The sequence below is a fragment of the Mesorhizobium sp. WSM4871 genome (assembly GCF_055811295.1).
Genome location: NZ_JBVVPU010000004.1, coordinates 446,355 through 493,293 on the forward strand (window position 1 = coordinate 446,355; position 46,939 = coordinate 493,293).

The 46,939-nt window shown below is 62.0% G+C and carries 56 protein-coding genes and 1 tRNA gene (1 of these 57 running past the window's edge); 31 read left to right on the forward strand and 26 right to left on the reverse strand.

What is annotated here, in order from left to right; translation table 11 throughout:
* Both AC0L2H_RS11525 and AC0L2H_RS11530 read left to right on the forward strand, forming a co-directional pair.
* Nucleotides 1–86, forward strand: partial view of a serine hydrolase gene (locus AC0L2H_RS11525; RefSeq protein ID WP_473590309.1) — the final stretch only. It extends 1,471 nt beyond the left edge of the window; 86 of the gene's 1,557 nt are visible here — the last part of the coding sequence; its start codon lies beyond the left edge, outside the window; it ends in the stop codon at nucleotides 84–86.
* Between the two features lie 149 nt (nucleotides 87–235).
* The gene (locus tag AC0L2H_RS11530; RefSeq protein ID WP_473590310.1) at nucleotides 236–646 is read left to right on the forward strand and encodes a VOC family protein; all 411 of its coding nucleotides are present in this window, start codon (nucleotides 236–238) and stop codon (nucleotides 644–646) included.
* 14 nt (nucleotides 647–660) lie between these two features.
* On the opposite strand, the gene AC0L2H_RS11535 is transcribed toward AC0L2H_RS11530, so the two are convergent.
* Nucleotides 661–1,596 (reverse strand): hypothetical protein, encoded by a 936-nt coding sequence (locus AC0L2H_RS11535; RefSeq protein ID WP_473590311.1) that lies wholly within the window; start codon nucleotides 1,594–1,596, stop codon nucleotides 661–663.
* Nucleotides 1,597–2,117: 521 nt separating this feature from the next.
* Between AC0L2H_RS11535 and AC0L2H_RS11540 the strand changes: the two genes are divergently transcribed.
* From AC0L2H_RS11540 to AC0L2H_RS11555, 4 genes are all read left to right on the forward strand, one after another.
* Nucleotides 2,118–3,254 (forward strand): KamA family radical SAM protein, encoded by a 1,137-nt coding sequence (locus AC0L2H_RS11540; protein ID WP_473590378.1) that lies wholly within the window; start codon nucleotides 2,118–2,120, stop codon nucleotides 3,252–3,254.
* A gap of 76 nt (nucleotides 3,255–3,330) precedes the next feature.
* Complete coding sequence (locus tag AC0L2H_RS11545) at nucleotides 3,331–3,789, forward strand: mobile mystery protein A (RefSeq protein WP_473590312.1); 459 nt, start codon at nucleotides 3,331–3,333, stop codon at nucleotides 3,787–3,789.
* An 8-nt stretch (nucleotides 3,790–3,797) separates the two neighbouring features.
* A complete protein-coding gene (locus AC0L2H_RS11550; RefSeq protein WP_473590313.1) occupies nucleotides 3,798–4,403 on the forward strand; it encodes a mobile mystery protein B in 606 nt (201 codons plus the stop codon).
* Between the two features lie 121 nt (nucleotides 4,404–4,524).
* Complete coding sequence (locus tag AC0L2H_RS11555) at nucleotides 4,525–6,177, forward strand: FAD-dependent oxidoreductase (RefSeq protein WP_473590314.1); 1,653 nt, start codon at nucleotides 4,525–4,527, stop codon at nucleotides 6,175–6,177.
* 213 nt (nucleotides 6,178–6,390) lie between these two features.
* Here the strand turns inward: AC0L2H_RS11555 and AC0L2H_RS11560 are convergent, their stop codons facing one another.
* Nucleotides 6,391–7,374, reverse strand: a complete 984-nt coding sequence (locus AC0L2H_RS11560) for a L,D-transpeptidase (protein WP_473590315.1) — start codon at nucleotides 7,372–7,374, stop codon at nucleotides 6,391–6,393.
* 174 nt (nucleotides 7,375–7,548) lie between these two features.
* On the opposite strand from AC0L2H_RS11560, the gene AC0L2H_RS11565 reads away from it, so the two are divergent.
* The gene (locus AC0L2H_RS11565; protein WP_473590316.1) at nucleotides 7,549–7,872 is read left to right on the forward strand and encodes a DUF2934 domain-containing protein; all 324 of its coding nucleotides are present in this window, start codon (nucleotides 7,549–7,551) and stop codon (nucleotides 7,870–7,872) included.
* Between the two features lie 88 nt (nucleotides 7,873–7,960).
* Nucleotides 7,961–8,245, forward strand: a complete 285-nt coding sequence (locus tag AC0L2H_RS11570) for a PRC-barrel domain containing protein (protein ID WP_473590317.1) — start codon at nucleotides 7,961–7,963, stop codon at nucleotides 8,243–8,245.
* Between the two features lie 45 nt (nucleotides 8,246–8,290).
* On the opposite strand, the gene AC0L2H_RS11575 is transcribed toward AC0L2H_RS11570, so the two are convergent.
* From AC0L2H_RS11575 to AC0L2H_RS11605, 7 genes are all read right to left on the reverse strand, one after another.
* The gene (locus tag AC0L2H_RS11575; protein ID WP_473590318.1) at nucleotides 8,291–9,199 is read right to left on the reverse strand and encodes a DMT family transporter; all 909 of its coding nucleotides are present in this window, start codon (nucleotides 9,197–9,199) and stop codon (nucleotides 8,291–8,293) included.
* A 157-nt stretch (nucleotides 9,200–9,356) separates the two neighbouring features.
* Complete coding sequence (locus AC0L2H_RS11580) at nucleotides 9,357–10,406, reverse strand: L-idonate 5-dehydrogenase (protein WP_473590319.1); 1,050 nt, start codon at nucleotides 10,404–10,406, stop codon at nucleotides 9,357–9,359.
* Complete coding sequence (locus AC0L2H_RS11585) at nucleotides 10,403–11,809, reverse strand: TRAP transporter large permease (RefSeq protein WP_473590320.1); 1,407 nt, start codon at nucleotides 11,807–11,809, stop codon at nucleotides 10,403–10,405. The genes AC0L2H_RS11580 and AC0L2H_RS11585 overlap by 4 nt, the downstream gene beginning before the upstream one ends.
* Before the next feature lie 4 nt (nucleotides 11,810–11,813).
* The gene (locus tag AC0L2H_RS11590; RefSeq protein WP_473590321.1) at nucleotides 11,814–12,386 is read right to left on the reverse strand and encodes a TRAP transporter small permease; all 573 of its coding nucleotides are present in this window, start codon (nucleotides 12,384–12,386) and stop codon (nucleotides 11,814–11,816) included.
* 84 nt (nucleotides 12,387–12,470) lie between these two features.
* A complete protein-coding gene (locus AC0L2H_RS11595; RefSeq protein ID WP_473590322.1) occupies nucleotides 12,471–13,445 on the reverse strand; it encodes a sialic acid TRAP transporter substrate-binding protein SiaP in 975 nt (324 codons plus the stop codon).
* A 55-nt stretch (nucleotides 13,446–13,500) separates the two neighbouring features.
* Nucleotides 13,501–14,217: a FadR/GntR family transcriptional regulator gene (locus AC0L2H_RS11600; RefSeq protein ID WP_473590323.1), complete on the reverse strand. Its 717-nt coding sequence runs from the start codon at nucleotides 14,215–14,217 to the stop codon at nucleotides 13,501–13,503.
* A gap of 82 nt (nucleotides 14,218–14,299) precedes the next feature.
* Nucleotides 14,300–14,554, reverse strand: a complete 255-nt coding sequence (locus AC0L2H_RS11605) for a hypothetical protein (RefSeq protein ID WP_473590324.1) — start codon at nucleotides 14,552–14,554, stop codon at nucleotides 14,300–14,302.
* Between the two features lie 513 nt (nucleotides 14,555–15,067).
* Between AC0L2H_RS11605 and AC0L2H_RS11610 the strand changes: the two genes are divergently transcribed.
* From AC0L2H_RS11610 to minE, 4 genes are all read left to right on the forward strand, one after another.
* Nucleotides 15,068–18,661: a YobI family P-loop NTPase gene (locus tag AC0L2H_RS11610; protein WP_473590325.1), complete on the forward strand. Its 3,594-nt coding sequence runs from the start codon at nucleotides 15,068–15,070 to the stop codon at nucleotides 18,659–18,661.
* Between the two features lie 533 nt (nucleotides 18,662–19,194).
* Nucleotides 19,195–19,929, forward strand: a complete 735-nt coding sequence (gene minC / locus AC0L2H_RS11615) for a septum site-determining protein MinC (protein ID WP_473590326.1) — start codon at nucleotides 19,195–19,197, stop codon at nucleotides 19,927–19,929.
* Between the two features lie 28 nt (nucleotides 19,930–19,957).
* On the forward strand, nucleotides 19,958–20,773 hold the full coding sequence (gene minD, locus AC0L2H_RS11620; protein WP_008876959.1) for a septum site-determining protein MinD: 816 nt from the start codon (nucleotides 19,958–19,960) through the stop codon (nucleotides 20,771–20,773).
* Nucleotides 20,770–21,042, forward strand: coding sequence for a cell division topological specificity factor MinE (gene minE / locus AC0L2H_RS11625; protein WP_473590327.1), 273 nt, complete (start codon nucleotides 20,770–20,772; stop codon nucleotides 21,040–21,042). The genes minD and minE overlap by 4 nt, the downstream gene beginning before the upstream one ends.
* 115 nt (nucleotides 21,043–21,157) lie before the next feature.
* On the opposite strand, the gene AC0L2H_RS11630 is transcribed toward minE, so the two are convergent.
* Entirely contained in the window at nucleotides 21,158–21,898 is a 741-nt protein-coding gene (locus tag AC0L2H_RS11630) for a sulfotransferase family protein (RefSeq protein WP_473590328.1), read from the reverse strand.
* Between the two features lie 620 nt (nucleotides 21,899–22,518).
* Here AC0L2H_RS11630 and AC0L2H_RS11635 point away from each other — a divergent pair.
* Nucleotides 22,519–23,289, forward strand: a complete 771-nt coding sequence (locus tag AC0L2H_RS11635; RefSeq protein ID WP_473590329.1) for a hypothetical protein — start codon at nucleotides 22,519–22,521, stop codon at nucleotides 23,287–23,289.
* A gap of 21 nt (nucleotides 23,290–23,310) precedes the next feature.
* Here AC0L2H_RS11635 and yghU read toward each other — a convergent pair whose 3' ends face one another.
* A complete protein-coding gene (gene yghU / locus AC0L2H_RS11640) occupies nucleotides 23,311–24,177 on the reverse strand; it encodes a glutathione-dependent disulfide-bond oxidoreductase (RefSeq protein WP_473590330.1) in 867 nt (288 codons plus the stop codon).
* Nucleotides 24,178–24,449: 272 nt separating this feature from the next.
* Here yghU and AC0L2H_RS11645 point away from each other — a divergent pair, with 272 nt between their 5' ends.
* A complete protein-coding gene (locus AC0L2H_RS11645; protein ID WP_473590331.1) occupies nucleotides 24,450–25,352 on the forward strand; it encodes a S1C family serine protease in 903 nt (300 codons plus the stop codon).
* A gap of 38 nt (nucleotides 25,353–25,390) precedes the next feature.
* On the opposite strand, the gene AC0L2H_RS11650 is transcribed toward AC0L2H_RS11645, so the two are convergent.
* The gene (locus AC0L2H_RS11650; RefSeq protein ID WP_473590332.1) at nucleotides 25,391–26,017 is read right to left on the reverse strand and encodes a hypothetical protein; all 627 of its coding nucleotides are present in this window, start codon (nucleotides 26,015–26,017) and stop codon (nucleotides 25,391–25,393) included.
* A 135-nt stretch (nucleotides 26,018–26,152) separates the two neighbouring features.
* A complete protein-coding gene (locus AC0L2H_RS11655; RefSeq protein ID WP_473590333.1) occupies nucleotides 26,153–27,046 on the reverse strand; it encodes a LysR family transcriptional regulator in 894 nt (297 codons plus the stop codon).
* Between the two features lie 100 nt (nucleotides 27,047–27,146).
* On the opposite strand from AC0L2H_RS11655, the gene AC0L2H_RS11660 reads away from it, so the two are divergent.
* The 4 genes from AC0L2H_RS11660 (at nucleotide 27,147) to AC0L2H_RS11675 (ending at nucleotide 30,210) form a co-directional block, all read left to right on the forward strand.
* Nucleotides 27,147–27,887, forward strand: a complete 741-nt coding sequence (locus AC0L2H_RS11660) for an SDR family oxidoreductase (RefSeq protein ID WP_473590334.1) — start codon at nucleotides 27,147–27,149, stop codon at nucleotides 27,885–27,887.
* Between the two features lie 33 nt (nucleotides 27,888–27,920).
* Nucleotides 27,921–28,118, forward strand: coding sequence for a tautomerase family protein (locus AC0L2H_RS11665; RefSeq protein ID WP_097577330.1), 198 nt, complete (start codon nucleotides 27,921–27,923; stop codon nucleotides 28,116–28,118).
* 157 nt (nucleotides 28,119–28,275) lie between these two features.
* The gene (locus AC0L2H_RS11670) at nucleotides 28,276–28,884 is read left to right on the forward strand and encodes a YdeI/OmpD-associated family protein (RefSeq protein WP_473590335.1); all 609 of its coding nucleotides are present in this window, start codon (nucleotides 28,276–28,278) and stop codon (nucleotides 28,882–28,884) included.
* Between the two features lie 261 nt (nucleotides 28,885–29,145).
* Nucleotides 29,146–30,210: a GSU2403 family nucleotidyltransferase fold protein gene (locus AC0L2H_RS11675; protein WP_473590336.1), complete on the forward strand. Its 1,065-nt coding sequence runs from the start codon at nucleotides 29,146–29,148 to the stop codon at nucleotides 30,208–30,210.
* Between the two features lie 36 nt (nucleotides 30,211–30,246).
* On the opposite strand, the gene AC0L2H_RS11680 is transcribed toward AC0L2H_RS11675, so the two are convergent.
* Nucleotides 30,247–30,915, reverse strand: a complete 669-nt coding sequence (locus AC0L2H_RS11680; RefSeq protein ID WP_473590337.1) for a GntR family transcriptional regulator — start codon at nucleotides 30,913–30,915, stop codon at nucleotides 30,247–30,249.
* Nucleotides 30,916–31,149: 234 nt separating this feature from the next.
* Between AC0L2H_RS11680 and AC0L2H_RS11685 the strand changes: the two genes are divergently transcribed.
* Nucleotides 31,150–33,252 (forward strand): EAL domain-containing protein, encoded by a 2,103-nt coding sequence (locus tag AC0L2H_RS11685; RefSeq protein ID WP_473590338.1) that lies wholly within the window; start codon nucleotides 31,150–31,152, stop codon nucleotides 33,250–33,252.
* A 280-nt stretch (nucleotides 33,253–33,532) separates the two neighbouring features.
* Here AC0L2H_RS11685 and AC0L2H_RS11690 read toward each other — a convergent pair whose 3' ends face one another.
* Nucleotides 33,533–33,862 carry a GYD domain-containing protein gene (locus AC0L2H_RS11690; RefSeq protein ID WP_473590339.1) on the reverse strand — a complete coding sequence of 110 codons (330 nt, stop codon included), beginning with the start codon at nucleotides 33,860–33,862 and terminating at the stop codon, nucleotides 33,533–33,535.
* A gap of 305 nt (nucleotides 33,863–34,167) precedes the next feature.
* Nucleotides 34,168–34,401: a DUF6894 family protein gene (locus tag AC0L2H_RS11695; protein ID WP_473590340.1), complete on the reverse strand. Its 234-nt coding sequence runs from the start codon at nucleotides 34,399–34,401 to the stop codon at nucleotides 34,168–34,170.
* Between the two features lie 184 nt (nucleotides 34,402–34,585).
* On the opposite strand from AC0L2H_RS11695, the gene AC0L2H_RS11700 reads away from it, so the two are divergent.
* Nucleotides 34,586–35,305 carry a Crp/Fnr family transcriptional regulator gene (locus AC0L2H_RS11700; RefSeq protein WP_473590341.1) on the forward strand — a complete coding sequence of 240 codons (720 nt, stop codon included), beginning with the start codon at nucleotides 34,586–34,588 and terminating at the stop codon, nucleotides 35,303–35,305.
* An 18-nt stretch (nucleotides 35,306–35,323) separates the two neighbouring features.
* Here the strand turns inward: AC0L2H_RS11700 and AC0L2H_RS11705 are convergent, their stop codons facing one another.
* A complete protein-coding gene (locus AC0L2H_RS11705) occupies nucleotides 35,324–35,569 on the reverse strand; it encodes a hypothetical protein (protein ID WP_473590342.1) in 246 nt (81 codons plus the stop codon).
* Nucleotides 35,570–35,620: 51 nt separating this feature from the next.
* Nucleotides 35,621–35,935: a DUF982 domain-containing protein gene (locus AC0L2H_RS11710; protein WP_473590343.1), complete on the reverse strand. Its 315-nt coding sequence runs from the start codon at nucleotides 35,933–35,935 to the stop codon at nucleotides 35,621–35,623.
* A 493-nt stretch (nucleotides 35,936–36,428) separates the two neighbouring features.
* Here AC0L2H_RS11710 and AC0L2H_RS11715 point away from each other — a divergent pair, with 493 nt between their 5' ends.
* Complete coding sequence (locus AC0L2H_RS11715; RefSeq protein ID WP_473590382.1) at nucleotides 36,429–36,587, forward strand: hypothetical protein; 159 nt, start codon at nucleotides 36,429–36,431, stop codon at nucleotides 36,585–36,587.
* Here the strand turns inward: AC0L2H_RS11715 and AC0L2H_RS11720 are convergent.
* The 3 genes from AC0L2H_RS11720 to AC0L2H_RS11730 all read right to left on the reverse strand — a co-directional run bounded on the left by AC0L2H_RS11720 (nucleotide 36,584) and on the right by AC0L2H_RS11730 (nucleotide 38,006).
* Nucleotides 36,584–36,769, reverse strand: a complete 186-nt coding sequence (locus AC0L2H_RS11720; protein WP_473590344.1) for a hypothetical protein — start codon at nucleotides 36,767–36,769, stop codon at nucleotides 36,584–36,586. The genes AC0L2H_RS11715 and AC0L2H_RS11720 overlap by 4 nt on opposite strands.
* Nucleotides 36,770–37,580: 811 nt before the next feature.
* A complete protein-coding gene (locus AC0L2H_RS11725) occupies nucleotides 37,581–37,724 on the reverse strand; it encodes a hypothetical protein (protein ID WP_473590345.1) in 144 nt (47 codons plus the stop codon).
* 208 nt (nucleotides 37,725–37,932) lie between these two features.
* Nucleotides 37,933–38,006, reverse strand: a tRNA-Gln gene (locus tag AC0L2H_RS11730).
* 123 nt (nucleotides 38,007–38,129) lie between these two features.
* Between AC0L2H_RS11730 and AC0L2H_RS11735 the strand changes: the two genes are divergently transcribed.
* Entirely contained in the window at nucleotides 38,130–38,303 is a 174-nt protein-coding gene (locus AC0L2H_RS11735) for a hypothetical protein (RefSeq protein WP_473590346.1), read from the forward strand.
* Nucleotides 38,304–38,328: 25 nt separating this feature from the next.
* Here the strand turns inward: AC0L2H_RS11735 and AC0L2H_RS11740 are convergent, their stop codons facing one another.
* Nucleotides 38,329–38,802: an Lrp/AsnC family transcriptional regulator gene (locus AC0L2H_RS11740; RefSeq protein ID WP_473590347.1), complete on the reverse strand. Its 474-nt coding sequence runs from the start codon at nucleotides 38,800–38,802 to the stop codon at nucleotides 38,329–38,331.
* Nucleotides 38,803–38,959: 157 nt separating this feature from the next.
* Here AC0L2H_RS11740 and AC0L2H_RS11745 point away from each other — a divergent pair, with 157 nt between their 5' ends.
* Both AC0L2H_RS11745 and AC0L2H_RS11750 read left to right on the forward strand, forming a co-directional pair.
* A complete protein-coding gene (locus tag AC0L2H_RS11745) occupies nucleotides 38,960–39,712 on the forward strand; it encodes a tryptophan 2,3-dioxygenase family protein (protein WP_473590348.1) in 753 nt (250 codons plus the stop codon).
* 102 nt (nucleotides 39,713–39,814) lie between these two features.
* Complete coding sequence (locus tag AC0L2H_RS11750) at nucleotides 39,815–40,228, forward strand: DoxX family protein (RefSeq protein WP_473590349.1); 414 nt, start codon at nucleotides 39,815–39,817, stop codon at nucleotides 40,226–40,228.
* 17 nt (nucleotides 40,229–40,245) lie between these two features.
* Here the strand turns inward: AC0L2H_RS11750 and AC0L2H_RS11755 are convergent, their stop codons facing one another.
* The 3 genes from AC0L2H_RS11755 to AC0L2H_RS11765 all read right to left on the reverse strand — a co-directional run bounded on the left by AC0L2H_RS11755 (nucleotide 40,246) and on the right by AC0L2H_RS11765 (nucleotide 41,781).
* Complete coding sequence (locus AC0L2H_RS11755) at nucleotides 40,246–40,551, reverse strand: hypothetical protein (RefSeq protein ID WP_473590350.1); 306 nt, start codon at nucleotides 40,549–40,551, stop codon at nucleotides 40,246–40,248.
* A gap of 383 nt (nucleotides 40,552–40,934) precedes the next feature.
* On the reverse strand, nucleotides 40,935–41,357 hold the full coding sequence (locus tag AC0L2H_RS11760; RefSeq protein ID WP_473590351.1) for a hypothetical protein: 423 nt from the start codon (nucleotides 41,355–41,357) through the stop codon (nucleotides 40,935–40,937).
* 118 nt (nucleotides 41,358–41,475) lie between these two features.
* On the reverse strand, nucleotides 41,476–41,781 hold the full coding sequence (locus tag AC0L2H_RS11765; protein WP_473590352.1) for a hypothetical protein: 306 nt from the start codon (nucleotides 41,779–41,781) through the stop codon (nucleotides 41,476–41,478).
* Nucleotides 41,782–42,103: 322 nt separating this feature from the next.
* On the opposite strand from AC0L2H_RS11765, the gene AC0L2H_RS11770 reads away from it, so the two are divergent.
* The 7 genes from AC0L2H_RS11770 to AC0L2H_RS11800 all read left to right on the forward strand — a co-directional run bounded on the left by AC0L2H_RS11770 (nucleotide 42,104) and on the right by AC0L2H_RS11800 (nucleotide 45,799).
* Nucleotides 42,104–42,337, forward strand: a complete 234-nt coding sequence (locus tag AC0L2H_RS11770) for a hypothetical protein (protein ID WP_473590353.1) — start codon at nucleotides 42,104–42,106, stop codon at nucleotides 42,335–42,337.
* A gap of 100 nt (nucleotides 42,338–42,437) precedes the next feature.
* Entirely contained in the window at nucleotides 42,438–42,833 is a 396-nt protein-coding gene (locus AC0L2H_RS11775) for a hypothetical protein (protein ID WP_473590354.1), read from the forward strand.
* A gap of 3 nt (nucleotides 42,834–42,836) precedes the next feature.
* Nucleotides 42,837–43,307: a hypothetical protein gene (locus tag AC0L2H_RS11780; protein WP_473590355.1), complete on the forward strand. Its 471-nt coding sequence runs from the start codon at nucleotides 42,837–42,839 to the stop codon at nucleotides 43,305–43,307.
* Complete coding sequence (locus tag AC0L2H_RS11785; protein WP_473590356.1) at nucleotides 43,285–43,899, forward strand: terminase large subunit domain-containing protein; 615 nt, start codon at nucleotides 43,285–43,287, stop codon at nucleotides 43,897–43,899. The genes AC0L2H_RS11780 and AC0L2H_RS11785 overlap by 23 nt, the downstream gene beginning before the upstream one ends.
* 259 nt (nucleotides 43,900–44,158) lie before the next feature.
* The gene (locus AC0L2H_RS11790; protein WP_473590379.1) at nucleotides 44,159–44,992 is read left to right on the forward strand and encodes a phage terminase large subunit family protein; all 834 of its coding nucleotides are present in this window, start codon (nucleotides 44,159–44,161) and stop codon (nucleotides 44,990–44,992) included.
* Between the two features lie 143 nt (nucleotides 44,993–45,135).
* Nucleotides 45,136–45,705, forward strand: coding sequence for a hypothetical protein (locus AC0L2H_RS11795; protein WP_473590357.1), 570 nt, complete (start codon nucleotides 45,136–45,138; stop codon nucleotides 45,703–45,705).
* The gene (locus AC0L2H_RS11800) at nucleotides 45,659–45,799 is read left to right on the forward strand and encodes a hypothetical protein (RefSeq protein ID WP_473590358.1); all 141 of its coding nucleotides are present in this window, start codon (nucleotides 45,659–45,661) and stop codon (nucleotides 45,797–45,799) included. The genes AC0L2H_RS11795 and AC0L2H_RS11800 overlap by 47 nt, the downstream gene beginning before the upstream one ends.
* A 245-nt stretch (nucleotides 45,800–46,044) precedes the next feature.
* On the opposite strand, the gene AC0L2H_RS11805 is transcribed toward AC0L2H_RS11800, so the two are convergent.
* Nucleotides 46,045–46,659 carry a methyltransferase domain-containing protein gene (locus AC0L2H_RS11805; protein WP_473590380.1) on the reverse strand — a complete coding sequence of 205 codons (615 nt, stop codon included), beginning with the start codon at nucleotides 46,657–46,659 and terminating at the stop codon, nucleotides 46,045–46,047.
* Nucleotides 46,660–46,939: the final 280 nt, after the last annotated feature.

Genomic DNA, 46,939 nt, shown 5'->3' on the forward strand with positions numbered 1-46,939 from the left:
TCGGCCCCGAGGACAAGGCGTCGGCCATGACGGTGGAGTTTCTCGACGCCAATCATCTCGGCACGTTGGCGCGCGTTGGCGATTAGCCAACGCCGGACGGCCGGTTCAGGTCGCTGGCCGAACTGGCGTCATAACATCGCCGAAACACGACTGACGTTCAAAACTCCCAATCCGACTACCGGGCCGGCACCAGACAGCCCGCTTCTGGACTCAGCTCCCACCGGCTGGAAACCTTTTGCGCGAGTTGACCGTTGTGGCCACAGACAGAGGAGAAGGTCGAATGGCATCCGTCCGATACATTGTTGCGGACGTCGACGAGGCGGCCGCGTTCTATCGAGACAATCTCGATTTCAAGATCGACAAGCACAATCCGGGCAAGTTCGCCGCGCTGTTGCGTGACGACTTGACGCTATATCTCAGCGCCCCAGGTGCGGGGAGCGGTGGCCAGGCGGGCGGCGATCCGAAGCCGGGCGGGTGGAACCGATTTATGATCGTTACGAACGAAATCGACGCCCTCATTGAGCGGTTGCGCCGGGTCGACGCCAGATTCCGCGGCGAAATCAGCGACGGCGGTGCCGGCCGCGCGATCTTGCTCGAAGATCCATCGGGCAACGTCATCGAGCTTTTCGAGTTCAAGAAGGGCTGAGCCTGACCGTCGGTTCAGGAAGCCGGGCCGAACTGGAGCAATTTGAAGCAGTCGCCGCTGCCTGAGGTCATCTGTGTCAGCACGGGTTTTGCCCGGTCGATCCATTCCTGGTGCGATCTGGCGTCGGCTTCGATCGCCTCGACCGGCGCCAGCTTGACGAAGCCGCGCCCGTTGCTGAACAGCCAGCAGGCGCGGGCGAGGAAGCGCCTGCTGCGCTGGCGCAGCAGATCGGCATCATAGAAGATGTCGAGCACCTCCTGCTTGATCCTGCGCGCCTTTTCAGGATCGGCGATCGCGACATCGACCGGCTCGCCGCCGATGGCGTCCTGCAAATCCTTGTAGTCGAGGGCGATCTGCGTGGTGGCGTATTTGATGTCGGCCTCGTCGCGTACCAGGTTGAACCACAGCGTCGGGTTGAGCTCGTTGACGACGAAGGACGATTCGAAATCGCGCGACAGATTGAGGATATCGAAGCCCTGGACGTCGACGTCGCGTTCGACCAGCAGAATCTCCGAGACCTGTTTGGCGAGCGCGGCGCCCTGGGCACTGACCGCTCCGTTCTTGCCGCCGAGTTCCGGGCCGACATACGGGCCGCCCCGATCCAGCAGTTCGTCGAATTCGCCCAGCGACCCGGCGACGGCGCTGCCCCTGGCAATGCGCGCCGCCAGCTTGGCCAGGACCTGTTGGAGTTCGGTCTCGCGTTTGCGCTGGTCCTGATAGTTCTGCTGGAAAAAGAAGATGAACAGGGAAACGCCGATGCCGATCAGGATGACGCCGAGCTGCGAGAAGATGTTGCGATAATATTCCAGCAGCTTTTCGCGGTGGCGCACATCGTCGCGCACGCTGTGGGCGACGCGAAGGTTGACGATCAGCGACAGGATCAGCAGCCCGGCGCCCACCAGGATGAGGCCGCCGATGAGGAGGTAGCCATGGCCAGAGTTGAAATCCATTGTCGCCAAGTCCCCCCGAAGCCCGTTCCTGAGGGCAGATTAGTACCATTGGGGGTGAACGCCTATGGGTCTTGGGCGGCGCAAGGCTGGTAATCCGGTGGCCGCGAAGCGGCCAGGATAGGGGCGCTTAAGTTGGCACCGTTGCGGCGCTCGGAAGTCACGGCATGGATCCTGGGGTCTGCGCCGCGTCGCTTCGCTCCTTGCTACGCCCCAGGATGACGACGGGACGTTTAGGCCATTCTCCAGCATTTGCGACTAGCCTCAGGCCTCCATGCCCTCGTCATCCCCGGGCGAAGCGGAGCGAAGACCCTGGGATCCATGCCGTGAGATCCGCCGAAGAGTGCGGCCTTGCAGGATATGTGCCGTAAATTGCTTCGAGGCACCGACAGCCTTCCAGTCCGTGCGTCGAGCAAGGGTTCAACCCTCGGCGCCAATGCTGTATCCAGCCCGAATTCAAGGAGCCTTCGATGACCTCACACCTCGACATCCTGGACGCCAGCGTGGCTGTCGACGCCGCCATGATGGCCGACGACGAGCGCGCTCATGAAACGCGCGGCGTCGCCACATGGCAGGACGATGTCCGCCAGGGGGTGCGCCACGTGCGCGATCTCGCTGCGCTACCACTGTCACCGGCCGAGCGCGCGGCGGCGGACGCGGCGGCGGCGCGCCACAAGGTGCGCATCCCGAAAGCCTATCTCGATTTGATCGACTGGAACGACCCCGCCGATCCGATCCGGGCGCAGGTCATTCCGTCGCCGCGGGAGCTGGAGGAAGCGGAGGGCGAGCTCGACGATCCGATCGCCGACCATGAGTTCAGCCCGGTGCCGCGCCTGACGCATCGCCATGCCGACCGGGTGCTTCTGTTCCCGACCTATCAATGCGCCGTCTATTGCCGCTTCTGCTTTCGCAAGGAGTCGCTGACCTCGATCGGCCGGGGTTATTCGCAGGGCGCGCTGGAGCCGGCCTTCGCCTATATCGCGGCGCATCCGGAGATCCGCGAGGTGATCCTGACCGGCGGCGACCCGCTCTCCCTGCCGGACAAGGCGCTGGCCGAAATCCGCGCCCGCATCGAGGCCATCGCGCATGTGCGGCTCTTACGCATCCACACGCGCGTGCCGGTGGCGCTGCCCTCGCGCATCACGGCCGGGCTGGTCCGCTCCTTGCAGGGCCGGCTGATGGTCAGCGTCGTCACCCACTTCAACCACGCGCGGGAAATCACCGACGCCACCGAGCAGGCCTGCCGCATCCTGAGGCAAGGCGGCTTCGTTCTGCTCAACCAGAGCGTTTTGCTCAAAGGCGTCAACGACACGGTCGAGGCGCTGGAGGAACTCTGCCGCGAGCTGATGTACCGGCTGGGCGTCAAACCCTATTACCTGCACCATGGCGATCTCGCGCGCGGCATGGCGCACCGGCGTACGACGATCGCCGAAGGCCAGGCGCTGGTCGCCGCGCTGCGCCAGCGCCTGTCGGGCATCTGCAACCCGGTCTACGTGCTGGACCTGCCGGACGGTGGAGGGAAAGTGCCGATTGGGCCGTGTTATATCGAGGGGCGGGATGAGGAGAGCTGGCGCATTCGCGGGCAGGATGGGGCGGTGCGGGAGTATCGGGAGGTGGTGGGAAGTGGGGAGAGCGTTGCCGGAGCCATTTCGTCAATATAGATATTGACACTTTAGGCATTGTTGTATACATCTGCATTGACTATCTTGATGGCTTGTGTCAACATATGAGTTTACAATGAGTGTCAAACAGGCTGCCCGCGAACAATACCAGGCAACGGTGAACCGCGTCCCGGTCGGCACTATTCATATGCCTGCGGAAGGTTGGATCCGCACGGCGCGCAAGGCGCTAGGCATGTCCGGAGCGCAGCTTGCCAGACGGATGGGTGTGACGCGCGCCCGCGTCGCGCAGGCGGAACAGGCCGAACTCGATGGCGGCGTCACGCTGAAATCCATGCAGGCGATGGCCGAAGCCATGGGCTGCCGCTTCGTCTACGCCTTCGAGCCACCCGATGCCATCGAGAATGTCATCGTCGCGCAGGCGCGCAAGATGGCTGAGGCGATCGTCGGCGCGGCAGCCAGGCACATGGCGCTGGAGGACCAGACCGTATCGGACAGCCGGACGGAGCAGGAAGTATCGCGCGTCATGCGTGAGCTGATCCAAGAAATGCCGGCCGATTTCTGGCAGGATAAGTGACATCAGGCATGGCGGTCAGGCTCGACTATCCCGAAGGCGCGACGCCTCTCGATCCGAACGAGCTTGCCGGGCTGAAACATAGGCACATCACCAATCAGCGCGAATTGAACGAGCTAGAGCAGGCGAACATCACATCCGGGCTGCGCTGGCTGGCCCGGATTCGGCGCAGGGACATCCTCACCGACGGCTTCGCGGTCGAGCTTCACCGACGCCTCTTTGGCGAGGTCTGGAGTTGGGCAGGCGGCTTCAGGAAGACAGGCAAGAATATCGGCGTCGATCCCGCGCAGATCGCCATGCAGTTGCGCGCCGTGATGGACGACGCGCGCTACTGGGCGGAGCATGGAACCTATCAGCCCGTCGAGATGGTGGCGCGCCTCCACCACCGCCTTGTGTGGGTCCATCCCTTTGTCAACGGCAATGGCCGCCACGCCCGCATCATGGCTGATGTGGTGCTTGAGAAGATCTACGGAACCGCCTCGATAGATTGGACCGCCGGCTCGGACCTTCAACGAATGAACGAACGGCGCGCGGCCTATGTCGCGGCCCTCAAGGCAGCCGACAACCACGACGTCGCTCCGCTGCTGGCCTTTGTCGGTGCAGGGGATTCGAAATAGGCTCCGGCTTGCATATCTCGCGCGAACCGCCGTCGCCTGCCATCCACGCGCCAAATCGAAATCCCATTTCCTGTTGATCACCACCACAAAAATCCGCTAACAGCATCCCGCGAGGGGTGCCATGCTGACAGTGGATGAAGTGGGAGCGATCCCGTTGTTTTCGGGGTTGCCGGCGAGCGAGCTGGAGCGGCTGGCGCGGACGGCGGCGGATCTGCATCTCAGCGCCGGCGAGTTCGCGGTGCATGAGGGCGGCGAGGCCGCGCTGTTTGCGGTGCTGGCCGGCAAGATCGAAGTGGTGAAGACCTTCGACGGCATCGAGCGGACGCTGGGCTGGCGGCTGCCGGGGACGATCTTCGGCGAGGTGCCGATCGCGCTGGGCTCGGGTTTTCCGGGCGGCTATCGCGCCGCCGAGCCGTCGCGCGTCATGCGCCTCGAACTCCAGCAATATTATTCTCTTGCCGCCGTCTCCAAGGAGGTGGCGCAGAAGGTCAGCGCGCTGGCGCGCGAGCGGATGGGCGGGCTGCAGAGCATCACCGCCGAGCCGCAGAAGCCGCGCGTCACACTGGTCGGTCATCGCTGGGACACGGCGTGCGGGGAGCTGCGCCGGTTCCTCGCCCGCAACCAGATCTCGTTCAACTGGCTGTTGCCCGACACGGCGGATGCCGAGGCGTTCTGGGCTGGCCGGCCGGCGTTCGACGGGCCTGTCGCCCGTCTGGCGGACGGCGAGATCATGGAAAATCCGGCGGTGCGCGACCTTGCCATTCGCCTCGGGCTGCAGACGCGGCCGCGCGGCACCGAATATGATGTCGCCATCATCGGCGGCGGGCCGGCCGGCCTTGCGGCGGCGGTGTATGGCGCGTCGGAGGGGCTGCGCACCATCGTCGTCGAGCGCGAAGCGCCCGGCGGACAGGCGGGAACTTCGTCGCGCATCGAGAACTATCTGGGTTTTCCCTCCGGCATTTCCGGCGACGAACTGGCCAGCCGCGCGCTGCAGCAGGCGCGGCGGCTGGGCGCCGAAATCCTGGTCACCCGCGCCGTCGCCGGCATCGATACGGCCACGCATGATCTCCATCTGGACGGCACCGATGTGGTGCGGGCGCGCAGCCTCATCCTGGCCACCGGCGTGACCTGGCGCAGGCTCGGCATAGACGGCTTCGACCGGCTGATCGGCAAGGGCGTCTACTACGGTGCGGCGCGCAGCGAGGCCAACGCCACCCACGGGCAGGACGTCTATCTGATCGGCGCCGGCAATTCGGCCGGCCAGGCGGCGCTGCATTTTTCCGGCCATGCGCGCAACGTGACGCTGCTGGTGCGCGGCCCTTCGCTGGCCGACTCGATGTCGCATTATCTGATCGAGCAGCTCCGGGCGAAATCGAACGTCAAGGTCCGGCTGCGCGCGGAAGTGCAGGCCGTGCATGGCGAGACGCACCTGACGGCGATCGACATTTTGGACAAGACCGGCAACGAGGTGAGCCGGCACGAATGCGGCGGGCTATTCGTGTTCATCGGCGCCAATGCGGAGACCGAATGGCTGCCGGCCGATGTCCTGCGCGATCAACGCGGCTATGTGCTGACCGGCGACGATGTGAAAAAGGCCGGCGGCTGGTCGCGGGAGCGCGACCCCTATCTGCTCGAAACCAGCGCGCCCGGCATCTTCGCCTGCGGCGACGTGCGGCTGAGCCCGGTCAAGCGCGTGGCCTCGGCGGTGGGCGAGGGCAGCATGGCGATCGCCTTCGTGCATCAGTATCTGGCGCATGAGAAGGCGCGCCGCTAAGGTGTGCTGATATTCAGGTGATGCCGGCCTGCAAATGGCGGCTTCCTCCGCTTCCGGTGCTCACGTACGGAAAGTACGCTCCGCTCCGGTTCTCGGAACCCACCATTTTCGACTCGGCCTGACCTGAATCTCAACACACCTTGGAGCGCTGCAAGCTCCACGTGCAAACCGCATCCTCCGCTCAGGCTGGGGCATGCTTTTGCGGGACCTGCCTCAATACAGGCCCACGCCGCTGAAGATCGTGAAATTGTCGGCGGTGCGGTTGCCTGAATTGCTGGAATCGTCGGTGGTGACCAGCGTCATGCCCTGGCGCATCGCCTTCTGCACCTTTTTCAATATGTCGGGATAGGCCTTGATCCTTTGCAGGGCCTCGGTGTCGGAGGCCCGGTCCTTCGATGAATAGGCCATCGATGTCCAGGTCAGTTGCGCATTGTTCTCGTCGACCCTCGTCAGCGTATAGAGATGGCTGCCGATCGGCTTGCCCGGATTGGCGATATCGACCTTGCCGGTCGCGGTGATGCGGCCATTTTCCCACAGCGTCAGGCTGCGGTCGCGGCCGCTGATGACGATGCTGGTGGTTGTCGCCTTTTCCGTTCGCCCCTCGGAATATTCGTGACGCTTGATCGACGCATCCACCGCGCCGAAGGCCTTTTTTCCATAGTCGCCAAGCACCATGCCGGGATGCACGACCGAACTCGGCTGCGAATCCTCGTCGGCGATCACCACCGTCATGCCCACCTTGGTGATCGAGAACAGCAGCGCCGAAAACCCCATGGGCAGGCGAACGCAGCCATGCGAGGCCGGATAGCCAGGCAGATTGCCGGCGTGGAGCGCTACACCCGACCAGGTCAGCCGGTTCATGTTCGGCATCGGCGCGTCATTGTAGGTGCTCGACTTGTGGTCCTTGTCCTTCTCCAGGATCTTGAACACGCCGGTCGGCGTCTCGTGGCTCGCCTTGCCGGTCGAGCAGGTGGAGGCGGCAATGCGGATGCCGTTGCGATAGACGTGAACCACCTGGTCGGGGATCGAGACGATGACCACCACGGGGCCGCTCGGCGAGCGTTCGGGAAACCAGTTGAACTCGCCATTGGCGAGGAATTCGGCGGTCTTGTCGACACGGGCGGCGAGGGCGCTGGGGAGGCGGACCAAGGCTGCCGAGGCCGCAAGGCCAACCCAGAATCCGCGTCGGTCGATCATTCCCAGACCCCCTCAAGTCGAGAATTCGCTGCAAGCGCCGGCGAATTCGTCCAGCGTAGACGGGTGATGGATAAATTCAAGCGGGCAGGGGTCTGTCTCGCGCCATCGCGCAAATTCCTTGGATCGTTCGGGCGCGTGCGGCGTTCAAGCAGGACGCAACGGAGGAGCAGAAAAATGGGCGACGATCGGCACGACAAAATCCAGGAGCGGGCACACCAGATCTGGCAGCGCGAGGGGGGCGTGCACGGCGATCACGAACGGCACTGGCACCAGGCCGAGGCGGAAATCGACCGGGAAGCCGCTTTGCCGCTGACCGCGGACGATGCCTTGCCTGAAACCGGCGAGATCGCCAGCTCCGACGTGCTGACGGTCGAAGCGCTGGCCATGCGCACAGGCATATCGGGCGATGAGGCGCAGGAACTGATCGACAGGCTGGGCGGCGACCGCGCGGCAATCGAGCAGGCCGCGCGCAGCCTCGAGGCGAGACGGCGGCTTTAGCCGCCCTGTCGCTGGGGCAGGCAATCCTTGGTCGGAACTCTTGACCGCCTCACAGGTTGATCCTGTCTAAACGGAAAGGAGACCAGTCATGGACCACACCAGCCACATACGGCTCAGCAACGCCGAGCTGACTCCGGACATACTTGAAGGCGCCACAATCTACGGCCCCCACGACGAAAAGATCGGCTCCGTCGATCATCTGCACGGCAGCCAGGTCGTCATCGATGTCGGCGGCTTCCTGGGCATGGGCGCCAAGCCCGTAGCCGTCGCCGCCAGCCAACTCGATTTCATGCGCGACGAGGACGGCGACGTCCATGCCGTCACCAGCTGGACGAAGGATCAGCTGAAAGAGATGCCCGAGCACCGCGACTGAAGGAAAGGTCCGGCAAAGACCGGGCCTTTCGTCCGTGTATTTCCTTCAGATCGTCGCCTCGATCGGCTCGGCCAGTCTGGGGTTCGCACGCATGGCGATCAGGCAGCCGGCGATGATCAGGCATGCCCCTGCCAGCGTGGTCCAGGTGACCGCCTCGTCGAAGATGAGCCAGCCAAGCGCCACCGCCCAGATGAACGCCGAATATTCCGTCGGGATCAGATATTGCGCTTCGGCGCGGGCGTAGGACCAGCTCATCATGAACTGGCCGGTAAGCGACAGCGCCGTCACCGCGACCAGAGGAAGCCAGAGATTGGCCGGCAGCGCTACGGCGAGCCACGGCGCGGCTAGGCCGAGGACGATTGCGATGGCGAGGTTCTGGAAGAAGATGATCTCGATCGGCTTGGCCAGCAGCGCCTGTCGCCGGGCGAGCACCAGATTGTAGGCGTAGAACACCGTCGATACGAGCACGGCCGTCGTGCCCAGCACGGCGTCCTGCGAATAACTTTCCCGCCCGAACTGGCCGGCCATGATGATCGCCACGCCGGCGAGACCGGCCATCGACGCCCAGATCGCCTGCCGCCGGATGCGTTCGCCCAGCAACAGCGCGGCGAGGAAGAGCGCGAACAGGGGCGCGACGAAGCTGAGCCCGATCGCTTCCGCCAGCGGCAGCCTGGCAAGCCCCCAGAAGAAACACAGTATGACGATGCCGACGATCACGGCGCGCAGCGCATGCAGCCCCAGCACCGGAATGGTTGGCAGCGTGCGCGGCCCCGCCGACCAACCCGCGCCCGCGACCAGAGCCGCCAGCATGCTGCGCCACAGCACGGTGTTGTAGACGCCCACGGCGATAACCAGGACCTTCATCGCCACATCCATCGCGGACAAGAGGAAGATCGCCAGCGCGCAAATGAGCACCGGGATCGTCGGGGCGCCTGTCAGGCTCGATGTCTTCACGGGCTGAACTCATGTGACGGTTGCAGCCGGATATCCCGGGGCAAACGGTATGACCAGATGGCAGCCCCGCCGACATGGCGGTCCAATGCGGGCAGGTGGGAGCGTGGTGGCAGGACGTTGTGCCGTTCGCAGGGCGCGCGCGCAGCATGCGCCTCGGTCAATCTGCGGTCAGAACAACCTTGACGCTTTGGGAGCGGTCGGCGGCGAGGCGGAAGGCCTCGGGCGCGCACGAAAGGACGCGTTCGGCGGTAACCAGCTTCAAGACCTCGACTTCTCCATCGACGATGAGAGCGACGGCGTGATTGAATTCCGCGCCGAAACGGAACGACCCCTTCAGGTCGATCTCCTTGGCCATGACGGCGTTGCCCGGCACCGGGATCTGGCCGCCCGGCAGATTGCCGACCTGGATGACGACGCCGCCGCGCCGGACGCTGGCGATCGCCGCGGTGAGGCCGGCCGCGGTGCCTGAAATTTCCAAAGCAATATCGAATGGTCTGTCGGCGGCAAGCGCCTTGAGTTCGGCATCGCCGCCGGAAAGATCGATCGTCCGATCCGCACCCAGCCGGGTGGCGAAGGCGAGCGGCGCCGCGGCTATGTCGGCGACAGTTATCCCGCCGCAGCCTTTGAACCTGGCCGCGAGCATGGTGAGAAGTCCGATCGGCCCGGCGCCGAAGAGGATGACATTCCTGTCGGCGATCGCGCCGGCTCGCGCCACTGCGTGCAGGCTGACGGCGAGCGGCTCGGCGAGCGCCGCCGCTTGATATGACACATGCCGCGGGACCTTGACGCATTGCGCCGGCGTGGCGTCGAAGACGCTGGCGAACCCGCCTTGCATATGCGGCGTCCTGGAAGCCGAGCCCATGAAGTAGATGTTCTCGCAGAGATTGGCGCGGCCTTCGGCGCATCGCGCACAGTGCCCGCACCACCGCGAGGGGTTGACCGCAACGCGGTCACCGATGGCAAGTCCGGGTGCTGCCGCGTTGATCTCGACAATCTCTCCAGCAACCTCGTGACCGAGTACGAGCGGAGATGTGACGACGAAATCGCCGGTTCGCGCATGGCGAAAATAGTGCAGGTCGGAGCCGCATATGCCGCCAGCGCCGAAACGCACGCGCACCATGCCCGACGCAAGGGGTTCGAGCGGACGCTCCACCATGCGCAGGTCTTCGGGGTTGAACAACGTCGCGGCGATCACATTGCCGGTCATTTGATCAGTCCCATTTGTGTCGGCAGCCACAGCGTGATGGCCGGAATGAAGGTGATCAGGATCAGCGCGACCAGCAACGGCACGAGCCAGGGCAGGATCGCCATCGTCGTGCGCTCGACCGACAGCTTGGCGATCCGCGAAAGAACGAACAGCACCATGCCGAGCGGCGGATGCAGCAGGCCGATCATCAGGTTGAGCGTCATGATCAGGCCGAAGTGCACGGGGTCGATGCCGTACAGGACGACGATGGGCAACAGGATCGGCACGAGGATGGTGATCGCGGCGATGGTATCAAGAAAGCACCCCACCACCAGCATCAGGATGTTGACCAGAATCAGGAACACCCATTTGTTCTCTGTCAGCGAGGTGATGAATATCGAGAACATCTGCGCCGCCTGGCTGACGGTTAGCAGCCACGCGAAGATCGACGCTGCGGTGACGATGAACAGAACCGACGCCGTCGTCTCGATCGTGTCGAAGCTGGCCTTGGCCAGCGTTGCGAAAGTCATCGTGCGATAGCGCACGAGCCCCAGGAACAGCGACCAGATGACCGCGGCCATGGCCGCCTCGGTCGGCGTGAACCAACCCATTGTCATGCCGCCGATCAGGATGATGGGCGTCATCAAAGCCATCACGGCGGAGAAGTCGAAGTACCAGTCGCAGGCGATCAGAACCGCGAGAGCGATGCCGACGGAGATGTTGAGCGACAACCCGGCGCTCACCAATATGTAGACCAGGACCGGAAAGCAGGCGACGACGAGTATCTCGAGAGACGCGGCGCCGAGTTTGCGCAGTTCGAACGGCGTGTCGGAGCCCCAGCCGCGGCGATAGGCGAAGATGGCGACCGTCACCATCATCAGCGCCGTCATGACGACGCCGGGCAGGATGCCTGCCATGAACAGCGCGCCGATGGAGACGTTGGCCATCATACCGTAGATGACGAAGGGCAGCGACGGCGGAAAGATCGGGCCGAGCGTCGAGGATGCAGCGGTGACGCCGACCGCCGCCTCGACCGGATAGCCGTGATCACGCATGGCCTTGATCTCGATCGTGCCGATCCCGGCAGCATCTGCGAGGGCAGCGCCCGACATGCCAGCGAAAACCACCGATCCGATAATGTTCACCTGAGCGAGGCCGCCCTTCATCCACCCGACAAGCGCCAGCGCGAACGAATAGATGCGCCCGGTGACGCCGGCGATGTTCATGAGATTGCCGGCAAAGATGAAGAAGGGCACGGCGAGCAGCGGAAAACTCTCGACGCCGGCGATCATGCGCTGCGCGGCGATGATGTCGGGCGCCACACCGTAGAAGACGAGGTAAAGCAGCGACGATACGGCCATCGACACGGCGACGGGCACACCGATTAGCATCAGGACGAGAAAGGCACCGATCAGAAGCAGCATCGCCCTACTCCCCCAGCCCGTCGAATGCGGCGGGGCGCTCGAGCACCGAGTAGCCGCGGCGGACATTGCCGACGAACACCTGGACCGCGCGAAGCATCATCAGCACGAAGCCGGCGAACACGGAGTAGAAGACGATGTTGCGCGGCAGGTCGATCGTGACCATCCGCTCGCGGTGGACGATCCCGACATAGCGCCACAGAAGCCAGGACATGTAGGCGAAAAAGCCGATGGTGATCAGGTTCACCGCAAGCGCCAGATAGCGCCCGACCCGCGCCGGCAGATAGTGGTAGAGCACGTCGACCTGGATGTGGCGCGACATGCGGGTGCACATCACGGAACCCAGAAACACGACGACGACAAGGCAGTTGATCGCGATCTCTTCGGTCCAGGCATAGCTGTTGTTGAGGACATAGCGGGTGAAGAACTGCAGGAAGACGCACAACGACATGCCCCAGAACACTGCGAGTGTCGCCCAGTCCTCGACTGCGTAGCGAGAGAGGTCGACGGGCGCGGTCTCCTCCTCGAAGGCGTGCGCCAGTTCCTCGGCTGTGACCGGGTTGTGAATCTCTTCAGTCATCGGCATGGCTCCGGGTTGAACGACCTGCGCTGTCATTGTCCAAACCGGTCCGGACGCATATACGCCGGACCGGTTTGAAAGCGATTACTTGATGGCGCGGATCGCCTCCCAATCTGCCTTGCGGTAGCCGAACTCCTCGAACGTCACTTTTTCCATCACGTTCTTCTCGAAGTCGGCCCGATCGACTTCGGTCACGGTCAGGCCGCGATCCTTGAAGGTCTGAACGAGGCCCTTCTCGCGATCCACGATGATCTTGGTGGCGCGCGCGGCGGCTTCCTGCATCACTTCGGTGAAGATCGCCTTGTCCGCGTCAGAGAGCTCGGCCCAGCGCGATTTCGACACGATCGTGTTGAGATGGTCGACAATATGACCGGTCAGGACGATGTGCTTCTGCACCTCGTAGAATTTCTTCGCGTCGATCGTCGTCAGCGGGTTTTCCTGTGCCTCGACCGTGCCCTGCTGCAAAGCCAGATAGACCTCGGCGAAAGCGATCGGCGCAGTGTTGGCACCGCAGGCGCGCGGCATTGCGAGGTAGGCCGGCACATCCGGCACCCGGATCTTCAGGCCCGCCATGTCCGCGCATTTCGCGATAGGCCGGTTCGAGGTGGTATGGCGCGTGCCGTAGTAGGTCGTCGCTGTGATGTGATGGCCGGATGCTTCCTCGTAGCCGGCGGTCAGTTCCTTGTATTTGTCGCTTTTCGCGTAAGCGAGCAGGTGGTCGGCGTCCCGGAAGGTGAACGGATAATAGGTCACCCCGATCGGCGGGTATTCGCGCGCCGCGAAGCTTGATCCGGAAATGATGATGTCGACCGTGCCCAGGGTCAGACCCTGATTGATATCGGATTCCTTGCCGAGTTGGGACGCCGGAAACACGTCGATCGTATAGCGGCCGTCGGTGCGCTTCTTGATTTCTTCTGCCGCCCATACGGCCTCCGTGTGGAAGGGCTCGGACGTTTCATACACATGCGCCCATTTCAACGCTGTTTGTGCCGAGGCCGAAGCCATGGGCAGAGCGACCGTGGCGATCGCGCAGAGCAGTGCGGTATACCTTGAAAACATCTTCATTCCTCCCTGTGGTTGGACCGATGACGGCCGGATCTCCTCCCGGCCGGTTCTATTCCGCAACCTCCATGGTTGCGGGGCTCTCACCGAAATTGCGTGAGAATCGAAGTTGCGACCGACGCAGATGCTCCTGCATCGCCGCCTTTGCCCTTTCGGGATCGCGCGCCGCTATTGCGTCGCGCACCGCGCGATGCTCTGCCGCGGCGGCCCGCCATGAGTCCTTGTTCTCGAAATAGCTCGAGAGACGTTCGAAATAGGGGTTCATGCGCTGGTCGAACATCTCGCCGATAAAACGCACCAGCACCGCGTTGCCGAGGATGCCCGCCACCGTCGTATGGAATTCCCGGTCAAGCATGATGGTCGTGGCAGGCAGGCTTATGTCGTCCATCCGGCGCAGCGCATCGTCCAGCAGATCGAGATCGGTCGGCCGAACCTGGAGAGCGGCTTCCGCGGCGATCGCACCTTCGATGAACTCCCGCGCCCGCAGCAGTTCGAACGGACCTTCATCCGTTTCCGCGGCGAGTATTTCGGCGCGCGGCGGGGCAGTGACGTAGATGCCAGAGCCGACGCGAATGCGTATGCGGCCCTCAACCTCGAGCGCAATCAGCGCTTCACGCACCGTCGGACGCGAGATTCCCAACTGGTCGGCCAATTCCCGCTCCGTCGGCAGACGATCGCCAACGCCAAACTCACCAGAACCGATCAGCTGCCTCAGTTGATCGGCGACCTGTCGATAGAGCCGACGCGGCTCAACAGCCTGGATAGGCATCGCTCCTGCTCCCGAAGTCGTCTTCTCTCCAATTTGGTAAATTGGTCTGGCCAATTGACCTTTAGCGGGTGAACAGCGCGAGTCAAGAGCGATGTAAGGGTCTCATCGGCGGAGCCTCGAATCTGTGCCAAGCCGCCGCCCGCGTGCGCGGCCCCGCCGACCAGCCCGCGCCCGCGACCAGAGCCGCCAGCATGCTGCGCCACAGCACGGTGTTGTAGACGCCCACGGCGATAACCAGGACCTTCATCGCCACATCCATCGCGGACAAAAGGAAGATCGCCAGCGCGCAAATGAGCACCGGGATCGTCGGGGCGCCTGTCAGGCTCGAAGTCTTCACGGCTGAACTCATGTGACGGTTGCAGCCGGATATCCTGGGGCGAGCGGCGTGGCCAGATGGCAGGCCAGCCGACATGGCGGTCCAATGCGGGCAGGTGGAGTGTCGTAGCAGGACGTTGTGCCTCTCGCGCGCATTCACGGTCCGCAAAATCTGCTTATCACGCTCAGCAGACCCTCACAGGTAAGCGCGCATGACTGCTTAGCGCTTTCACCGGTAGTTCCAGTCCCTTCGTCAATTCCCGAACGCGGACGTCGGAGAGATCTCGGTTGAACGGCTGCTATTTGGGACAATCCGGAATGTCTTCAATCGACTGCGCACAAGCGAGAACAGACATTCACCCAGTTAGCATGTAAAGTGCCATCCTTTTGGCAATCAATACCAAAATCCACGGCAATGCATTGTTCTGTAGAAACCGCGCCAAGCATCTCTGCGTCCGCAATTGTGGCCTGTATCCCTTCGGCTTTGGATGCACTCGGAGACGTGTTAGTACGATGAATCATTTGGCCTCAATTCATGGGACTCTGGAATAACTTGCGGAAACACTTCACTAGAATAGCAGGTTGGCTCGGCCGATTCAACGAGGCGGCTGGCGAGAAATCGAAGTTCATTGACCTCGCCCCCACCGACAAGGCGGACGAGGCAGGGGTATATTCCGATGCGCTGCTCTACGCGACGAATAATCCTAGAGTTTCGAATATTGCGCTGACAGGCCCGTATGGTTCGGGAAAAAGCAGTATCATCAAATCATTTCTGAAAAAATACAGACGCCCCGTACTGCAGATATCGCTTGCTGCATTCCTGCCTGAAGCCACGGCAACAGGTGGTGAGGTAAGTAAGCAGGAGATAGAAAGAAGCATTCTCCAACAAATGCTTTATGGCGCTGACGCGAATAAGCTCCCGCTCTCAAGGTTCAAGAGAATCCAATCTCCAAGCAAGTGGTCGATATTCATATCATTATATATTATTTTTGGTCTATTCGCGTTCTGGAACCTTCTGCAAAATCGCGAAGAGATTATCAATGGTGAATACCTCCTCCCCCTGGCCACCAGCAACTGGTTCAATCTCACCTGCTTCGCCTTAGGGGGCTCGTTCCTCTGGCTAGCCCTGCACCATTTCTACGTCGCGAGTTTCGGCGTCTCATTGAAGAGCATATCGCTGAAGGACATTGAAATTACTCCCGCAGCGGTGAATCACGAGTCAATACTAAACCGCCATTTGGACGAGATTATCTATTTCTTCCAGTCAACGAAATATGATCTCGTAGTTATCGAGGATCTGGACAGGTTCAATAACTCTGAGATTTTTGTCACCCTGCGTGAGATCAACAGTCTCGTAAATGAGAATTCGGGCGTAAAACGAACCATCCGCTTCCTCTATGCGCTTCGTGATGACATGTTTGTGAATACAGACCGGACCAAATTTTTCGAGTTCATCATCCCTGTCATACCGATCATTAACAGCTCGAACTCGATCGACAAGGTATTGGAGCAGGGAAAGAGGCTCTCACTGGATAACCGGCTAGACCGGCAGTTTCTCCGTGAAGTTTCGCGGTATCTCAATGACCTAAGGCTTATCCAGAATATCTTCAACGAATACGCGATCTATGTCGCGAATCTGGAGACCGGTGGCGAGAACGTGCTAGATGCGAACAAGCTCTTGGCGATCCTAATTTACAAGAACGTATTTCCCAGGGATTTTGAGAAACTGCATCGCGGTAGGGGTGATCTCGCACGGATCCTTGACCGTCACGATCAATTTATCGCCGACGGTGAAGCAGAATACAGGGCTAAGATATCTAGCCTCGAGGAGCAAGTCGATCATGCCGACAGGCAAGTCCCTTCCGATATACAAGAACTACGTAGAATCTATGCGATGGCTCTAATCGAGAAACTTCCAAATTCAGTGTCTCATATCGGTGTCAACGAGCAAAATCTTATAGAACTTTCTTCCCTCGCGAAGCATGATTTATTCGAGCAAGTTATCGGAGCACAGCAGGTCACTTATAGATACAATCAAAACTATCAGCAGAGGCTCAACGTCACTGGATTCCAGGCTGAAGTCGATCCTCTTAGGACTTATAAGCAGCGCGAGGGCGACATTGAGCTTCGGGCCGTTGGGTTTAAGAAAGCCGCCTCGAAAAACATCAGCGAGTTGAGATCGAAGGTCTCTGCTCTAAGGATAGCCAAGTTCAACGAAATAATTCGGCTAAACGCCAAGGCAGTGGAGGATCTTTTTGAGGCATTCGGTGATAACAGAGAACTTGCTCGGTTTTTGGTATTCGAAGGGTATCTTGACGACACTTATTACCAGTATACTTCGCTTTTCCATTCGGGGCGACTTTCGCCAAATGACAACAAATTTCTGATTCAGATTCGTGGGTTCGTTAATCCTGAGCCGGGCTTCCAAATAGATAATCCTAATGAGGTCATCGCAGCGATGCGCGATGACGATTTTCGGCAGGGCTATGTTCTCAATGTAAAAATCGTGGATTGCCTGCTTAGCGATTCATCCGCATATACTCTGCAGACGGCGAACCTTTTTGAGTTTATCGAGGCAGATTTTGAAAAGTGCGAGGCGTTCTTTGCGACCTATTACGCGACGGGCGCCAAGGTTCCTGCCTTGGTATCAGGACTGGTCGAGACGTGGGCCGGGTTCGTTCCTGCTGCTATCGCCACGCCCAGAAACCTGTCGCATGTAGCGCAAATCATCGCGCATTTACCAGCGCAGGCCCTTGAAGCACTACCTGGGAAGTACCCAGACATATCCGGGTTTGTCTCGCTCAATCTGCCGCAGATACTCGCGTTGGGGATTGATTTCGAGCCCGCCAGGCTGAAGCACCTTGGGATCGAGATAGCAGACCTGCCCGCCATTGAAGGCTTTGCCGGGATCGCGCGTTTCCTCTTCGAGGAGGGGCTCTATAGACTTACCATCGACAACGTGGAGTTTATATTCCGGGCCGTCTTGGGCTTGGGCGATCCGCATCTCTTGCGCACACAACATTACACTACTGTCCTCAAAACCGCGAATGCCGTGCTGATTTCCAGGATTGAGCGCAACTTTGGGGGCTATCTTAGAGATATAATTCTGAAACTTGAGGCGAATTCGCAGGAGAGCATTCCAGCTATCCTTTCCGCAATCGCGCGCGAGGAGATCGACCTAGGCGACCTCAGCAGCTTCCTCGAGAAGCAATCGGCGCTCATTCCTTCCCTGGAACAGGCGCCTATGCGTTTCCACGCTCTGCTTTTCCAGCTCGCGAAGGTCGAAGCGTCCTGGGACAACTGCCTTGCGTTTCTTGCCAGCGAAAGCTTCGACGCCAAGAGCCTGACCGCCTACCTGAACACGAAGCCGACGCTGGCGGTACTCTCGCAGCATGCCATTCCCGATGGTGAGAAGGCATCTACCTTGCACAGGTTCCTCATCGAAAACGATGCTCTGCAAGACGCGGTGTACCGCACATACGTCCAAGGTTTGCCGAGGCGTTTCGCCAAGTTTCCGACGAATCTCGGGGCGGGCAAGTTGCAGATATTGATAGAAGAAGGAAAGGTCACTTTCTCCCACGCAAATCTGTCGTTCCTGGAGGCCAATAGAGACCTCCAAGTTCTGTTCGTGACCAAAAACACTCAGCAATATCTGGACAACGAAAGCACATTCGCCGTTGATGACGACTTTCGCGAAAAGCTGCTCGCCTCCGACATCCGCGATGACCACAAACTGGCGATTATCCGGTCAATGGATCTAACCCTGCTCGCCAGCCTGCCATCTCGCGCGGGTGCCGTGGGGCCGATACTAGACCGCACCGGGGCAGACATGAGCGTGCTCGATACAGGTTCTGCGCGCGCAATTATCGTGAACTCCGCGCCCATCTCCGTTCGGATTTCGTTGTTCAACAAATGCCAAAACATCCTGGGTGATGGGGATGTACGCGAAATCCTCGCATTGCTCCCCGAGCCGTTCTCAGACATCAAAACCGGGTACAACACCCCGAGGATTAAAAAGACGGAGGAAAACATTGAGCTGGTAAAGTGGCTCGACTCTCGAGACATCATCTCCTCGTGGAGGGAGGGGCTATTCTCGGATGATATTCGTATAAATCTATACAGACGCTGACTGAGGTTCCGGAGTCTGGTATAGTTCGCAGTGGACGTTCGCTCTACCTGGAGGAGCAGAATTGTGACTCTGCACCGGCTGTTGTCCGACAGCATCCTCCTAACGTCATCCTGAAGGCCTGCTGGGAAAAGACTGACGACGCCAGGCGAGCGGCGAGATGTGGTGTTCGGTGTGATGCGCGACTACCAGATCTCGCGGCGCCGGGCCTGCGAACGACGGGTTCCTCCCAGTCTCCGCCACATGAACGAGTGGGCAGTTTAGGGCGCGCGATTTGGGTCCGTGGACGACTGCCAACCGGTTCATAAGCCCGCTGAATGTCAGCTTTCCCAATTCCCGTGCCTGAACCAGACAGTCTGCCGCCAGCCCCAAAGTCGACGCCAGACTACCTGCGCGGCGACGACCCGCTTCTTGTGCCGAGCGCCGGCTTGCTCCTGTCGCAACGCGCCATTTCGCGAGGTCATAAAACCCCACCGTTAACCATTCGTTAACCATGCCCGGCCTAGCGTTTACCTCTCAGTAAGGAATCGCTACCAGTGACCTTTGCCGCCCCCCTCGAGGCCAAATCCATCCGCTTTCGCGCCCGCTCTTTCGTCGCCTTCACGCTGACGCCGGAGGCGCCGCTTTCGGAGTGGCTGGAGAGCCTCGATCGCTGGATCGGCAACTCGCCGGGCTATTTCACCGGCCGCCCGGTGCTGCTCGATCTCAACACGCTGAAGCCCGAGGTCAGCCAGATCGAGACGCTGGTCGTCGAGCTCGGCCATCGCGGCATCCGCATTTACGCCATCGAGCTCGACGGCGGCGCGGCACTTGGATCGCACCTGCCGCCGGCGCTGATCGGCGCCAAGGAGGCCACGTCGGACGGACTGCTGGCCGGCGCCAAGGGCGCGGGCAAGCCGGAAGAGGCGAAGGCGGAAGAGACCAAGGAGACGCGGCCGGGCGGCGACACGCTGATGGTCAAGACGCCGATCCGCTCGGGCCAGTCGGTGTTCCATGCGCATGGCGATGTCATCGTGCTGGGCTCCGTCGCCTCCGGCTCCGAGATCGTCGCCGCCGGCTCCATCCATGTCTACGGCACGCTGCGCGGGCGCGCTTCGGCCGGCGTGCTCGGCAATTCGGCGGCGCGCATCTTCTGCCGCAGGAACGAAGCCGAACTGCTGTCGGTGGATGGCTGGTATTGCACCGCCGAGGAGATGGAGCCGTCCGTGCGCGGCAAGGCGGTCCAGGCATTTCTCGACAATGACACGCTGCGCATCGCGGCGCTCGGCTGACAAGACAACACAGAAGGAGGCATTTTTCATGGGCAAGGTAGTGGTGGTCACGTCGGGCAAGGGGGGCGTCGGCAAGACGACCTCGACGGCGGCACTGGGCGCCGCGGTCGCCAAAACCGGCAAGAAGGTGGCCCTGGTCGACTTCGACGTCGGCTTGAGGAATCTCGATTTGATCATGGGCGCCGAGCGGCGCGTGGTGTTCGACCTGGTCAACGTCATCCAGGGTTCGGCGAAACTCTCGCAGGCGCTGATCCGCGACAAGCGGGTCGAGACGCTGTTCCTGCTGCCGGCCTCGCAGACGCGCGACAAGGATGCGCTGACCGAGGAGGGCGTCGGCGAGGTGATCGAGCGGCTGCGCTCGGTGTTCGACTATGTCTTCTGCGACAGCCCGGCCGGCATCGAGCGCGGCGCGCAGCTGGCCATGCGCTTTGCCGACGAGGCGGTCATCGTCACCAACCCGGAAGTCAGCTCGGTGCGCGATTCCGACCGCATCATCGGCTTGCTCGACGCCCGCACCATGAAGGCCGAGCAGGGCGAGCAGATCGCCAAGCACGTGCTGGTCACCCGCTACGACGCGGGGCGCGCCGCGCGCGGCGAGATGCTCAACATCGACGATGTGCTGGAAATCCTGTCGACGCCTCTCTTGGGCATCATCCCCGAGAGCCAGGATGTGCTCAGGGCTTCCAACCTCGGTTCGCCGGTGACGCTCAGCGAACCCCTGAATTCCGCCGCCCGCGCCTATATCGACGCGGCCAAAAGGCTCGAGGGCGAGGACTTGCCGGTCGTCGTGCCGTTCGAGCGCAAGGGCTTCCTCGACCGGCTGTTGGGAAGGAGGGCGGCATGAACCTGCTCGAACTCTTCAGGCGGCGCGGCAGCGCGCCGGTGGCGCGCGAGCGGCTGCAGGTGCTGCTCGCCTATGAGCGCCGCAACCGCAGCCAGCCGGATCTGGTTTCCATCCTGCGCGAGGAGATCATGGCGGTCATCGCCAGGCACGTGCAGATCGACCAGGATTATCTGAAGGTCTCGATGGATCGCGGCCAGACGATGTCGACGCTGGAGATCGATATCCAGATCCCCAACAAGAGTGCAGCCCCGCTGGCGATGGCGGGATAAACTGCCCTCTTGCGCCTGATCTTGGGCGGGGAGGCGGTGCCTTACCAGCCCCGCCTCTGCCGACCCGAATGGCGGCACCGTTGCCTTGGTGGAGCGGCGCCGGCCTTCCGCGCCGCTACCCCAGCCACCACCACAGCAGGCCAAGCACCGCGATCACACCGGCCAGCAACAGGCCCAGCATGATGTAGGCGCCCTTGATGATGTCGCGGATGATCTTCTTGACGCTTTCGCGGTCATTGAGGTTCGGGAACGGCTCGGCCGGTTCGGCCACGCCGAGAAACCGGCAGAGCGGCCCCCAGCCATCGGTCACCTTGAACACCAGCAGCTTTTCCGGCGGCACGGCGGCCCTTACCTCCTCGGTGTAGGCGTTGTAGCGCGCGACCGCCTTGTCGCGGTCGCCCATCACGCCGGCCAGCGTACGGCCCCAGATCAGCTTGCGCGACATGTCGCCGAATTTTGCGCCGAACGGCGTCAGCCATTCCAGGATCTTGAACTGCCAGACATTCTCGGTGAAGTAGATCGTGTCGATCGTGCTGTCGTACCAGGCTTCGGCGCCGCGCGGATGCAGCGTCAGCAGCACCTTGGCGTCGGGGTTCGCGGCCAGCAATTCCTTCCACACGCAGCAGCCTGGATTGTCGACCGTCGCGGTGTAGTTGGCAAAGACCCGGTTCCAGTCCTGCCTGCTGCCCGGCGGGCTGTTCGCCACCATGCGCCAGAAGTCGAGATGGCCCTTGTTGGCCTTGTTCAGGATCACTTCCTGCATGTGATAGCAGGGCAGGCCGAGCTTGTTCAGCGCGGCAAAGGTCGACCATGTGCCGGTGCGGCCGAAGCCGGCCCCGATGAGCTTGAGCGTCATTCCCCATCCCCCCGATCGGAGCGCCGCGCGTCCTCGACGCGCAAAGACCCCCCGAATCTGCATCGTGCCTTTTTTCGAAATCGATTCTGATTTCGCGGCAGATGCGATGGACTCATACTCTTTTATGTCAGTCCACGGCGATCATGGTGCGCCCAGACGCGTCTGTGCGCAACGAATTTCCATCATCCTCCCCGTAGCGGATTTTGCTGCTTTTTTTAGGGACCAGCGGACGTGAGGGAGCGTCGCGACCGGCTAATGCCACGAATCATTAGGAATTGTTGAAATGTTTTCAGGCTCGTTAACCAATAGACCTGATGGTCTAGACCTGGTACGGGCAATTGGGCGTGGACTTGTTAGGTTCCGGGAACGTGCATTGGACGTTCCGTTACTTTAGCCAATCAATATATATCGTTATGATACTTATGGGCTAGAGGAGGGCCGATGTAAAACCCCGCCCACGGCTTGCCCGACCTCGTCCAGGGTGGAATGCCGATGCTTCCGGCCGCGCCGGCTGGCGGTTCAGATGGGCACTGGCCGATGGCAGCCTGGAGATGTAAAAGCCGTCCGACGACAGGTCGGTAAGGCACTATCGGATGCGCGCCGGTCGAATGAGGAATGGCATGGCCATTGACGCTTCCCGATCGCCACGCGTGATCCTCCTGCTTGGCAGCGCGCCCGATGTGGTGCGTTGTGCGCCTTGGCCAAAGCAGGCCTTCAGCAAGATCGTCGCCATCAACAACGCCTGGCGCGTTCGCCCCGACTGGGATTTCCTCGTCCATGCCGGCGATTTCCCGCCGGACCGGCTGCCTCGGGGCGACGTCCTGCGGCAGGCCGAGATCTTCAGCGCCGCGCATTACGTGCCGGCACAGAACGCCTTCGGCGGCTTCGTCTATGCGGGCGGCACCATGGCGATGACGGCAGCCTACTGGACCATCCACAGCCAGAAGCCCGACGTGCTGGCGTTCCTCGGCTGCGACATGATCTACGACCAGCCCGGCAACACGCATTTCTACGGCGTCGGCCGTGCCGATCCGTTGCGTGACGACCCGACGCTGCGCAATCTCGAGGCCAAGTCGGCTCGCCTGCTCGTCCAGGCGCTCAGGCGGGACTGCCTGTGCGTCAACCTGTCCAACCTGCCGCGCAGCCGGCTGATCCTGCCGAGGCTGACAGTTGATGAATTGAGCGGACTTTCCCATTCGAGAATTGCTGCAATGAAGGCGGAGATTCTTGCCGGCATCGAGCTCGACAAGGCCGACAGGGCCGAGGAGATCGAACAGGATCTCGGCTATTTCTACGAGGACGGCATGTACTGGAAGCATCTCGACGAGATCGACGAGACGTATCTCGCCGACATCGACCGGCTGTGGATGTCGGCTGTGGAGAGGGCCTGAGCGGCAGCTTGAGCGCTCAGCTTACTCCGCCGCGAGCTTGTCCTGCGTCCTGGTCTCGAAATCGCTGGCGTCGTGGCGCTCGTGCAGCTGCATGGCGGGTTCGCCGAAGGCGCGGTTGACCATGCGGCCGCGCTGCACCGCCGGCCGCGCGTCGATGGCGTTGGCCCAGCGCTGGACGTTCTTGTATTCCTTGACCGACAGGAACTCGCCGGAATCGTTGTACATCCGGCCGAGCGCCAGTCCGCCATACCAGGGCCACACCGCCATGTCGGCGATGGTGTAGTCGGCGCCGGCCAGATATTCGGTCTCGGCAAGCCGCCGGTCGAGCACGTCCAACTGGCGCTTGACCTCCATGGCGAAGCGGTCGATGGCATATTCGATCTTTTCCGGGGCATAGGCATAGAAATGGCCGAAGCCGCCGCCGAGATAAGGGGCCGAGCCCATCTGCCAGAACAGCCATGACAAGGTTTCGGCGCGCGCCGGCTGCCCGGTCGGCAGGAATTCGCCGAATTTCTCGGCGAGATAGACCAGGATCGAGCCGGATTCGAAGACGCGGATCGGCTGCTTGCCGCTGCGGTCCATCAGCGCCGGGATCTTGGAGTTGGGATTGACCTCGACGAAGCCGCTGCCGAACTGGTCGCCGTCATTGATGCGGATCAGCCAGGCGTCGTATTCGGCGCCGCTATGGCCGAGCGCCAGAAGCTCCTCCAGCATGATCGTCACCTTGACGCCGTTCGGCGTCGCCAGGGAATAGAGCTGCAGCGGATGCTTGCCGACCGGCAATTCCTTGTCATGCGTCGGGCCGGCGACCGGCCGGTTGATCGAGGCGAAGGCGCCGCCACTCGGCTTGTTCCAGGTCCATACTTTCGGCGGTGTGTATTCGGTCATCTCGGGAGGCCTCGTTTTTGGCGGGAGGGTCTTGGGAGGGCAGCTTGCGCGATCAGAGGTCGGTTCGGACAGGATTGGTCTACACCAAGCTACAGATAGCGCGGATGGCGGAAAGTTCAACTTGCGTTGAACTATTGTTGAAGCCGGCGCGAGTTCCTCCTTCTCCCACAAGGGAGAGAAGCGAAGTCTGCCCTTGCGCGCGACCGTGAGCGCCATACCTATAGAGGATACCGGGCCTAGCCGGCCCTCATGATCATTGCCGGGACAAAAGCATGCCTATCGATACTATCTTGCGGTCCATCGTGGCCGTGCGCGCCTCAATTCCCGACGATGCCTTCACCGCCAATGCGCTGGGCACAAGCCGGGAGGGCAGCGGCGTGGTCATCCGCGACGACGGGCTGGTGCTTACCATCGGCTATCTCATCACCGAGGCGGAGGAGGTGTGGCTGACCAGCCATGACGGCCGCGTGGTGCCGGCGCATGCGCTGGCCTACGACCAGGAAACCGGCTTCGGCCTGGTGCAGGCGCTGGCCCCCCTCGGGCTGCCCGCGGTGGCCCTCGGCGACGCGGCCAAGGCCGGCGTCGGCGATCCGGTCGTGCTCGCCGACGGCGTCGGCCGCTCGGTCAGGGCGCATATCGTCACCAAGCAGGAATTCGCCGGCTATTGGGAGTATCTGCTGGATGAGGCGATCTTCACCGCGCCGGCGCATCCGTCCTGGGGCGGCGCCGCCCTTATTGGAGAGGACGGCAGCCTGCTCGGCATCGGCTCGCTGCTCCTGCAGATGAGCCGCAATGGCGAGGTCGCCGATATCAACATGATCGTGCCGATCAACCTTTTGCCGCCCATTCTCGACGATCTCCTGACGCGCGGCCAGGTCGCCAAGCCGCCGCGCCCATGGCTTGGCGCCTTCTCGGCCGAGAGCAATGGCGAGGTCGTGGTGATGAGCGTCGCCGAAGGCGGCCCGGCCGCCGAGGCCGGCCTGCGCCAGGGCGACATCATCTCGGATGTGCGCGACGGCGAGGTCGATGGTCTCGCCGATTTCTATCGCAAGCTGTGGCAGAACCCGGCCGGCGCGGAGATCCCCTTGCGGGTGGTGCGCGACGGCCGCGAAACCTGGCTGCGCGTGAAATCCGCCGACCGAAACAGTTTTCTGAAGAAGCCGCATCTACAGTAGCGAGGCGTAGGGACTGCCCGGCATTCGCCTTCCGACGATCACTCACCGCAAGCGGCAAAGCCCGTGCCTTTGTTCCATTCCGCGAAGGGGATGACCTTGCCTTCGACCGACAGGGTCTTGTGCACCGTCGTGCCGTCCGGCTGTTTCCTGCTGCTTTTGCCCTTGCCGGTCAGCACGTTGTAGTCGCAGGCGCTTTCGACATTGTCCTTCAGATAGTCGTGATGATCATAGGCATAGCCGGCGACGATGAAGGCGCCGTTGCGCCAGGCTATCGTCAGCGTCTCGTTGGTGCGCTCGCTTCCCGTTGGCATGGCCGGCAGATAGAGCCTGATCGAGCCGTTGGGCAGCGCGGTCAGTTCCGGCTCTGTGTCGGAGGCCTCGTAGCCCGGCCGGTCGTAGCCGTTCCATTCCCCGTAGATCTGCTCACGCACGATGCCGGCCGGCTTGAGAAAATTGTGCTCCTTATCCCTGAGGAAGAAATACATGTCCATCGGGTCGGTGGGCTCGGTCTCGACGATCATCGCCAGGTCGGTGGCGCCGTCGCCGTTGAAGTCGCCGGTGAGCGCGGTGATGATCTTCTGACTTTCGATCGGTTCGGCCATGGCCGAGCCGTAGGGTGGAGAACTTGCCAGCAGCAAGGCAAGGCCGACAAGCATCGATCGCATGGCATATCCCGAGGAGGGGGTGAAATGTCTGGAATGAAAACAGGACGATAGAAGACTTTGCGGAAGCTACATCACTGCAGCATGATCCGCCATGGGCGTCGAGGGACAGCGCCCCAAGCGTTGACTATGTTCGGCCTATGTCCCGCCCTCGCCAAAGATCCCGGTCAGCCAGTCTATGAACACGCGTACGCGCGGCGCGAGCTGGCGGTTCTGCGGGTAGAGCGCCGATACCGGCGTCGGCGCCGGCGGAAAGTCCGGCAGCACCTCGACAAGAGTGCCCTTGGCGAAATCCGCGGCGAAGCGATAGTGAGGCGCCTGCACCAGGCCGAAGCCGAGGCGCGCCAGCTCGGCCATCGTGTCGGAGCCGTTGACCGTCACCCGGCTGGGCAGCGTGACATAGCGCAACGCGCCGCCAATGGTGAATTCGAGCGGCATCACCTCGCCGGTCCGCGACGAACGGAAGCCGACCATCAGATGGCCGTCGAGATCGTCGGGGGTTGCCGGCATGCCGTGCTTTTTGAGATAGGCCGGGCTGGCGCAGGTGACTTCGCGCAATGTCGCCACCCGGCGCGCGATCATGCCGCTGTCGGCCTGTTCGCCGGAACGCAGCACGCAGTCGACGCCTTCGCGCACGAGATCGACCAGCCGGTCGCCATCGCCGATATGCAGGTCGATCCTGGGGTAGCGGTCGAGGAATTCGGCGAGCCGCGGCAGGATGAAGTGCCGGGCCATGAAGCCGTGCACGTCGATCCTCAAAAGGCCTTGCGGCTGCGCTGCCTGGAAGCCGGCCTCGGCGTCCTCGACATCGGCGAGGATGGCGAGGCAGCGCTGATAATAGGCCTGGCCGTCCAGCGTCGGGGTAACGTGACGCGTCGTGCGTTCGAGCAGCCTGACCCCCAGCCGCGCCTCCAGTTTCTTGACCGCCTCGGTGGCGGTCGAGCGCGACAGGCCGAGATCGGCCGCCGCCGCGGTAAAGCTGCCGCGCTCGATCACGCGGGCAAGGAGGCGCATCCGGTCGAGACTGTCCATGTCAATTGTTCGCCATATCCGAATGGTGTTGGCAAGTACCGAGCGATTATCCCGCAAGATTTATCGCCTATTTTAAGTCGACAAGAATTGGAGAGCTGACATGACCGGGCAGAATGGAAAGGCGGCGCTGGTGACCGGCGCCTCGAAGGGTATCGGCGCCGAAATCGCCAGGAGGCTGGCGCGCGACGGTTTTTCGGTCGTCGTCAACTACGCCAGGGGCGCCGAAGCCGCCGAAAGCGTGGTGCGCGAGATCGAGGCGGCGGGCGGCGCGGCAATCGCCGCCCAGGCCGATGTCGGCGATCCCAAGGGCGTGGCGCGTTTGTTCGACGCAACCGAGCAGGCCTTTGGCGGTCTCGACGTGCTGGTCAACAATGCCGGCATCATGAAGCTTTCGCCGCTCGCGCAGATGGACGACGCCGGTTTCGAGCAGCAGGTGGCGGTGAACCTCGGCGGCGTCTTCCGCGGCATGCGCGAGGGCGCAAGAAGGCTGCGCGACGGCGGCCGCATCATCAGCTTCTCGTCCAGCGTGGTCGGGCTCTACCAGCCGACCTACGGTGTCTACGCCGCGACCAAGGCCGGCGTCGAGGCGATGACGCATGTGCTGGCGAAGGAACTCGGGCCGCGCGGCATCACCGTCAATGTCGTGGCGCCGGGGCCGGTGGCGACCGAACTGTTCCTCGGCGGCAAGTCCGAGGCGCTGGTCGAGACGATCACCAGGATGATCCCGCTGGGCCGGCTCGGCCAGCCCGCCGACATCGCCGGCGTTGTGTCGTTCCTCGCCGGACCGGACAGCGGCTGGATCAACGGCCAAGTGCTGCGCGCCAATGGCGGCACTGTCTGACCTTTCTCCAACAACCCACAGGTAATCGACATCATGCCGTTTGCAAATTTCAAGGTGCCTGAGCGCGCGCTGTCCGCCGGACAGAAGGAGGACCTCGTCCACAAGACCACAGCCCTGTTCGTCGAGATGTTCGGCGAAGACGTGCGCCCCTACACGATGGTGCTGATCGAGGAGGTCGCCGATGGCGGTTACGGCCGCGCCGATGTGGTGTTCACGATTCCGGAGGGATGAGCGGCGGACGTGAAGCTGCCAATCACCCCTCCAGGGAGATTGGCAGCTTCTGTCCTGCAAGCCTTGCAACGAGCCTGTACTGTTGCTTCATTTGAGCGAAGCAGCAGCGACAGGACAGGAGGAAACCGATGACAATCGCCAAGCGGCAGGGCCTCTGATGGCCCCGGTCAAGGTCGACCCAGACAAGGTGCACGAATTCAAGGATGCCGGGAGTTTCCATGCCTGGCTCGGCAGGCACCACGACACGGAAACCGAGGTCTGGATCAAAATCCACAAGGTGGGTTCGGGGCTGGCATCGATCACGCCGAAGGAGGCGATCGACGTGGTGCTGTGCTTTGGCTGGATCGATGCCGTGCGCAAGGGGCTCGACGAGAACAGCTATCTGCAGCGCTACACGCCGCGCGGCAGGAAAAGCATCTGGAGCCAGATCAACATCGATAATGTCGCCCGGCTGATCGAGGAGGGGCGGATGACCGGGCACGGATTGATACAGGTCGAGGCGGCCAAGGCCGACGGCCGCTGGGACCGCGCCTACAGAAGCAGGGATATGCAGATCCCGAGCGATCTCCAGGCGGCGATCGACGCCGAGCCGAAGGCGAGGGAGATGCTGGCCAAACTCAGCGCGCAGAACCGCTTCGCGCTCGCCTTCCGCACGCACAATATGAAGACCGAGGCCGGACGCAGGAAGAAGATCGAGACCTTCGTCGAGATGCTGAAGCGCGGCGAGACGATCTACCCGCAGGGGAAGAAATGGCGGGCGAGGTGATCCTGATGAGCCTGCTCGGCGCCTCGGCACCGTGCTCGGTCGGCGAATTCCATGCGCGGTGGCTTTCGCCGGCCGAAGCCAGCGGCGATCGCGATAAAGGCTGATTGCGCCCGTCTTGTAGTGCCGTTATCGTGAGTTAACTTATTGTGTTGATAGTGTTTTCCACCGTTGATAACGAGATCTGGCGCGGAAGTGGAAAATATCATCTAACACACTGAATAATATCATTTTTCCACTAAATGGTGGAAGGTTGGCGGAAAAGTGGAAAACGTGCTGAAGGAACTGACCGGCGAACAAAGGCGCCAACTCATAGACACTCAGCAGGTCTACGAGGCCTGGCTGAACGCTGAGGACGATCGCCAAAGACGCTTTGCAGGCAGCATGCGCTGGGTCGACCGCAACGGTGCGGACTATCTCCTGCGGAAGGTAAGGCAGACCGAGACCTCGCTCGGTCCGAGAAGCGAGCAGACCGAAGAATCGTTCGCCGCCTTCTCAGAGGGACGGGAGCGGAACAAGGATTTGCTGGCCGGCTTGTCAGATCGCCTGAATGGCTTGGCCAAAGTCAACGTGGCCATGGGATTGGGAAGGGTACCGGCCATCGCGGCCCGGATACTAAGACGGTGCGCTGATACGAACTTGCTCGGTAAGCAGTTGCTGGTCGTCGGAACGAACGCCCTGTTCGCCTACGAGGCTCTGGCGGGTGTCCAGATTTCCAGCGGCCTCACGGCGACGGGAGATATCGATCTACTCTACGATTCACGCCGTCGCATCAGCTTCATGACGGAACAGAAAGTAACTCAGTCGGGTCTGATAGGCATCCTGCGGAACGTGGACAAGTCCTTCAAGCCGCTCCAGCCCCGAGCCTTCAGGGCCACGAACCGTGATGGCTATCTGGTCGACCTTATTCGACCTCAGGCAAGAAGCGTTCTCAAGGACAAGGCGCCGACATCGATCACCTCGATCGTCGATGATCTTGATGGCGCCCCAATGGACGGGCTGCAATGGCTGATCAATGCCCCGAAAACGGACGCCATAGCGATCGACGAACGAGGCTATCCCGTAAGAATTCCAACGGTCGATCCTCGAACCTTCGCACTTCACAAGGCATGGTTGGCCAGGCGGCCTGACCGATCCGCGGTCAAGGCTACCCGGGATCGGGAGCAGTCGATTGCCGCCGCGGTCATTGCCAAACGGTATTTGAACCTTGCGCTAGACAGCGAATATCTCGCGGGCTTTCCTACGCCGCTTCGAGAAGCTGCCGTTATGCTCTCCTTGGACGATCAGTCCGGGGTTTCCGAAAGCTCTCCAAACGAGCCCAACTGGTAGCGCAGCGTTGTGCCGCTGAACTTGCGGACGCTTGGTCTACGCCGCGCCGGCCGTCTTCTCGATTTCCTTGAGGTAAAACATCTTGCTCGGCTGCAGATGGTCGACGCAGAGCTGGGCCAGCACCCGATTATCCCTGCGCTTCATCGCCTCGATCATGAGCCAGTGGTGCCGGCGCGAGACTTCGAGCTCCTCGCGGTCCGCCAGCGAGTTGGCCCGCACCGGCAGGCTGAGCCGCATGTAATGATCGATCGACGACACCAGGTAGTCGTTGCCGCAGGCAGACAACATGGTCAGGTGGAAGCGGTCGTTGGTCTCATGGATCCCGCGCAGATAGTGGGCGTCGACATGGGCGCTGTAGGCGCGGTGAATCTCCATCAATTCGGCGATCAAGGCCTCGCTTGCCGGCAGCGGGATCATCAGCGCCGCCTGGCGCTGCAGGAGTTCGCGCACTTCGTAGATCTGGCGCACCTCGTCTGGCGACAGCCGCCGCACCGTCGCGCCCTTGTTGCGCTCGCGGGTGACGACGCCGAGCTTTTCGAGCTGGTAGAGCGCCTGGCGGATGGTGTGGCGCGACACCGGGAAGCGGGCGAGCAAGACGTCCTCGACCAGTCGCGCGCCGGGCTTCAGCCTGCCGAAGATGATGTCTTCCTCCAGCGCGCGCACGATGTCGGCTTCCTTGCCGCCATAGTCAGCCGGGTTGAGCATCTTCAAGTCCTCGCGCCGTTCGCGGCGGCCACTCTGACCGCAGAGCGAGCCTTCACGGTATTAGCAGAAATCTAGATCATGATTATCGGTAATATTGACCGCTTGCCCGGCGGTGAACAGACTAATCCGGCGGCTCGATTCGAAATGCCATAGCCGCCGCGGCGCTGCTTGCAGTAACGGTTTCTTCTCTGATTTTGCTGCACAGTGGCGCCGATCGGAGGGCGGGACCAGGGCATGGCCGACGACAAGACGCGCAACGGGGAGTTCTGGGCGCTGGCGCTTGAACGCGCGCATCTAGGCGTCTGGGACTGGGATTTGCGGAGCGGCGACTGTTTCTATTCGCCAATGTGGTCGCAAATGCTTGGCTATGGCGAGGGTGAGCTTGCCATGACAAGCGATCTCTGGCTGCGGTTGACGCATCCCGACGATCGTGGGCAAGCGGTGGCCAGCGGCGAACGCCATCTCGCCGGCCAGACCGATTCCATCGAGACCGAGCTCAGGCTGAAGCACAAGGACGGCCACTGGGTATGGGTTCTCGATCGCGGCGGCGTCGTCGAACGCGATGCCGAAGGACGGCCTCTTCGGGTGATGGGCGTTCAAACCGACATCACCAAGCAGAAGGAAGCGGAAGCTGAGCTCGAACAGGTCAATGCGCGCTTCCGCCTGGCATTGGCGGCCAGCGGCACCGGCATCTGGCACCACGATCTGGCCGCGCGCAAAAGCTACTGGGATGCCCGCACCAGGGAAATCTTCGGCTTTGTCTCCGATACCGACGAGGTGCCGCGCGACCTCTGGCACAGCTATCTTCATCCCGACGACAAAGATGCCGCCGAGTTGGCCCACATGGCGCCGCTGCAGACGAGCGACGTCGTCGCCGTGCAATATCGCATCGTCCGGCGCAACGGCGAGATCCGGCATCTCGAATCCCTGCTGCTCTTCGTCGCCGACGTGCAATCGTCGGGCCAGATCCTGGGTACGGTGCGCGACATCACCGAGGCGAAGCGGCGCGAGCAGGAACTGGCCCATGCGGCTCACCACGACGCCCTGACCGGCCTTTTGAATCGCGTCGCGTTCGACCGGCTGCTGGCAGACGACATCGCGACGGCGCGGCAGTTTCCGCTTGCGGTTTTCTACATCGATCTCGATTACTTCAAGGCGCTCAACGACTTCGCCGGCCACGCCGCCGGCGACCTCGCGCTGAAGAGCATCGCCGAAGGTATTCTGGGCTGCCTGCCGTCGTCGGCGCATGCGGCGCGCCTCGGCGGCGATGAGTTCGCGCTGCTGGTGCCCGATTGCGATGCAGGGCAGGCCGAGAGGCTCGCCGGCGCCGTTCTCGCAGCGGTTCGCAACGCCGATCTCGGCTCGACGGCGACGTCGCGCAAGCTCGCCGCCAGCGTCGGTATCGCCTTCATTGAGGACCGGAACACCACCGTGGTCGACGCGCTCGCCTGCGCCGACGACGCCTGCTATGCGGCCAAGGCTGCCGGGCGCAATCGTTTCGCGGTGTTTTCCGCCGAATCAGCATCCGGTTCCGGCGGTCTCAACGCGGCACGGCTGGCGGCCGACACCGTCGATGCCATGGAAGATGGCAGGCTGAAATTGTTCGGCCAGGAAATCCACCGGCTCGGAAAGCCCTGGCAAGAGAGCCGCCAAGTCGAAGTCCTGGCGCGGCTCGTCGGACGCAGTGGAAAGCTGATCCAGCCGGGCGAATTCATCCCGGTGGCGGAGCGGTTCGGCATCGCATCACGGCTTGACCGCTGGATCATCAGGACGGCGCTGTCGCAGCACGGGCCGGCGCTGAAGTCCGGGGCGCTCACGCTCGGTTTCAACCTGTCGGCGCAGACACTGAGCGACCCGCAGCTTTGGGATTTCGTCGACGCCGCCATCGACGAGGCCGGCGCGCCGCATTTCGGCATCGGCTTCGAGATCACGGAAACGGCCGCCGTCACCAATTTCAGCGCCGCCGAAGAGTTCGTGCGCAAGGCGCGCGAGCGGCACTGCCGCGTCAGCCTCGACGATTTCGGGGCAGGGATGAGCTCGTTCGAATATCTCAGGCGCTTTCCCGTCGACCAGATCAAGATCGACGGCTCCTTCATCGAACATATCGCGCAAAGCCGTTTCGATCGCGAAATCGTCTCGGCCATCTCCGCTATCGCCAGAAGCCTCGGCTGCTCCGTGGTGGCGGAAAAGGTCGAACGGCAGGACGCGCTGGAGATCCTCCAGGAGATGGGCGTTGCCTTCGGCCAGGGGTATTTGCTGCACCGGCCGGAGCCGCTGGAGGCGATCGTGGCGCGGGCGACCGCGCAAACGAACTCGCCGGTCGGCCGGCGAGCTTAGCATTTGCGGCAGGACGCCTCCATGCGCCGCGTTGCAAAGTTCCCGGCGGCTCCGGCAAGCGGCCTCCTTCGCTTGCGTGTCGATCGCGAGCACAATTATGGAACTTTTAGGTGCGACTTATGTTCTGCTCTTGTAGTTCCCGTATTTGGGAGGTGACTGCAAGAGGAGCGCGTCATGAACAATATTATCTGGCTGGTCGGTGCTGTTGTGATCGTATTGGCGATACTGAGTTTCTTTGGCCTAAGATAGGTGGCGGACGTCCGTCTGCCGCGGGAGTTCGTCAGGGCTTTCCCGGCGCGCGGTACCGGATAGACTTCGCCTTGCCAAGGGCTTGCATCGTATCTTCGACGCTCAGGAGAACGGTGGTCTCGTACGAGCTGAGCGCTCCTCCCGCACCAATGGCAAGCATGACCGATGCCATCGAAACATTGTCTGGCGCCTCCCACAGGTTCCAGCCATCGTGCTCTCCGAAAGCATACCAGAACCCGTGCAGCTTTCCGCCCGCTGCCTCGATGCAGGTACGGGCAGCGTCACGCCGATCCTCGGGGTTTTCGATCATGCGTGCCCAGGTCTCGGGCGTATAGCTGAATTGTGAGAGATACATGGGCATGGTTCGCCTCCTGGGGCGGCCGATCCACAGCGGCTCGGCGTCGGGGGGATCGAGGGGGGACTGGCGCCGAGCCTAACCGGTTGGATCGGTCCCCGGCTGATATGAATATGCGCCTTTGCTAATATAAGTGCAACCAATGAATCCGTGCTCGGGGGGCGATCAGGCCGATCTTGAGGGCAACAGCCCGTCGTTTGCCTATGCGGCAGCGCGCGTAGCAGCAACAGTCCGGGCTCGAAAGGATGGACGTGCTCCGCCGGCGTCATTCCAGGCGTTTGGAATCTGGAACGTTATCGCCGGCATTTTGCTTAGCTCCAGGCTGAGGCGAGGACCAGAGAGGCCTCAAAGATCTGATCCCCGTTCGCGTCCCGCACCTTGACGATGATCTTCAGATTGTCGCCGTCCGACACCTCGTCGCGTGCGACATCGTGCAATATCCGCAGCGCTTCCACCCCCGCCCGTTCCCGGGTGGGAAAGAGCTGTCCTTCGCCATCCATCTGAGTGTGATCAGTGTTGTAAAGGTCGAAATAGAAACGTTCCATGCAACAAAATCCGGCATCCTAAGCTTCAATTCGTGTTCGCGCTCATGGTTCCAATCGCGCTGGAGACAAGGCCCTGGAAGAGATCCCGTGCCGATGTTGGCGGCGGCGATGGTTGGCTTGCTGCAACCAGCCTTGATTTCCAACGTTTCATCCAGGGCGTTCAAAGCAGGATCGGAAATCTTGGATGCTGGAGTCGCTTTATCTCAATCTCGGCCAGCACGACGCCCTCTCGGAGGGGGAGCAGGCGCTGCTTGCCAGTACCATGTCGACCGAAGGATATTTCGCCACCGGCGAGGATATCGTTTCGGAAGGCTCGAGGCCAACATACAGCACACTCATCGTTGACGGCCTGGCCGCGCGCTACAAGGTGCTGGAAGACGGCGGGCGGCAGTTCACCTCCCTGCAGGTACCCGGCGATTTCGTCGACCTGCATGCTTTTCTTCTGAAGACGATGGACCACGGCATCATCGCGCTGTCGCCATGTCACGTCATCGCCGCCGAGCACAGCAAGCTGCGCACCATTACCGAGCAGGCTCCCCATCTTACCCGGCTGCTTTGGCTGGATACACTTGTCGATGGCGCGATCCACCGGGAGTGGATCGTGGCAATGGGCCGACGTTCCAAGATATCGCATCTGGCCCATCTCATTTGCGAACTCTTTATCCGGCTTCAGGTGGTCAAGCGAACCGCCGGGATGAGTTTCCTGCTTCCCCTGTCGCAGGCGGAACTGGCTGACGTGCTGGGGCTGTCGGTCGTCCACATGAACCGGGTCATTGGCACGCTGCGCAAGATCGGCGTGATTGGCTGGGCAAACCACAAGGTAACGATTCTTGACTGGCAGCGGCTTGTCGAAATAGCCGAATTCGATCCCACCTATCTCAGCATGAATCGCGAGCCGAGATAGGCCAGGATCCGCGTCCTCCTATTGCTGGCCCCGATGTGTGGGCTTCCACGCGGTAAGGGAGGCGATATCGACGGTGACAAGGCCGCCCGCCTTGAAGGTGACCCTGCCTTTGCCCTGGTCGACGTCCGTGACATGGCCGACTATGGCAATCTGATCGCCCGGTTTGGCGCCGGCCGGAGGCTCGATCGCGAAAGGGAAATTATGGGTAGGGATCCTGACACGCGCGCGACCACTGCCGAGCACTTTCAGGACGGTGCCATTCACGATCACTTCGTCGCCAACCCTAAGGATCCAAGCCATGCGCGAGACCGTCTATCATCGGCCGGACCGATCACGTTGCACCTGGCCGTCCGGCGAGCACAACTCGTCCAGCATGGCAAGCGCGCTCGACGGCTTCACGGGCTTCAGCAAACCCTGTTCGACGGCGGCTTTGGCGAAGGCGTCGAAAGCAATGGCCGGGCGGCAAATGCCATTCAGGGCATCGTCCACCAGCCTGACCGCCGCGGCATAGGGCGCGGCTTGCTTGTTCGCCCATTTGCCGTCAAGCGCCTTCCTGGCATCGGCGATCGATGAGACCACCATCGAGTCACCATCCAGGAATTTAATGGTCAGTGGCAGGAACGTGCTCATCAGTACTCACCACCCAAACCAATCTCTTGTACGCCACAGCAGCCCCACGAAGGGCGCGAGCAGGAAAAGAGCGGCGCCCAGGACCAGAATGGGATTGCTTGTCTGAAGCGATTTCATCATTGCCACCCGCATAGGATTTGGATCGCGATAAACGAAGATATCCGGAGCTGGTTGCATCCACTGGACGTTATTCAACGCCACCTGCGTTCAGGCGGCTTCGGCGGTTATGTTGACCGTCCAGCAGGGTCACTGCTTTCTCTTCGCCGAGATTGCCTATCACCTCGGGGCAGCCGTTCGCATTTAACTTTGATATGTCTCCGGGAACGATTGGGCCGAGCGTTGTGCGGGGAGGGCGCTCGGCTGTGTCGGCCCGCTCCAACGAACCAGAGGGCGGCCAATTTTTTCGATCGGCATGCGTTGCGCCTTTGGAACGAGGGAGGAGTCGACGCTGAAGAAACCCGACACGTCAAAGATGGTACGCAAGCAGCGCCGCGTGCAACGCAAGTTCGACACCGACGACCGCGCCAAGGCGAAACCAAAACGGGATGGCGCCCCGGCCTATGTGTTCCTGGCCTCGCAGCAATGCTCCAGCTACGTCACCGGCGAGATCCCGCCGGTCGTGGGCGGAGAGGGGCTTCGGATATCGGGCTAATTCTGCCGCCTGGTGCCGGCAGATATCGTCGCCTCCGCCGAGCGCTGGGCTTCGCGCATGATCTTCAGCGCTTCGTCCCGGGTCAGTCCGCACTTTCGAGCGAAATAGGCCGCCTCGTAGGCTTCCGCCGGAGAGACCGCGGAAACACCAGACTGTTCCAGTTTCGATTTCTTCTTGGCCATGCCGGCTCGCCGACTGTGAATCATTTAGTCAGCTAATGTAGCACTCTTGTTTGTCAAGGCAAATCCGGCTGGGTAGTGCATCAATTTGAAATCTGGCCCCAGCTACTTCCGCACGAGGTGCAAGCGGCCTTTCTCGATTGAACTCGTGCCCTTGGGCACGAAGAAACACCTCCATCTGTATCTCTGATAGGCCTCGAACTTCATATGGGGAATGATTGTTCGATAGAATGTCATTAAATGCTCGCAGAGGTGGTAGCGGTCATCGGGGGAGGCTTGGGCGCGTGCTCTTGGGATAAACCACTCCGGCTCTTGCGGCTCATTCATATATGCAGGGCGGGGGAGCCTGACGTAGTAGCCGTCTTTCGTCTCCCTGACTTCGCGAGGATCTATCGGATGGCAATCTTTGTTGCCGCAGCAATCCGATTGCATAATCGGGTCTTTTTTGCCGGTGTACCAATCGTGGGCGTCCGCGTCGCCAGATAGGACCAACCACGCCAGCGCGATCCATCTTCGTGGCTGTCCCATGACACCCCTCGCATTCCCGGATAAGGATATATTAGTGAGGCCTAATTGTCATCCGGCAACTCGCGCCGGCCATTTTGCGCAGAAGCGGCGTGGATATGCCGGGTAAACCTGCCCCTTTCACAAATCGACTCGGATTCCGTGTGGACTTTTTGCTACAAAAATCAGGTCGTTTCGAAGCGATTCGGGGCAGCAAAAAGCGGGGCCGCACCAAAAACTGATGCGCTACCCTCGGCTGCGCGGCTACGAAGCGTCAGCTATTCAGGCCTGGCGCCGTTCGATACGGCGATCACGAAGCCCGATTTTGCCGTACATCGGCGGTGTCGGTCTCGTTCAAGAGGTCGCAAAGCGAAATGGCTTCATGGTGGCACAGGCCGATCAGCGCCAGGGCTGAAAACTGGGCCGGCAGGTCGAGCTGTTTGTCCCACACCATCCACCTGCCATTTGGCTCCATGATACATTCAAAGCGCAATGCACGTCCCGACATTCGACCTCCGGCGATTCACCGCCGTCTGGTACATCGCCTAAGTAAATGAGTGGTTGCGTTTCTAAAACCTGACGTTGAATCTCGCCGATGGCGGCAGCCGGCCGAAAAAGCCGGCGTCGTGTCGCCGGTTCGGCAATGGCGCCGGCCGCGCCGCTGGTTCCCGCTCATGGGCTCGAACCACGATTCACGCCTTCAAAGGGCGCTGTCCTACCATTAGACGAAGCGGGAATAGACGAAGCAAATGCTCTCTAACACTTTCCCGTCCGCGAATGAAGCTGTCCGCGAATCAACTCCGGTTCGCAGCGTCGCTGCAACCAGACGACCTCTGGCGCATTCTTGGGAATGGCCTCGATGCTCCAATCCGAAACGCCGGCAAAATGCTGCTCCTACTGCGGCGGGCGTGACCATAATTACGAGGACTGTCCGAAGCGGAAGACCGACGGCGAACGGCAGAAGGAGGGACGCGACGAGCCAGGCACGCAGCCGCTGAAATCGAAGCCCTCTTTCTGGCGGGAAGGATTGTGACGAAAGCACGCGAAAGCGGCCCCTCCTATCGCTTTGTCTGCGCATGCCCCACGGCATTGGCAAACGAGATGTCGCCCTTGATCTCGCGCATCGCCATCGAGGTGATGGTGCGGCGCACGCCGGGCAAGCGGCTGAGTTCCACGCGCAGCATCCGGTCCAGCGCCATCATGTCGGTGGTGACGATCTGCAGGAGATAATCGGCCTCGCCCGTGGTGGCGTGGCAGCGGCGGATCAGCGGATGTTTCCTGACCGCCGCCTCGAAAGCGTCGGAGACCTCGAAATCGATCGACACCTGGATGAAGGCCTCGATGCCGAAGCCGAGGCTGGCCGGATCGATGCGCGTCGAGTAGCCCCTGATGATGCCGGCATCCTCCAGCGCCTTGACCCGCTTCCAGCACGGCGTCTTGCTCAGGCCGACCTCGTCGGCGAGCGCGGCGAAGGAGATTCGCGCATCGCGTTCGAGCGCTTCCACAATCCTGAGGTCGAGAGCGTCCAGCACCGATCGTTCTCCAGAGCTGACACAAAATCGGACTTTCGTCCTTCATTTCTCGCTATCTGGATAACAGAAAGGAACAATGTTCAAGCCGAAAGCGTCTATCCTGTTGGCTCGGACCGAACAAATGCTTGAGCCGACAGGCCGGGCAGGGAGAAAAACCATGCATAAGCCGGACTATTACGCCCGCATCGAAGCGCCGGAGATGCGCGACTACGGCGTCTATCTCAAATGCGACAGGCTGCTGGCCTGCCAGAAGCCGCTGGCCGAGATGGTCAACGCGGATGAGCTGCAGTTTCAGATCGTGCACCAGGTCGAGGAGCTGTGGATGAAGCTCATCACCTACACGCTGGTCGATGTCGTCGATTTCCTCGAACGGCAGAACACCCACCGCATCGTCACGCTGATGGGGCGCGTGCATCGGCTGATGCGCATGATGACGGCGCAGCTCGACCTGCTCGAGACCATGTCGCCCAAGGAGTACCAGCAGATCCGGCTGCAGCTCGGCAATGGCAGCGGCCAGGAATCGCCGGGCTTCAAGCTGTTGCTGCGCATGCCGCCGGATCTGTGGCGGGCCTTCAAGGCATCCTATCTCGACGGTCGCGGGCTGTCGGTCGAGGACGTCTATGATTCCGAATACGATCACGGCGACTCCTACGTCGTCGCCGAGGCGCTGGTCGAATTCGACGAGCTGTTCCAGAAGTTCCGCGCCAATCATCTCCAGCTCATCCACCGCTCGATCGGGCTCGGCTCGAAGTCGCTGAAAGGCCGCCCGGTCGAATTGCTGGAGGCCGGTGCGCGGCACCGCTTCTTCCCGGAGCTGTGGGACATACGCTGCGCCATGACCGATCGCTGGGGCGCCGAATATGGCACGGTAAGGGAGCCGATCAGCCATCCTGAGGCGAAGGCTGGGTAGGCTTACCACGCCGCCAGCCAAAACTATTTTCAACCTGATGTCGGAACCGCCGCGCCTCGCCCGTCCTAGGGGCGAAACCGCAGCGAACCCTGGAGGGACATCATGGTATCAGTTCAATCGCCGTGGCAGACCACTGCCATACTCGTCGCCCGGCTGATCTTCGCCGCAGTCTTCCTGATGGCGGTGGCCTTCAAGGTCATGGACATGGGGGCGACCGCCGGCTACATCGCCTCGGCCGGCTTTCCGTTCCCGCTGTTCCTGGCCTGGTGCGCGGCGCTGCTCGAGGCCGTGCTGGTCATATGCTTCCTGACCGGAGCTTTCTTCACACCGGCAGCACTTGTCGCCGGCGTCTACGTCATCTTCCTCAACTTTGCCTTCCACGGGCCAAGCCACTGGGCCGGCAACCAGGCCGAGTTCGGCTTCTTCGTCGACCATTTCACGTTCCTGGCCGGGCTGTTGTTTGCCGCCGTGCACGGGCCGGGCAATGTGCTGGCCTCGAAGCTCGGCCGGGCCTGAGAGAGGCGAGGAAGGCCTCACATCTGGTCGTTATAGGGTTCCTTCATCTGGCCGACCATGCGCGCCAGCTTCGAGAAGGACGGCATGTCGGTCTCCGGCTGGCACTGGTTGGCCAACTCCAGCAGCCGGATCGGGAAGTTGACGGCGTCGCGGCTCGACGCCGACATGCCTTCGGACCGTTCCTCGCCGGTCTCGCCGGCCTCGGCCTTGCGTAGCGCTATGTCGATCTCCTCGACCGTCAGTATGCCCTTGCGGACAAGCACCTGGTTGATCGACGCGACGGCCATCAGGAGACCTTCGAGCTGCAGATTGGCGACGTTCATGGCTGTTGCTCCCATTGATCAGGTGAAAAACGCGTGAACCCAGGTTCCGATCCGAAGCGGCGTTCCCAGATCCGCTGCGTGCCTCCAGTCGGCGCGCCTGGATTCGGTTGTCGAACAGGGGGACTTCGATCGGAATGGGAATTTTTTCTTAGAAAGTCGTTGACTGGGTGAGGGCAGCTATGCTACATATTTGTCCATGGTGCTGATTTGCGCCAACGACCCGCCGCCAAGGCGGGTTTTGCTTTTCACGGTATCCCCACAGCCATGGCGGCGTTGCTTTTTGGCTCTGCCAGTCCGGCCTTGAATTGCATGCACTCGCGGTCTGCCTGTGTCGGCCGGCGAAAGGCCGGCCGCCCAACCTTTCGATGGAATCCATCGGTCCGTCAGTCGTGCCAGCGGCGATGGAACCAGTTGGGCTGGGGTTCGACGCTTCTGGCAATCGCGAGGCCGATGAGTACACCGACAAAGCCGCCCAACATTGCTGCCGTCGAAATCGTGCCGGGATTCTGCTGGACCGTTTCCGACACGCTCTGCGCCTGGCTACGCAACTGTCTTGCCGCGCGCGAGGCGCGATCCGCGGCGCTGTCGTACCAGCCCTGGGCCGTTTCGACAGCTTCCTCCGCCTGCTCGCTCAGCGCCCGGTTCAGCCTGCTGACCTCACGACGCAACTCGGCGATCTGCTTCTTCATCGTCTCTTCGGACGCGTTCGACCGGCTGGATCGGCTGCGCGAGGCACCCTGGCTGCGGACTGAGGCGGTATTGCCATTGCTGTTCGATGGGCTGGTTTCATTGTCTGCCACGGTCATCTCCTTCTTATCTTTATCTATGGCAACGGCGCCGGAGCAAATGGGTTCCGTCCGGCAATCTCACCAAAGCAAAGGCCGTGGAGCAAACTCCACAGCCCTGGCGAAACATGAGAGCGGCCTACTTGCCGCAGTTGTTGTCGTTGACGGTCGGCGACGCGGTTCCAGGTGATAGATTGCCAGCGTCGGGCTGTGCGCCCTGCGGGCTGTTGGCACAATTCTGATCGGCGTTCGAATTCATGCCGTCCGTTGTCGTGGTGCTGCCGGTTGTACCCTCATCGGGAGCCGGGTTGGCGGGAGTTGCCGGATCAACCGTGACCGACTGGCCACTGCCGCCGTTACTGTCTGTCCCGCTGGCATTCTGGGCCATCGCCGCCGTGGCGAGGCCAATCGTCAAGGCGGAAGCTGCAAGAATTCTGGTAAGCATAATCTTCTCCTTTGTTCCAAGGTAGGGTCGCGTTGCGACTGGTGGTAGAACCGTTCGGGCCTGCCAATGGTTCCGATAGAAATCCGGCTTACCCGATCAATTTCCGGACCGGGAACTCATCTTCCTGGCCCGGTGACAGGTCTTTTCTTTGGAGTTTTGCATAGCGGCAGCTGGCTATCTGAGGGCAGTTATGCTATGATTTGACTATGGTGCTGATTTGCGCCAACGACCCGCCCCCGAGGCGGGTTTTTGTTTTCGGCCACCTCGCTCGATAGTCGCTTGCACATGCATTGGTCGTGACGGATCGCGACAATTCGAACTGATGTGGAAACCTGATTTTCGCGAACGTGCCATATCCTTTGGCGACATGTCGAGGACACGCGAGGATTTTCGGGCAAACTGGCGCGGCGCGCGACGCTATCAGTTTGACGAAGAATATCGTCTGAGAATGGCGCAGCCTCGTTCCAATCGACCTGTGCTGTTGTTGGCGATGGTCCTTGCCGCTGCGTCTTTCGCGGCGGTCTTCTTCTTCGACTGGTCAGCGCTGCTCAGATAGTATCGTTCGTCTTTCGGTGACCAGGACTTCGAACTGACGAGGCTCTTGTCTCGTTCTTTGCCTCTGAGACAACGCGCACCGCACCTCAAGAGATCATCCCATGCCCAGCCGTTACGCCACCATCATCAGCGACGATGACGGCCACGAGGTCGTCAGCGCCATAAGCCTGTTCGAGGGCGTGCCGCAAGCGCGCGTCGGCCGTATCGAAGCGGTGCCGCCCGGTGTGCTGATCGGCATGGTGCGCGGCGGTCCGGTCGATGCCGTTGGCGGCTTCGGCTTTCCGCAGGCGAGGCTCAGTGGCGGCATCGTGGGGTTCGTCAGGGCGAGGCTGAAGGCCTTGCCAGAGGCGGCGAAGCCTGAGGCAGCAGGGCGCAAGGCAAAGGCGAAGCCGCGCGGCAGAAAGAGGACGCGCAAGAAGCCTGCCCGCAAGACGGCGGCAAAGGCTGATATGGCGATGAAGCCCGGGATGCCGGCGCCCGCCGAGATTGTGGAGTAGGGCATGGCGGAAGTCACCGACGATCCGCCGGCCGCGGCGAAATCCACGCCGAAGGCCAAGCCCTCCGGCCGCCCGAAGCGGGCGAAGAAGACGCTGGGCGATGATTTCCTGGTCGCGGTGCGCGCCGATTTCCGCGCGCATGGCGCCGGCGTCATCGCCAAGGTTCGCAGCGAAAAGCCCGACCAGTATCTGAAGATCGTGCTGTCGGTGCTGCCCAAGGGTTCTGATATCGACACCAACAGTCTGGATGCATTGAGCGATGACGAAATCAGGCAGCGCATCCACGGCCTCGAAGCCGTCCTGCGGCCGTTCCTCGGGGAAGGGCCGGACCTCAGGGAAAGACCGGGCCTCAGGGAAAGACCGGGCCTCAGGGAAAGGCCGGACCGCGAAAAGCCTGGTCTCAAAGAGCCCGGCAGCGGCGAAGAGGGAATATCTGAGCCTGCTCAAGGAGTTGGACCGCCGGCGCCGCACTAACCAGCTCGCCGCCTACCAGCCCTATGCCAGGCAGGCCGCGTTCCATGCGGCGGGCGCCACCAATCGCGAGCGCCTGTTCATGGCCGGCAACCAGCTCGGCAAGACCAGGGCCGGCGGCGCCGAATGGGCCATGCATCTCACCGGCCGCTATCCCGCGTGGTGGCAAGGCAAGATGTTCGACAAGGCCGTGCGGCTGTGGGCCGCCGGCGTCACCGGCGAGGGCACGCGCGACAACCCGCAGCGCGTGCTGGTCGGTCCGCCGCAGCAGCCGGCGGAGTGGGGCACCGGCATGATCCCCGCCGACGCCATTGCCCATACCATCATGGGGCGCAATGCTGCGGGTGCCCTCGACAGCGTCGTGGTGCGCCATGGCGGCGGCGGCGATGTGCAGGCTGGCGAATCCGTGCTGTCGTTCAAGAGCTACGAGAAGGGCCGCGAGAAGTGGCAGGGCGAAACGCTGCATGGCGTCTGGTTCGACGAGGAGCCGCCGCTCGACATCTATTCCGAGGGGCTGACCCGCACCAACGCCACCGGCGGGATTACCATCGTCACGTTCACGCCGCTGCTTGGCATGAGCGATGTGGTGTTGTAGTTTTTGTCGGCGGAGGAGGTGGAGCGGATGGGGAAGGGGTGAGGTTGCGGACAAGCATAAGCTTTTCCTCACCGGTCGAGTTCCTTCGCACCCCCCTCTGTCCTGCCGGACATCTCCCCCGCAAGGGGGGAGATTGGCGGTTTCACTGGCCGCGCCCTTTTTTCAACCAACGTTGGAAGTTGGTGGAAGCGATGGTGACATCTGATCTCCCCCTTGCGGGGGAGATGTCCGGCAGGGCAGAGGGGGGTGCTGTCCCTCCATCCGGAAAAGGTGGGCCGAACAACACCATACGTTCGGCACCTACCAAAACGATTCAAGCCGGAAGGGCGCACCAATGACCCGTCACGTCACCTTCATGACCATCGACGATGCCGGGCATTATTCGCCCGAGCAGCGCGCCGCGATCGTTGCCGCCTATCCGGCGCATGAGCGCGAGGCGCGCGCCAAGGGCATTCCGGTGCTGGGCTCCGGCCGCATCTTTCCAGTGGCCGAGGAGCTGATCGCCTGCGAGCCGTTCCGGCTGCCGCGCTACTGGCCGCGGCTCGGCGCGCTCGATTTCGGCTGGGACCATCCGTCGGCCGCGGTCGAGCTCGCCTGGGATACGGAGGCCGATGTCGTCTATGTCTCGAAAGCCTGCCGCGCCTCGCAGCAGACTCCCGCCATGCAGGCGCTGACCTTGAAACCGTGGGGCGAATGGCTGCCCTGGGCATGGCCGCGCGACGGCCGCCGCGAGACGCTGGAGGGCGCTGGCGTGGCGCTGGCCAAACAATATGCGGCGCATGGGCTGAACATGCTGACCCGCCACGCGCAATTCGCCGACGGTTCGGTCTCGGTCGAGGCCGGGCTGATGGAAATGCTCGACCGCATGCAATCCGGCCGCTTCAAGGTGTTTTCGACGCTTCTGCCCTGGTTCGAGGAATTTCGGCTCTACCATCGCAGGGACGGCCAGGTGGTGAAGCTGCGCGACGACCTGATGGCCGCGACCCGCTATGGTGTGATGATGCTAAGGGAAGCGGTGGTGGATCCGGCGGAGTTCAAGGCGGGGCGCAGACGGTCGACGGGGCAGAGCGATCCGCTGGGGGCGTTTCGGTGATGCTCGCAGTGACTTCAGAGCGCCGCGACGGGCGCAGAAATTCTGCGATGCGGCATTCTTCGGCGGAGTTCACGGCATGGATCCCAGGGTCTCCGCGACGTCGCTTCGCTCCTGCTTCGCCCTGGGATGACGAAAGTCTGTTCATGCCGACCCGCATCATCCCCGCAACCCTCCGCGACCTGTCCTACATCGCCGCCAACCTCCGCCCCGAAGACCGGGCCGAGATCGACTGCCAGCTCGACAACTGGTCGCCGGCGCTGCTGGCGCTGACGGCGCTGCAGGGCTTTGCCTATGTCGCCGAACTCGACGGCAATCCGGAAGCGAGCTTCGGCGCTGCCGAACAGCGCGGCGGGCTGTGGATCGCCTGGAGCTGGGGCACGCGCCGCATGAAGCGCTGCGTGCCCGGGATTACGCGGTTCTTTCACGAGGTGCTTGGGCCTGAGGTCGCGGCACGCGGCGCCTGGCGGGTCGAGGCGCGGGCGCTGGCCGCCAATGAACTGGCGCTGCGCTGGCTCGGCCGGCTGGGCGCCATTGAACGCTGCCGTCTGCCTGGATATGGCCGCAACGGCGAAACCTTCATCCTCTTCGACTGGACAAGAGAAAGCTTGAACCATGTGCCTGTTTCAAAAACCACCTGCGCTGAAGCCGCTGCCACCGACACCGACCATGGCCGACAAGGACGTGCAGGCGCGCGAGGTAGCGCTTCGTGCTGAGCTCGAGCAGCGCCAGGGCACTGCCGGCACGGTGAAGACCGATCTCGCGCCCGGTGATCTCACCGGCAAGCGCCGCGTGCTCTTGGGGGTGTGAGATGGGCGCGATGAAACGGGTGTTCAGGAACCGGGGCGGCTGGCCCTGGTGGCATTGGCGGCGGCTGGCAAGATTGGTGAAGCGGCGGGGATAATCTCCCCCCTTGAGGGGGAGATGTCGCCGAAGGCGACAGAGGGGGTCGCCCCGCGTAGAGCGCCAACCTCCACTGCCGCAAGGAAGGAGGTCGCGTCCGGTCGTGCCGACCCCCTCTGGCCTGCCGGCCATCTCCCCCTCGAGGGGGGAGATTACGCTCTTCGCGCAAACCCCCAGACCATCAGCGGGTATTCCTCGTCATTGCTCAAATCGCGCCACAGGCCGTAGGCGCGCACCGGGCCGCCGATATGGGCCCTGGCGCAGGCTTTGTTGCCCCAGCCGAACACTTCGATGTCGGCCTCGGCGAAACCGCCTTCGACCAGCACCTGCTTCAGGCCGGCTGGCGTCCAGCGGTTGTAGTCGTGCGGCCTGGCATGGACCCGGAACAGGAATGGCGTGGCCACCATCGCCCAGCCGCCGGGCTGGGTCATGGCGTGGATATTCCGCGCCGCCGCCAGCGGCCGCTGGACATGCTCCAGCACCTGGTCGGCGATGACGATTTGATATTGCCGCTCGGTGCGATCCTTGCAGATGTCGAAGTCGGGGAAATCGACCGAGGTGTAGTTGGAGCACATCGTCTTCCAGTAGCGGTTCCAGCCGGGCGAAACCTCGATCACCGGCGAGGACTTTCGATTGTCCGCTTCGAGAAACGCGGTGAACGCCTCGATCTGCCTGATGCGCAACCAGTTGCGGGAATCATAGCCGATCAGCCGCTTTGCAACCTGCTTGCCTCGCCGCTTGAGGGCGCCGGTCAGGCTTTCCGTCATTGCCACATTGGCCTCCTGCAAAGGCCCGCCGCACCGACGATCTAGCACCGATAGGCGCGCAAAAAAAGACAGGGGGATGAAGGCTGGCGATCCTTCGCACCCCCCTCTGGCCTGCCGGCCATCTCCCCCGCAAGGGGGGAGATCGGATGTCATGACGGCCTTCGCCAATCGCTAGCGTTTCAGGAAAAAGCGAGGCGGTGAAGCCGGCCATCTCCCCCCCGGGGGGGGGGTGTGGCGGGGCGGCCGAGGGGGGGGGGGGTGCGCGGGCTTTGCAAATAAA

Coding starts and splice junctions, on each gene's coding strand:
- AC0L2H_RS11570 (WP_473590317.1), top strand. CDS start 7,961: ATGGACCACACCAGCCACATACGGCTCAGCAACGCCGAGCTGACTCCG.
- AC0L2H_RS11565 (WP_473590316.1), top strand. CDS start 7,549: ATGGGCGACGATCGGCACGACAAAATCCAGGAGCGGGCACACCAGATC.
- AC0L2H_RS11735 (WP_473590346.1), top strand. CDS start 38,130: ATGCTCCAATCCGAAACGCCGGCAAAATGCTGCTCCTACTGCGGCGGG.
- AC0L2H_RS11690 (WP_473590339.1), bottom strand. CDS start 33,862: ATGCCCATGTATCTCTCACAATTCAGCTATACGCCCGAGACCTGGGCA.
- AC0L2H_RS11685 (WP_473590338.1), top strand. CDS start 31,150: ATGGCCGACGACAAGACGCGCAACGGGGAGTTCTGGGCGCTGGCGCTT.
- AC0L2H_RS11755 (WP_473590350.1), bottom strand. CDS start 40,551: ATGAACGTCGCCAATCTGCAGCTCGAAGGTCTCCTGATGGCCGTCGCG.
- minE (WP_473590327.1), top strand. CDS start 20,770: ATGAACCTGCTCGAACTCTTCAGGCGGCGCGGCAGCGCGCCGGTGGCG.
- AC0L2H_RS11770 (WP_473590353.1), top strand. CDS start 42,104: ATGTGGAAACCTGATTTTCGCGAACGTGCCATATCCTTTGGCGACATG.
- yghU (WP_473590330.1), bottom strand. CDS start 24,177: ATGACCGAATACACACCGCCGAAAGTATGGACCTGGAACAAGCCGAGT.
- AC0L2H_RS11745 (WP_473590348.1), top strand. CDS start 38,960: ATGCATAAGCCGGACTATTACGCCCGCATCGAAGCGCCGGAGATGCGC.
- AC0L2H_RS11725 (WP_473590345.1), bottom strand. CDS start 37,724: ATGGTGTGGGACAAACAGCTCGACCTGCCGGCCCAGTTTTCAGCCCTG.
- AC0L2H_RS11710 (WP_473590343.1), bottom strand. CDS start 35,935: ATGAGCACGTTCCTGCCACTGACCATTAAATTCCTGGATGGTGACTCG.
- AC0L2H_RS11760 (WP_473590351.1), bottom strand. CDS start 41,357: ATGACCGTGGCAGACAATGAAACCAGCCCATCGAACAGCAATGGCAAT.
- AC0L2H_RS11720 (WP_473590344.1), bottom strand. CDS start 36,769: ATGGCCAAGAAGAAATCGAAACTGGAACAGTCTGGTGTTTCCGCGGTC.
- AC0L2H_RS11655 (WP_473590333.1), bottom strand. CDS start 27,046: ATGGACAGTCTCGACCGGATGCGCCTCCTTGCCCGCGTGATCGAGCGC.
- AC0L2H_RS11645 (WP_473590331.1), top strand. CDS start 24,450: ATGCCTATCGATACTATCTTGCGGTCCATCGTGGCCGTGCGCGCCTCA.
- AC0L2H_RS11555 (WP_473590314.1), top strand. CDS start 4,525: ATGCTGACAGTGGATGAAGTGGGAGCGATCCCGTTGTTTTCGGGGTTG.
- AC0L2H_RS11560 (WP_473590315.1), bottom strand. CDS start 7,374: ATGATCGACCGACGCGGATTCTGGGTTGGCCTTGCGGCCTCGGCAGCC.
- AC0L2H_RS11650 (WP_473590332.1), bottom strand. CDS start 26,017: ATGCGATCGATGCTTGTCGGCCTTGCCTTGCTGCTGGCAAGTTCTCCA.
- AC0L2H_RS11610 (WP_473590325.1), top strand. CDS start 15,068: ATGGGACTCTGGAATAACTTGCGGAAACACTTCACTAGAATAGCAGGT.
- AC0L2H_RS11660 (WP_473590334.1), top strand. CDS start 27,147: ATGACCGGGCAGAATGGAAAGGCGGCGCTGGTGACCGGCGCCTCGAAG.
- AC0L2H_RS11580 (WP_473590319.1), bottom strand. CDS start 10,406: ATGACCGGCAATGTGATCGCCGCGACGTTGTTCAACCCCGAAGACCTG.
- AC0L2H_RS11630 (WP_473590328.1), bottom strand. CDS start 21,898: ATGACGCTCAAGCTCATCGGGGCCGGCTTCGGCCGCACCGGCACATGG.
- AC0L2H_RS11695 (WP_473590340.1), bottom strand. CDS start 34,401: ATGGAACGTTTCTATTTCGACCTTTACAACACTGATCACACTCAGATG.
- AC0L2H_RS11590 (WP_473590321.1), bottom strand. CDS start 12,386: ATGACTGAAGAGATTCACAACCCGGTCACAGCCGAGGAACTGGCGCAC.
- AC0L2H_RS11585 (WP_473590320.1), bottom strand. CDS start 11,809: ATGCTGCTTCTGATCGGTGCCTTTCTCGTCCTGATGCTAATCGGTGTG.
- AC0L2H_RS11550 (WP_473590313.1), top strand. CDS start 3,798: ATGGCGGTCAGGCTCGACTATCCCGAAGGCGCGACGCCTCTCGATCCG.
- AC0L2H_RS11775 (WP_473590354.1), top strand. CDS start 42,438: ATGCCCAGCCGTTACGCCACCATCATCAGCGACGATGACGGCCACGAG.
- AC0L2H_RS11600 (WP_473590323.1), bottom strand. CDS start 14,217: ATGCCTATCCAGGCTGTTGAGCCGCGTCGGCTCTATCGACAGGTCGCC.
- AC0L2H_RS11665 (WP_097577330.1), top strand. CDS start 27,921: ATGCCGTTTGCAAATTTCAAGGTGCCTGAGCGCGCGCTGTCCGCCGGA.
- AC0L2H_RS11540 (WP_473590378.1), top strand. CDS start 2,118: ATGGCCGACGACGAGCGCGCTCATGAAACGCGCGGCGTCGCCACATGG.
- AC0L2H_RS11545 (WP_473590312.1), top strand. CDS start 3,331: ATGAGTGTCAAACAGGCTGCCCGCGAACAATACCAGGCAACGGTGAAC.
- AC0L2H_RS11780 (WP_473590355.1), top strand. CDS start 42,837: ATGGCGGAAGTCACCGACGATCCGCCGGCCGCGGCGAAATCCACGCCG.
- AC0L2H_RS11535 (WP_473590311.1), bottom strand. CDS start 1,596: ATGGATTTCAACTCTGGCCATGGCTACCTCCTCATCGGCGGCCTCATC.
- AC0L2H_RS11680 (WP_473590337.1), bottom strand. CDS start 30,915: ATGCTCAACCCGGCTGACTATGGCGGCAAGGAAGCCGACATCGTGCGC.
- AC0L2H_RS11800 (WP_473590358.1), top strand. CDS start 45,659: ATGGCCGACAAGGACGTGCAGGCGCGCGAGGTAGCGCTTCGTGCTGAG.
- minD (WP_008876959.1), top strand. CDS start 19,958: ATGGGCAAGGTAGTGGTGGTCACGTCGGGCAAGGGGGGCGTCGGCAAG.
- AC0L2H_RS11595 (WP_473590322.1), bottom strand. CDS start 13,445: ATGTTTTCAAGGTATACCGCACTGCTCTGCGCGATCGCCACGGTCGCT.
- AC0L2H_RS11805 (WP_473590380.1), bottom strand. CDS start 46,659: ATGACGGAAAGCCTGACCGGCGCCCTCAAGCGGCGAGGCAAGCAGGTT.
- AC0L2H_RS11750 (WP_473590349.1), top strand. CDS start 39,815: ATGGTATCAGTTCAATCGCCGTGGCAGACCACTGCCATACTCGTCGCC.
- AC0L2H_RS11765 (WP_473590352.1), bottom strand. CDS start 41,781: ATGCTTACCAGAATTCTTGCAGCTTCCGCCTTGACGATTGGCCTCGCC.
- AC0L2H_RS11635 (WP_473590329.1), top strand. CDS start 22,519: ATGGCCATTGACGCTTCCCGATCGCCACGCGTGATCCTCCTGCTTGGC.
- AC0L2H_RS11700 (WP_473590341.1), top strand. CDS start 34,586: ATGCTGGAGTCGCTTTATCTCAATCTCGGCCAGCACGACGCCCTCTCG.
- AC0L2H_RS11670 (WP_473590335.1), top strand. CDS start 28,276: ATGGCCCCGGTCAAGGTCGACCCAGACAAGGTGCACGAATTCAAGGAT.
- AC0L2H_RS11795 (WP_473590357.1), top strand. CDS start 45,136: ATGCCGACCCGCATCATCCCCGCAACCCTCCGCGACCTGTCCTACATC.